We start from the raw sequence: 57,671 nt of genomic DNA, 5'->3' as shown, positions 1-57,671 counted from the left end.
CTCTCCGATGACGGTCCACGTGTAGGGCGAGGCGATGGGTGTGCCGTCCACGACAATGGCCCCCGCCTGCCCCGTGAAGGCGGAGCGCGTGGTGAGCCGCACGCCGTTGAGGTCGATGGCCTCGGCCCCCGCGTTGCGCAGCTCGCCCAGCGTCATGACGAACTGCGTGGGGCTCAGGTTGGCCCCCGGGTCGAGAACCGAGACGCTCACCCCCGGCCCCTGGACGGCCACGGTTCCCGCGGCGATCTGCGCCTGGAGCGCGGCCTTTGCGGAGGCCTGTTCACGCGCTTGGGCCTCGTCGGCAGCGCTTTGCAGGTCCTCAAGCTCGCTGGTCAGCTCTGCGCGCCGCTCGCGCAGGTTCTGCTCCCGGGTACCCAGCTCATCGAGGACGGTCACCAGGTCCTGCTCCGAGAGCCCTTCGAGAGGATCGGAGCGCTGGGCACGGACCTGCGTAGCCAGGGCGAAGCCGAGGATCATGAAGATGATGAGCATGACCACGTGCAGGCCTCGCGGGAGCGCGAAGAACGCTCCCTTGGCGCGCGCCCAGAGGCGCGGCGCAGCGTGTTCCTCGCGGTGGGCGCTCCTCCTGCGGGCGCGATTGCCCCCCTCGGCGTGGCTCGCCTCGTCGGCGGTCGCGGTCTCGTCGATGATGTCGTCGCTCATATCAGGCCTTCAGCAGGAGTCGGCGGATGGATGCGGTGTTGGAGAAGATGCGGATGCCCAGGACCACAACGACGGCGGTCGTCATGGCCGAGCCGACGCCGAGCTGCGTGCCCAAGAAGACGAGCAGGCAGGCCACCACGACGTTCCAGAAGAAGGAGGTGACGAAGACGCGGTCCGCGAAGCGCCCCTCAAGCCACGCGCGCCCCGCACCGAAGAGCGCGTCCAGGCCCGCGACGACGGCGACGGGCAGGAAGGGCGTGAGCCAGGCGGGTACGGTCGGGTCGAGCAGGACGCCCAGGACGATTCCGATGATGAGTCCGATGACGGCAATCATGAGGTGCCTCCGTGAGTGGGGTCGGAAACGGGCGAAGCATACTGGGGGACGGAGGGCGCGAGCGCGTCCATGGTCAGGGAGGAGACGACCTTGGTGGACACGGTCATGCCAGTGACGGACTGCGCGGCGGAGAGGTAGTCCCCCGTATTACCGCGCACGAGGGCGACGGACAGGGCGTTCGAGTCGCCAATGGCGCTGACCTCGTAGGGCGAGGAGATGGGGGTGACGTTCACCAGGATGGCCGAGCCAGCGGTGCGCACGAAGGTGGCGGGCCCAATCCGTTGTCCGTTGATGGAAATCGCTTCGGCCCCCGCTCCCCACAGGGCGTTGACGACCATCGCCAGATCCTGGTCACGCACGGCACCGCTCCCCTTCCCAGGGGCCGCCCGATCCGTGAGCGTCACGATGATGCCGGGGCCCGAGGCAGGAGTCGTCGCGACCTGGAGGGCCAGCGTCCCATCGGTCCCGGCGGCGTTAGCGGGGTCGGAGTATTGCTCGATGGCGTGCCCCAGCGACTGTACCTCCGAGTCCAGGGCTGCCACGTTCTCGCTACGAGTCGAGGCCTGTTGCTTCAAATCCGCCTTCACGTCGCCCGCGGGGGCGCGCAGCGACGCGGTCGCCACGACCGCACCGAAGCCGAGCGCGACGGCCACCGCGAAGACGCCAACCCGCCCTATCAGGGAGGCGGGACGCGGCCCGTGCTCCGCACGGTAGTGCTCGTATCCGGCGTCGAGGGGGTTGGCCAGAAGCGAGGTGAGCAGCGACATCGAGGCCGCGGGGTCCACCGACGAGGCCTCGCTGGCCTCGAGCGCCTCCCCCGCGGTCCCGCCGCGCTCCTCCGGCCTCGTCACTGATCGCCCTGCCAGCGACGCTGGACGCGCTCGCGGCGCTCGAAGTCGTCGAGGTGTTCGACGACGATGCGGCGCAGCTGCGCGGGAGCATCCTCGTTGGCGCCGAGCCAGGAGCGCAGGAGCGAGACGCTGGCCTCAACGCTTCCCTCGCGGTCGATGTCGACGCTGAGGTCAAGGACGCCGCTGACGTAGCGCAGGGACATGCCGATCGTGTGGGACTCCCAATAGCCGCGCATGCGTGCCACGGCCTCGCCGGTGCCGCGCTCGCCCTCCCAGGTGGAGGACTGCAGGCCCGCGAGAGTCGCGCTCAGGTAGTCGTTGGACAGCGTGTCCGACCAGGCGGATTCCCACGCCCGAGCGCGGGCTGCCTCGTCGGGGATGGAGGCCAGGGCCTCGACGCTCATGCGGGCGGCCTCACCAGAACCGTCGGCGTCACGCCACGCAAGAATCGTCTCCTCGTCGACGAGGCCTCGGGCTGCCAGCGCGCGGCGCGCGCGCCAGGCGATGTCGGGATTGTCGCTGGCCGCAAAGGCGCGTACCGTCGCCTCGTATTCGTCGCCGCCGCGGGCAGCGAACTCGGCGATAAAGGCGCGCGTGTAGGCCCGCCACGCGTCGGCGTCGTCGGCCTCCTTCGCCAAGCGAATGGTGGTGGCCAGGACCTGGTCGTGGGCATCTGCGCGCGCCGCGCCGGGCAGGAAGGAGGAGAGCGCCTCCGACACGAACAGAAGCAGGCGGTCGCGAATAGCGGGCTCGGTCTCGGCGGGGACCGCGTTCAGGACGGCAACGACGAAACGCCTGGGATCGAGCAGGCCGTCGCGCACCGCGTTCCACAGCGACGCCCAGACGACCGCGCGGGTGATGGGCGCGCCGATCGTTCCCACGTAGGCCAGGGCGACGTCGGTGGAACGCTCGTCGAGGCGCGAAATCGCATACGTGAGGTCGTCGTCGTTGATGACGACCAGGTCGACGAAGGCTGCTCCGCCGGGGAGGGCAAGCACGCCGTCGGGATCGATGGGGGCGCTCTCACCGTCGATGCGAACATCGAAGACGTGCGTGCGCTCGAGCGCGCCGGAGGCGGCACGCCACGTGGAGACGGTGACGCGATGGGGACGCAGCACACCGCCGCACGCCTCGGCGCCCTGGTGAAGGGTGAAGTCCGAGATCGCTCCGACAGAATCGGTGCGCCAGGAGGCGGACAGCGTCGAGGGGCCGGACGTCTCGAGCCAGGCGCTCTTCCAGGAGCCGAGCTCCTGATGGGAAGCGGCCTCGAGGGCCTCAAGCAGGTCGGCGAGCGAGGTCGCAGCGAAGCGATGCTTGTCAAAGTAGCGGCGCGCTCCCTCATAGAAGGCGTCCTCGCCGACCCAAGCGACGAGCTGCTTGAGGACGGCTGCTCCCTTGGCGTAGGTGATGCCGTCGAAGTTTGTCTTGGCGGCGGCCACGTCGGGGATGTCGGCGGCGATGGGGTGCGTCGTGGGCATCTGGTCCTGCGTGTAGGCCCAGATCTTGCGGTTCATCGCGAAGTTGGCCCACTCCCCCGTATACTGCGTCGACGTCGCGATCGCGCTGGCGCCCTGGTTCTCGGCGAAGGATTCCTTGAGCCACAGGTCGTCCCACCACGCGGGGGTCGCCAGGTCGCCGAACCACATGTGGCACATCTCGTGCAGGGTCGTGTTTGCGCGACGCTGACGTTCCGTGAACGTCGGGGTGGAACGGGAGATGTAGCTCTCGTTAAAGGTGATGCAGCCGGGATTCTCCATGGCGCCGAGGTTGTACTCGGGCACGTAGATCTGGTCGTAGGAGCCCCACGGGAAGGTCACGCCGTAACGCTCGTGGAAGAAGTCGAGGCCCGCGCGAGTGACCTCACAGACGTCGTCCGCGTCAAGGTAGCGCGCGAGTGTACGCCGACACGCCAGGCGCAGGGGAAGCTCGACGTGTCCGCCGTCGCTCGCCCCGCCGCTCCATGTTCCCCCGTCGATGACGGCCCACGGTCCCGCCACGACCGCGGTGATGTAGCTGGACAGCGGGGGCGTGGCGGAAAAATCGTGACGCACGGCGTCGTCACCGGCTGGCGCTGCGCCGACCTCGACGCCGTTGGAGAAGACGACCCAGGACGGGGGCGCGATCACGTGGAAGGTCCACACGGGCTTGACGTCGGGCTGGTCGATGCACGGCCAGGCACGGTGCGCGTCGTTGGGTTCGAACTGGGTGTACAGGTACACCTCCCCGTCCTCGGGGTCGGTGTAGCGGTGGAGGCCCTCGCCGGAGCGCGAGTAGTGGGCGAGCGCGCGCACCTCAAGCGTGAGGCTCTCCCCCACCGGCAGGCCGGATACCCAGACGCGATCCTCATCGTCCTCGAAGGGGTGCTCCGCGCCGTTGAGCAAGACGGCGCGGACTTGCCCGGCGATATCGATGAAGGTGCGCTCCTCGCGAGCGGTCAGGGTCAGGACCGACGTGACGGGGTAGGTTTCCTGGGAGGAGTCTGCGGCACCCGAAACGTCAACGGTGACGTCAATGGAGGACACCTCGAGCGTGGCAGCGCGATGGGTTGCTTCGTTGCGTGTCAAAATCTGCATGTCTCCATCCTACTGTGTCACTGTCCATGCGTGTGCGACACGGGCAGCCGATGACGAACTACAGTAGTGCCATGACATCAGTGATTGATATTCGCCCGTCCATCGACCCGACCCCGCTCGCGCGCGTCCTCGCGGGCATCGACATCGAGGGGTTTTATGGCGTTGACGGTGCTCCCGCCTCGATCGACGCCTCCGACGTGAGCGTCACGGGCGTCACCGTTTCCTCCGACGATTGCGAGCCCGGTTGGATCTTCGTGGCGATCCCCGGCCTGACACAGCACGGCATCCGCTTCGCCCACGCCGCCATCGAGGCGGGCGCCAGCGTTATTCTCACCGACGAGGAGGGACGAGTGCAGGCACATGAACGAGGCTTGGGCGCGCCGGTCGTGCAGGTGGCCGATCCGCGTGGCGTCGTCCCCGCCCTGTGCGCGAACGCGTACTCCTCTCCCGCCACGCGCCTGACGACGATGGCCGTGACCGGCACGAACGGCAAGACGACGACCTCGTACCTGATGCGTGCCGCCATCGCTTCGCGTTTCCCCCAGGCGTCCCTGTGCGGCACCGTCGAGATGCACGTCGGACCGATCTCGTTTGAGGCGGTGCGCACGACCGCGGAGGCGCCGGTCATCGCCCGTTTCCTGTCCGCCACCGAGCAGTACGGCTGCGGCGCCGGGATCATCGAGTTGTCCGCGCACGCCCTGTCCCTGCACCGGGTGGACGGCATCGTCTTCGACGTCGCTGCCTTCACGAATCTCCAGCACGATCACCTGGACTACTACGGCGACATGGAGCACTACTTCGCCGCCAAGGCGTTGCTCTTTACCCCCGAGCACTCCCGCGCCGGCGTCGTGTGCGTGGACGACGAGTGGGGCCGCCGCCTGGCCGCGCAGGCGGCCGTGCCGGTGACCACCGTGTCCGCCCTGACGAGCGAGAGCGCCGACTGGCAGGTCCGCGATATTGCCCCCGACAAGGTGATCGGCCGCACGGTGTTCACGCTCGTCGACCCTGACGGCGTCGGCCACCGCGTCGCGATGCCGATCCTGGGTGAGGTCAACGTGCAGAATACGGCCGTGGCGATCGTGTCCGCCGTGACGCTGGGCATCGACCTGCCTGACGTTATCGCCTCCATCGAGGACGCTCCCCAGATTCCGGGCCGCATGGAGAAGGTCAACCCCACCCCCGGCGCCCAGCCCCTCGTGATCGTCGACTACGCGCACACCCCCGAAGCGCTCGAGTGGACGCTGCGTTCGACGCGCGAGCTGACCCCCGGCAAGGTCGTCATCGTCTTCGGCACCGACGGCGACCGCGACGCGACCAAGCGTGAGCACCTGGCGGCAATCGCGGCGCGCGAGGCCGACGTCCTGTGGGTGACCGACGAGAACCCGCGCACCGAGGATCCCCAGTCGATCCGCGACTATCTGCTGCGCGGCATCGCCTCCGTGCGCCCCGGCATGGAGGACGTCACCGAAGTCACGACGTGCCGACGCGACGCCGTGCGCCGCGCCATCTTGGCGGCCGACCCCGGCGACACCGTCATCATCACGGGCAAGGGCGCGGAGTGGTACCAGGAGATCCAGGGTATCCACCACCGCTACAACGACGTGCCCGTCGCCGCCGAAGTCCTCGCTGGCGACGTGCGCTCCCACGAGTAAACGCAACGAACCTGTGAACTGGCGCGCCACGGGGGTCCCCATCCGACCCGCGCGGCGCGCCACACCGTAGACTGGGCGGGTGAATGACTTCGATACCCAGCACGGCGCGACCCCCACTCCCGTGGGCGACGCGGCCGACGCCTACACCGCGGACTTGGCCCCGGCCTCGTCCGAGATGATCGACCTGACCGACGATGACGCCGCGGCCCGCGCCCGCGTCATGCGCGCCAACCTCGACCAGTTCGACCTGGACGAGGAGGATTTGGCGTTGCTCTCCGGCGACGTCGAGCTCGACGATTCCGGCGACGTCGCGGCGGGCCTGCCGGTTCTCGCCGTCGTCGGCCGACCCAACGTCGGCAAGTCCACGCTGGTCAACCGAATCCTGGGACGCCGCGAGGCCGTCGTCCAGGACACGCCGGGCGTCACGCGCGACCGCGTCTCCTACCCCGCGGAGTGGGCCGGACGCGACTTCACGCTCGTGGACACCGGCGGCTGGGAGATCGACGTCAAGGGACTGGATCGTTCCGTCGCCGAGCAAGCGGAGATCGCCGTCGACCTGGCCGACGCCGTCGTCCTCGTCCTGGACGCAACGGTCGGCGTGACGGCATCCGACGAGCGCATCGTGGAGATGCTGCGCTCGAAGAAGAAGCCGATCATCCTGGCGGCCAACAAGGTGGATTCGCCCCTGCAAGAGGCCGACGCCGCCTACCTGTGGAGCCTCGGCCTGGGCGAGCCTCACCCGATTTCCGCCCTCCACGGGCGAGGCACGGGTGATCTCCTCGACGTCGTCCTGGATGTTCTGCCGACCGAGTCCGCGGTAGCCTCCGCGCTCCCGTCGGGCGGCCCGCGCCGTGTGGCCCTCGTCGGGCGTCCCAACGTCGGTAAGTCCTCCCTCCTGAACGCCCTGGCCGGCGGCGAGCGCGTCGTCGTCAACGAGCTGGCGGGCACGACCCGCGACCCCGTCGACGAGCTCATCGAGTTGGACGGACGTTCCTGGTGGTTCGTCGACACTGCCGGCATCCGCCGCAAGATGCACCGCACGAGCGGCGCCGACTACTACGCTTCGATCCGCACGCAGGCAGCCATCGAGAAGGCCGAAGTCGCCCTGGTCCTCATCGACGGTTCCGCCCCCCTGACCGAGCAGGACGTGCGCGTCGTCCAGCAGGTCATCGACGCGGGCCGGGCCCTCGTCGTCGTAACGAACAAGTGGGACCTGGTCGATGAGGAGCGCCAAAAGGAGATCAAGAACGAGCTCGAACGCGAGCTCGTCCAGGTTCAGTGGGCACCGCGCATCAACCTGGCGGCCAAGACCGGTTGGCACACAAACCGCATTGTGCGCGCGCTCGACACCGCCTTGGAGGGGTGGGAGACCCGCATCCCGACGGGCCAGCTCAACGCCTTCCTCGGCCAGCTCGTGGCCGCTCACCCACACCCGCTGCGCGGCGGCAAGCAGCCCCGCATCCTCTTCGGCACGCAGGTCTCCAGCAAGCCCCCACGCTTCGTGCTCTTCACGACGGGCTTCCTCGATCCGGGCTACCGTCGTTTCATCGAACGCCGCCTGCGCGAGACCTTCGGTTTTGCGGGCACACCCATCCAGGTGTCCGTGCGCGTGCGCGAAAAGCGCCGCCGCTAGGCGTCGGTGCACGCAGGCGTAGAACGTGCGCGTCACCCTATCCACAGGGGTGGCGCGCACGTCATCGTTATCCACAGGGTTCGTCGTCACGATTGCCGCTGCTGGTGTCGGCGCGCAGGATGGGGCTATGGACTCCTCAACCGATTCTCCCCATCCCCTCCCCTGCGGGCTCACGCTGTGCGACGACGGCCTCGTTCGCCCGTCCTGGGCCTCCCACGACGCGCTCCTGCGCTCCTACTACGACACGGAGTGGGGCATGCCCGTCCACGACGAGGCGGGCGTCTTCGAGCGCCTCGTCCTCGAGGGATTCCAGGCGGGCCTGTCCTGGCGCACCGTGCTGGCCAAACGCGAGGCCTTCCGCGCGGCGTTCGAGGGCTTCTCGCCGGACGCGGTCGCCGCATTCAGCACGGTCGACGTCGAGCGCCTCACTCGTGATCCAGGAATCATCCGAAACCGCCGCAAGATCGAGGCCGTGATCAGCAACGCTCACGCGACGCTAGCTATGAGGAACACTTCGGAAGCGACGGACGGCCCCTCCCACCTCGGTGAGTTCGTCTGGTCGTATCGGCCGACGCATGATCCCCGTCCGCGCTCTCACAACGAGGTGCCCACACAGCTGCCGGAGTCGGTGGCTCTCGCGGCCGACCTCAAGAGTCGCGGTTTTAAATTCGTGGGTCCCACGACGATGCTCGCGCTGATGGCGGCGATAGGCATCGTGAACACAGACATTGTGGGAACGCACCGCAGGCCCCGCTGAGGCGCACTGCCACCGTCGTAGGCGTCCTCACGCACTCGCGAAATCTGGCATGATGGTGCCATGGCATTGTCACAGAAGCTCCTCAGCCAGGACGAGGTCGTCGTCCGGCACATGCACACGCACATCAAGACCCTGCTCCCCGCGATCATCGTGGAGTCGATCCTCGTGATCGCAGCGGCGGTCGGCTCGTTCTACGTCCCGGAGAACGCGCGTTACTGGGCGCTTCCGACCATCTGGATCGCCGTGCTCCTCCTGTCGATTCCACTCATCCTTGTTCCCTGGATCAAGTGGATAACGACGACCTACACGGTGACGACGAAGCGAGTCATCACCCGCACGGGCATCATGAAGCGCACCGGTCACGATCTGCCACTCACCCGCATCTCTGACATCCAGATCGAAAAGGACTTCGATGACCGGATCTTCGGTTGCGGCTCGCTCGCCCTCCAGACCTCCGCTGACGATCCGTTGCTGCTGCGCGACGTGCCGAAGGTTGAGACCGTGCAGGTCGAGATCTCGAATCTCCTCTTCCACGACATTCAGGGAGCGATCGACGCGGATCCGACGAACTGATCACACCACGCAAAACCGCGTCCCCACATGCGAATAGACTGGTTTCATGTTCGATGTTCATGGTTTCGAAATGACGGTCTTTAAGCTCCTGATCGGTGTCACCCTGATCGTCCTCCACCTGCGCCTCACGGGCAAGCAGCAGACGGTTCAGCTGACACCGATCGACTTTATCGGGAACTTTATCCTCGGTGGCATTATCGGCGGCGTCATCTACAACCACGCAATCTCGTTCGCGGAGTACATCAGCTTCCTGCTCGTCACCTTTGGAATCATCTCCGGCCTGAACTACCTGACGTCGAAGTTCATGTCGACCCGCTCGCTCGTGATGGGAAAGGCGTACACGATCATCGAGGGCGGGCGATTTACTCAGGACGCGCTCGACAACACGGATCACAAGCTCGACCCAGTCGAGTTTCTCGCAGAGCTACGCGGCATGGGCATCTTTTCACTGAGCGACATCAGCCTCGTACAACGCGAAGCCAACGGCTCCCTGACGGTACGGCGCAAGGGCGAGGGCGGCGTCAACTACGTCCTGGTGTCCAGTGGCCAGGTCGTGACCGACAACCTCAAGTTGGCACATCGCGACGAGGAATGGTTGCGCACAGAGCTTTCGTCGGCGGGCATCGGCGAAGTGGAGGATCTCTTCGTTGTCGAACTTGACGCCGACAACCGGCTGAACATCGTCTCTCAGACGGGAAACACAACTGCGATGACAGTGTCTGATCCGGCCATCAAGGAGGTGACGATGGTGACCGAGTTCCAGGCCCCGCACGAGCAGTCGGCGACGCTGGAGGATGTCATCCCCGAGGATGCGCGCGAGGGCGCGGCGAAGTCTGACGGCTGACCGTTCTCGCTCCTCATTCGCGTCTCCGGCTCCCCCGGCCTCGTCTCCGTTGACGAGGCCGGGGCCGTTTTGTGTCGGTCCGTGCACTTCGTGCCCCATCTTGGATGGCGGCTACCGGTACCGGCTAGGTAGGTCGAAATCATCCCCGTTGACGACTTCGACCTGTGCCACAGTTTACTCCACTGAGGGGGCACCCATTGTCACTCCTCACAACGCATCACATGCGCTGCGACCTGCACGAACCCGCGGAAGATTGGTCGAAAACTAGCGTTTACCGGGGGAAATAGACCACCACAGACGAGCATTACGTTTCGGTTACAAAGATTGACCGACAATTGATGCGGGGACGGAGGTCCCTCCAACGACTCCAGGCGACGAAGGCCCGTGGAATACAAAAAGCGCGAGGACACAAACCTGTCCTCGCGACTCTTTTGTCGGGCTGGCGGGATTTGAACCCACGACCCCTTGACCCCCAGTCAAGTGCGCTACCAAGCTGCGCCACAGCCCGTATTCAGTTCGTCGCCGTGGCGACCTGTAGAACTATAGCGCACCCAAGGAGAGGGAAGCAAGCCGACTAACGTGCACCACGACACACTACCTCTGTGAGCAGAGCGCACACGACTCGCCCTCCCCCACCGGCTGACACGTATCGCTCCGCGGAACAAACCATCCCCATCTGTCCACGCGGTTACACTAAAGGCTATCTATCCATCGCCAGCACACACCGCGGGAGTATCCCCTATGACCATCCGTCGGCTCCTGACAGCCTCCGCGTCCCTCGCCCTCGCATTCACGGGTATCGTTGCAGCGAACGTCGGCTCCTGGGAGGCGTCGGCCGCCCAGGCGACCGCTGTTGTCGTGAGCACACAAGACGTTCCTACACGCGCTGCCACCGCCGACCAGACGACGAACGCCCGCGTGTCAACGCCAGCACCGATGCGCCGACGCTTCCGCTCGCGCACAACCTCCCATGACCCGGTCGCTGTCATGATTTCTCTGATTCTTGTCGCCGTGATCATGGGAGGGTACTGGCTCTTCCGTTATCTATCGTCCCAGGGCAAGGCACGCCAATCGCCGACAATGTCCTACAACGGCCCCAGCGGTCCGCAGTATGGCGTGACGGCCGGCAGCTACGGCGGTCCCCAGTATCCGCAAAGCGGAGCCTCCATGCACCCTCCGATGCAGACAGGAGGCGGCTACCCGGCGGGTCACGGTGGAAACTACTACGGTCAGCAACAGGGCGGCTACCCGGCGCCCGGCATGTACGGCACAAACGGCACATATGGTTCGCACGGCGCCGGCTACTAACGACGCGCGCACGCACGCACGACCGCTCGCGCATCTGAGAAGTCGGTAGCGCACGCGAATCGCGCGCGTGACGCCACCAGATGTGTGTGCCCCGCAGCGAGGCGCTGCGGGGCACACATCTACCTGCCAGGCGCTATCCCTCGCGGGCGGCCAGGTCCTCGTCCACGTATGCCAGGATGGCCTCGCACACGCCGGCGATATCCAGGCCGGTCGAATCAACCGTCTGAACGCCGGGGGCCGCGGTCATAAACTCCGAGACGGTCGAGTCGGCCTTGTCGCGGCCCTCCACCTGGGCGCGCACAATCTCCATGTGCTCCTCGGTCGCGTCACCGTAGAGTTCCAGGGTGCGGCGGCGCAGGCGCGCCTCCTGGTCCGCGAGCAACAGGATGCGCACGTCCGCATCCGGGCACACGACCGTCGTGATGTCGCGGCCCTCGGCGATCATGCCGGAGCCCTGAGCGCGTGCCTCCATCATGCGGCGGCGCTGCTCGGCCGCCATCCACGCGCGCACCGTCAGGTTCGTCGAAATATGCTTGATCTCCAGGGCGATGCGAGGCTCGCGAATCGCCTGGGTGACCTCGGTATCCCCCACCCACACGTGCGGATCGGACGGATCGGACTGCAGGCGAAGGACCATCTCGTCGGCCGCGGCTGCGACCGCGTCGGTGTCCTCCAGGTCAATGCCGCGGTCGAGGGCGTACCACGTCAGCGCGCGGTACATCGCGCCCGTGTCGAGGTATCCGATGCCCAGACGCGAGGCCAGCTCCTTGGACACCGTGGACTTACCAGAACCCGCAGGACCATCGATCGCAATGGTAATGCCCACGCGCGAGATCGCGTCCTGGCGCATCGAGTCGTTCATCCGGTGATTCTCCTCATCGAGGTTGTTCTAGTGGGTAATGAGCCGCCAGCCCCGCTCCTGCAGGTCCGCGGCGCAGCGGTCAGCGACCGCCGGGTCAATCATGACGCGAGCGACGCCAGCCTGCGCGCCCGCCGAGTGCTCGAGAACCAGGTCCTCGATGTTGATGGAGGCCTCACCGAGCTCACTGAAGAGGCGCCCGAGCGCACCGGGCTCATCGGGGATCAGCACCTCGACCTCGCGGTAGCGCGACGGAGCACCGCCGTGCTTGCCGGGGATGCGCGCGACGCCCTGATTGCCAGCCGTCATCACGCGGTTGATCGCACCGACGCTGCCGCCCCGAAGCGGGCCCAGCTCGGCGGCCGCATCCAAGTGGGTCAGCAGGTCATCCAGGTCGCCCCTCAACTCGCGCAGGATGTCGGCGACAGGCCCAGCGTTGCCGGCCAGGATCGCCGTCCACAAGCGAGGATCGGAGGCCGCGATACGCGCCGTGTCACGCAGCCCCTGCCCCGCCAAACCGAGTGCCTGTGCGGGAGCATCAACGAGGCGCGCCGCCAGCATCGACGACACGAGCTGCGGCACGTGGGACACCAGGGCCACCGCATGATCGTGCGTGCCCGCATTCATCTCCAGGGGCACCGCGCCCACGTCCGTGGCAAGCGCACGAGCGGCCAACACCGCACGAGGCCACGTCAGCTCATGGGCCACGATCACCCACGGCCGACCGTAGAACAGGTCGGCGTCGGCCGCGCCGGCGCCGGAGCGCTCGCGTCCAGCCATCGGGTGTGAGCCCACGTAGCGGCACGCCTCGTCCTGGAGGCCGCGCTGCACGAGCGTGGCAAGCACGTCGGCGACGACCGCGTCCTTGACCGAGGCGACATCCGTGACGATAGCGTTGGGGAATCGCACAAGAGAATCGACGATAACCCGGTCGGCGACGTCGGGAGGGGTCGCGACCACGACGATGCGCGGCGCCTCGTAACCGGCGCCGTCCTGCCCGGCGTCCGCAGAGGCCACCCCGGCCTCGGCGATAACGTCACTGAAAGGGACGCCGGCGCCCACGTCGGAGGCAAGGCGCAGGGAGGTGGGCGAGGCATCCTCGAGGTAGACTTCCACTCCCCCGGCGCGCAGGGCGAGCCCGAGGGACGCGCCCAGCAGGCCCGACCCGATGATGAGGACGGGACCCACCGTGGACACGACGCGCGTGGGGGCGCCACCGCCCTGGGCGCTCACAGGCCGACGGCCCCGTACAGCGCCGTCAGAGCGTTGCCCTTGACGCGGCGGGTCGTGCCCTGCTTGAGGTGATCCAGGGAGATCGGCCCAAAGCCGGTACGCACGAGCTCGCGGACCGGGTAGCCGACGGCGTCCATCATGCGTCGCACGAGTCGGTTGCGGCCCTCGTGGACGACGATCTCGACGGTGGTGATGTCACCGTAGGTGTCGACAACGCGGAAGGCATCCACCTTGATCGGGCCGTCCTCCAGCTCGATTCCGTTCATGAGAGTGCGCTTGACTCCCGGCTTGACCTCGCCGTGCAGGCGCGCGACGTATGTCTTGCGAATCTCGTAGGACGGGTGGGTCAGGCGGTTGGCCAGCTCTCCGTCGTTGGTCAGCAACAGCAGGCCCGAGGTGTCGATGTCGAGGCGACCCACGTGGTAGAGGCGCTCGGGGTAGTCAGCGATCAGGTCGGCGATGGTCGGGCGTCCCTCCGGGTCGCTCATCGTGGACACGGTGCCGATCGGCTTGTTGACGGCAAGCACGATGTGCTTGGTCTCGTCCAGGATCAGGCGCTCGCCGTCGACGTGAATGACCTGGGTTGCGGGATCCACCCGCACGCCCTGGTTGCGCACGACAGTGCCGTCCACGCTCACGCGGCCATCCGCGATCATCTGCTCGGACGCGCGCCGAGAAGCGACGCCGGCCTGGGCGAGCACCTTCTGCAGGCGCACGCCACCCTCGGTGTAAGGGTTAGCCCTCATAGTTCTTCCTCCAATTCGTCCAGCGCATCGGCGTCTGGCAAGTAGGGTGCCAAGGGTACCAGCTCCGATAGGCTCGTCATCCCCATTTTCTCAAGAAACTCCCCGGTCGTGCCGTATAGGCGCGCCCCGGAGGGTGTCAGCCCCGTCTCTTCCACGAGGCCTCGAGCGAGCAGGGTGCGCACCACGCCGTCGACGTTCACCCCGCGGATGCGGGCGATGCGGGCACGTGAAATAGGCTGGCGGTAGGCGATGACCGCCAGGGTTTCGAGGGCGGCCTGGGACAGGCGCGCGTGGGAGGAGCCCACGACGAAGCGACCGACGACGTCGGCGTAGGCGCGCGCAGAGTAGATGCGCCAGCCTCCCGCGACCTCGCGCAGCTCGAAGCCGCGCGCCGGCCCTTCCCCCTGGCCGAGGTACTCGCTCGCCAGGGAGCGCAGTGTCTCCTCCACGTCGAGCGGATCCGCCTCAAGGGCGCCCGCGAGCTCGTCGACGGACACCGGTTCGGAGGCGACCATCAGGATCGCCTCGATCGGCCCTCGCAGCTGCTCGTCAGTCATCGCCGCCGTCTCCTTCCATCGTCCGTGCATTCTTCCCCGTCGACGAGGCCGTGGCGCCCACGGCGGCGGGCGTGTCCTCGGGGCGCGTGCCGCGTGGTGCCTCGTCAATGTCGATGTCGCTCGCGTCCACCTCGGCTCTCCACTGGATCGAAAGTGTCCCCAGCGCCCCCTCCTGGATGAACTCGACGGCTCCTCGCCGGAAGAGTTCGAGGAGCGCCAAGAAACGCGACACGATGACGGCGCGCGTGGCGGCATCGGCGATGAGCTCCCGGAAGGTCATCTCCCCCGCCGACGCGAGCTTGTCGGCGACGACGATGGCCTGCTCGCGCACAGGCACGACCGGGTCGTGCAGGTGGGTGACCTGGACGGTGGGCGCCGACTGGGAGAGGGCGTCGGCGGCGAGGCGGGCCAGGTCCTCAGGGCTGGTGAGCCAGGTGAGCTCGGGCAGGAGCGTGGCGAAGTGGGGCTCGAGGGCGACGTCGCGGGCCACGTAGGAGGCACACGCAACCATGCGCGCGTCGATCTCCTTCGCCGCTTCTTTGAAGGCGCGGTATTGCAGGAGTCGGGAGAACAGGAGGTCCCGGGCCTCCAGATCCGCCTCGCTCACGTCTTCCTCCTCGTCGAGGCGGGGCAAGAGGTGGGCGGCTTTCATGTCGAGAAGCGTTGCGGCGACAACCAGGAATTCGGTCGTGCGTGACAGGTCGGGCGAGGCCTTCATGAAGGCGATGAACTCGTCCGTCACCTGGGCGAGTGCCACCTCGGTAATGTCGAGCTTTTTGCGCGCGATCAGGGACAGGAGCAGGTCGAAGGGCCCCTCGAAGACGGGCAGCCTCACGGCGAAGAGCTCGAACTCCCCCTGAATCTCGATCGGTTCAGGCGGCGTCGCCACGGGCGATGACTTCCCGCGCCAGTCGGCGATACGCGTGCGCCCCCGCGTGGTTGGGAGCGTAGGACGTGATCGGCTCGGTGGCCACCGAGGCGTCCGGGAACTTAATCGTGCGCCCGATACGAGTGTCGAAGACCAGATCCCCGAAGGCCTCCTTCAGGCGCTGGAGGACTTCGCGCGAGTGCAGGGTGCGTGAGTCGACCATCGTCGCCACGATGCCGTCGATCTTCAGGCGCGGGTTGATGCGATCGCGCACCGTCTCGATGGTCTCGACCAGCAGGGCGACGCCACGCAGGGCGAAGAACTCGGCCTCCACGGGCACGATAACGCCGTGCGCGGCCGTCAGCGCGTTCACCGCAAGCAGGCCGAGCGAGGGCTGACAGTCGATCAGGATGACGTCGTAGTCGGCCTCGACGTGGCGCAGCACGCGCGCCAGGGCGCTCTCGCGCGCGACCTCGTTGACCAGCTGAACCTCCGCGGCAGACAGGTCGATGTTTGCCGGGATGATATCCAGGTTCTCCGTGTCCGTATGGCACACGGTCGCACGCACGTCGGCCTTGGGGTTCATCAGCAGCGTGTAGATCGTCTGTTCCATGTCGAGGGCGTTGATCCCCAACCCGACAGACGCCGCCCCCTGCGGATCGAAGTCAACGATCAGGACGCGGCGACCGTACTCGGCCAGGGCGGCGCCCAGGTTGATCGTGGTCGTCGTCTTGCCGACGCCTCCCTTTTGATTACACATCGCGATCACGCGTGCGGGTCCGTGGCCCGTCAGGGGCGCGGGCACGGGGAAGTCGACCTGCTCAGCGGGCAGGTCGGGCGTCAGCGTCGGATGCGAATTCATGGTCACTCCTTCATCCTAGGTCATTGCCGGGCAATCTCGTCGGTGCCACGCGCCCGGGGGTGCGAGAGCGTAAAGACCTCGCGCAGGGCCGCGGCTGTCACCGCCGTGTAGATCTGGGTCGTGGCCACCGAGGCGTGTCCGAGCAGCTCCTGCACCTCGCGCACGCTCGCCCCACCCTCGAGCAGGTGAGTCGCGAAGGAGTGGCGCAGCGTGTGGGGCGACACCCTCGACTCCAGCTGCGCGGCTTCGGCGGCCCTGCGGATCGCGGTCCACGCGCTCTGGCGAGAGAGGGGGGTGCCCCGAGAGTTCAGAAAGAACGCGGTCGCGCCGCGGCCTCGTGCCGCAAGGGCCGGACGCGCACGAACCCGGTACGCCCCCAGCGCCTCGACCGCGAAGGAACCGACGGGGACGATGCGTTCCTTGCGCCCCTTCCCGAACAGGCGGACCACCGGGACGTCGCCGTCAAGGTCAAGGTCATCGGCGCTCAGGCTCACCGCCTCGGACACGCGCGCGCCCGTCGCGTACAACAGCTCCAGGAGCGCACAGTCACGCAAACCGATGGGCGAATCGTCCGCGTGGGCGACGTCGAGCAGGCGCCCCACCTCCTCGACCGTCAGGGCCTTGGGCAGATGGCGTCCCGCACGGGGGGCGCACAACTGGGCGGAGGGGTCGACCCCGACAAGCCCTTCCGTGAGCGCGTACTTGTGCAGGCCACGAATGGCAGCGGATGCGCGGGCGACCGACGAGGCCGCGGCAGGGTGGCCCGTCACCTCGCCTGAGGCGAGGCGCATCGTGTAGTCCTCGATGTCGCGCACACTCACCTCGGCGAGGCTCGCAACGCCGCGGTCGGCGAGGTCACGGACGTATCGCAGGGCATCGCGCCGATAGTTGGAGACGGTGTGCGCCGACGCGCCCTTCTCGACGCGCAGATAGTCCATCCACTCATGCACGAGGGCTTCCAAGGACGTCATGGTGTCAGAGTAAGCGAGGTTTCAACAAATGTGCGCGATACCTATGCGCGTGCGCACATTTTCGCTAATATGTGACCCGGTAACCATTTCCCTACCCCGATGCTGGGGTCCAACAACGGCTGGAGGCCGACGTGACACTTCAATGGGACCATATCGATGACGACGCGGTCAAGACCGCCAAGCTCCTCGCGGCGGACGCCGTCGAGCAGGCGGGATCCGGACACCCCGGAGCCGCCATTTCCCTCGCCCCCGCAGCATACCTGCTCTACAACAAGGTCATGAACGTCGATCCGGCCGATCCTCGTTGGATCGGCCGTGACCGTTTCATCCTGTCGGCGGGGCACTCCTCGCTGACCCAGTACGTCCAGCTCTACCTCACCGGCTTCGGCCTCGAGCTCGACGACGTCAAGAAGCTGCGCACCGCCGGCTCCCTGACCCCCGGCCACCCCGAATACGGGCACACCAAGGGCGTTGAGATCACCACCGGGCCCCTGGGCACCGGCATCGCCTCGGCCGTCGGCTTCGCCATGAACGCCCGCCGCGTCCACGGCCTGCTCGATCCGCAGACCCCGCTGGGCGAGTCCGTCTTCGACCACAACGTCTACGTCATCGCCGGCGACGGCTGCTTCCAAGAGGGCGTTTCCGCCGAGGCTTCCTCACTGGCCGGCACCCAGGAGCTCGGCAACATCACCGTCATCTGGGACGACAACCACATCTCCATCGAGGACAACACCTCGATCGCCTTCAACGAGGACGTCCTGGCCCGCTACGAGGCCTACGGCTGGCACGTCCAGCGCGTCGACTGGCTCGGCGAGGACGGCTCCTACGAGGAGAACACCGCCGCCCTCAACGACGCCCTCGAGGCTGCGAAGGCCGAAACCACCAAGCCCTCGCTGATCGCGCTGCGCACCATCATCGGCTGGCCGACCCCCGGCAAGCAGAACACCGGCGGCATCCACGGCGCCAAGCTCGGCTCCGACGCCCTCAAGGGACTCAAGGTCGCCCTGGGCGCCGACCCCGAGGAGATGTTCGACGTCGACGCCGCCCTCGTGGACGAGGTCCGCGCCCGCGCCGCCGCCCGCGCAGCGAAGTACCGCAAGGACTGGGACGCACGCTTCGAGGCGTGGAAGGCCGCCAACCCCGAGGGCGCCGCTCTGCTCGAACGACTGTCCGCCGGCCGCCTGCCCGACGGCTGGGAGGCCGCGCTGCCCACCTTCGAAGAGGGCAAGGCGCTCGCGACCCGCGCCGCCTCCGGCCAGGTCCTCAACGCGATTGCCCCCGTCCTGCCCGAACTGTGGGGCGGCTCGGCCGACCTGGCAGGCTCGAACAACACATTCGTGAAGGGAGAGCCTTCCTTCCTACCCGCGCACCGTTCCTCTGCGTCGTTCAGCGGCGACGAGTTCGGCCGCAACCTGCACTTCGGCGTGCGCGAATTCGCGATGGGTGCCGCGCTCAACGGCATCGCAGCCGACAGCTTCACCCGCGCCTACGGCGGCACGTTCTTCGTGTTCTCCGACTTCATGCGCGGCGCCGTGCGCCTGGCGGCCCTCATGGACCTGCCGGTCACCTACGTGTGGACCCACGACTCCATTGGCGTCGGCGAAGACGGCCCGACCCACCAGCCGATCGAGCACCTGGCCTCCTACCGAGCGATCCCGAACCTCGCGGTCGTGCGCCCCGCCGACGCCGCCGAAACGGCCGCCTCCTGGAAGGCCATCCTCGAGCAGTCGCACCCGGCCGCGATCGTCCTGTCGCGCCAGAACCTGCCCAACCCCGCTCGCGGCGAAGGCACCGGGCTGGCCACGGCCGACAACCTCAGCCGCGGCGCCTACGTCCTGGCCGACACCGAAGGCACCCCCGACGTGATCCTCATGGCCTCCGGTTCCGAGGTCTCCGTCGCCCTTGAGGCGCGCGAGGCCCTCGCCGCCGACGGCATCGCCGCCCGCGTCGTGTCCGTCCCCTGCCTCGACTGGTTCGAGGCCCAGGACCGCGCCTACCGCGACGAGGTTCTGCCCCCGTCCGTGCGCGCCCGCGTCTCCGTCGAGGCCGGCCTGGCCCTGCCCTGGTACCGCTGGATCGGCGACGCCGGCCGTGCGGTCTCCATCGAGCACTTCGGCGCCTCCGCGCCGGGCGAGGCGCTCTTCAAGGAGTACGGCATCGACGCCGAGCACGTCGCCGCCGCAGCGAAGGAGTCCATCGAAGACGCCCGGTCGTGACTTTCTAGTCACCTCGCCTGAGAAGGGGCTGCTGGCGCGCGAGGGCGCGCCAGCAGCCCTATTCTCGTACACATGTGTGGGTCCTCGGTCCCGTCCCTCTCCCCCGCGGGCGAAGTGTTCGGGCCACGGCCTCGTCCTACCCCCTTGAGCGAATGGAGCGACCACTCGTGACCACTGCGATCCCCACCCTGCGCGATCCGCAAGACCGCAGGCTGCCGCGCATCTCCCCGCCGTGCGGCCTGGTCATCTTCGGCATCACCGGTGACCTCGCGCGTAAGAAGCTCCTGCCCGCCATCTACGACCTAGCCAACCGCGGCCTCCTCCACCCCGCGTTCTCCCTGACCGGCTTCGCCCGACGCGACTGGAGCCCCCAGGACTTCGAGGAATACGTTCGCGCCTCCATCGAGGCACACACCCGCACCGGCTTCAACGAGGGGACGTGGAATCAGCTCCGATCGGGCCTACGCTTCGTCTCCGGAACCTTCGATGACCCGGAAGCATACCGTCGCCTCGCCGACACCGTCGCCGAGCTCGACCGGGTGCGCGGCACCGGCGGCAACCACGCCTTCTACCTGTCGATTCCGCCGTCGTACTTCCCCGTCGTGGCCAAGCACCTGTCGGATACCGGCCTGAACAAGCGACAGGGCCGCGAATGGCGTCGCGTCATCATCGAGAAGCCTTTCGGACACGACCTTGAGTCCGCGCAAGAGCTCTCCAACGTCATCTCGCAGATTTTTGACGAGCAGGATGTCTTCCGCATCGACCACTACCTGGGCAAGGAAACCGTCCAGAACATCATGGCGATGCGCTTCGCGAACGCCATGTTCGAACCCCTGTGGAAGGCGAACTACGTCGATTCGGTGCAGATCACGATGGCCGAGGATATCGGCATCGGCACGCGCGCAGGCTACTACGACGGCATCGGCGCCGCACGCGACATCATCCAGAACCACCTCCTCCAACTCATGGCGCTGACCGCCATGGAGGAACCCGTTCACTTCACGCCCGAGGAAATCCGCGCTGAGAAGGAAAAGGTACTGTCCGCCGTGCGCCTACCCGAGGACCTCGCCGAAGGCACTGCTCGCGGACAGTACGCGAGCGGCTGGCAGGGCGGCGACAAGGTGCGCGGCTACCTCGAGGAGGACGGCATTCCCACCGACTCCACGACCGAGACCTTCGCCGCGATCAAGCTCTTCGTGGACACACGCCGCTGGGCTGGCGTGCCCTTCTACCTGCGCGCCGGCAAGCGCCTGGGCAAGCGCGTCACCGAGATCGCGGTGATCTTCAAGCGCTCCGCGCACGTGCCTTTCGGCAATTCTGCGCTCAGCGAGTCCGCCCAGAACGCGCTTGTCATCCGCGTCCAGCCGGACGAGGGTCTGACCCTCAAGCTCGGCGCGAAGGTTCCGGGCACGTCGATGCAGGTGCGAGACGTCACCATGGACTTCGCCTACGGTCACGCCTTCACCGAGGATTCGCCAGAGGCCTACGAGCGCCTCATCCTGGACGCGCTCGTCGGCTCCGCGCCCCTCTTCCCGCACCAGCGCGAGGTCGAGGCCTCGTGGAAGATTCTCGACCCGATCTTGTCCTTCTGGGAGACCCAGGGCCAGCCCGAGCCCTACACGCCGGGCACGTGGGGTCCCCAATCCGCACACGACATGCTGACCCGCGACGGCCGTTTCTGGAGGCTCCCGTGATCATCACCCTGAAGAACACCACGTCCGCCGAGGTCGCTTCCCGCATCGTGGAGCTGCGCGACGAGCGCGGTTCCGCGGCTCTCAGCCGCGTCCTGACTCTCTTGATCTGTGTTCCCGACATGATTGACGTGGACAAGGCCATCGAGGTCTCCGATGCGGTCTCACGCGAGCACCCCTGCCGCGTCATCGTCATCGTCGAGCCCGAGTCCTCCGAGGGCGCAGCCCTCCTCAACGCCCAGATTCGTGTGGGCGACGCGGCCGGGCTGTCCGACATCATCATCCTCGAGCCTCGCGGCGAAGCGGCGTCGAATATCGATTCGCTCGTCATGCCGCTGCTCCAGTCGGACACGCCGGTCGTCACCTACTGGCCGGTCACCCCGCCCGAGAATCCGGGCGCGCACCCACTGGGCCGCCTCGCGGTCAAACGCATTACCGATTCGCGCGCCACACAGTGCCCGATGGAGACCCTGTCGGCCCTGTCGAGGGTCTACACGCCGGGCGACATCGATCTGGCGTGGGCGGGAGTCACCCTGTGGCGCGCGCTGCTCGCAGCCGTCGCCGAGGACTTCGACCGCCTGCCCACTTCTATCCGCGTCGCGGGTAACGCCACGCATCCCTCGCCGTTCCTCGTGGCCGCGTGGCTGCACCACCAGCTGGGTGTGCCCGTCGATCGGATCGTCGATCGCGAGGCACACACGATCACCGACATCACGTTCTTCTTCGACGATGACACGACCGTGTCGCTGTCGCGCAGCGCCACCTCCTCGGTCGCACGGCTCTCGCGCCCGGGCCTGGAGGATCGCAGCGTGAACCTGGCCCGTCGCTCCGTCCAGGATTCCCTGATGGAGGACCTGCGTCGCCTTGATCCGGACGTGTACTACGGCCAGCTGCTCACGACCGAGCTGCCGCGCCTGGCCGCTTGTTCATCGGAGGGCTGAGATGGTCTGTGTCCACACGCTTGAGGTACTGCCGGGCGTTAAGGCCCTCAACGAGGCCGTCGGCCGAGCGTTCCTGGCGCGCCTGCGCGCTCTCATTGACGAGGCCGAGGTCGGCTCGCGCGTCGACCTGGCCATCTCCGGTGGCGCTGTGGCGACGTCGCTTCTGCCCTCGCTTCTCCCCCGCGTCGGAGATGTCGACTGGTCGCGCGTGCGCGTGTGGCTGGTCGACGAGCGTTTCGTCCCGGCGGGGCACGCCGACCGTAACGACGATCAGGCGTGGGAGGGGTTCTTCCACGCGGCCAGCGGCGTGGAGCTCGTGCGCATGCCGACCTCGGATGAATCCGCACCCGGCGCGGGTTCTCTCGACGCGGCGACGTCCGCTTTCGGGGCCACGTGGACCGAGCTGATGGGCTCCGGCTCCTTCGACATCGCTCTGATCGGCATGGGGCCGGACGGGCACATCTGTTCCCTGTTCCCCGGGCGTGTTGACCTGGAGGAGCCCTCCCCCATCCTGGCGATCCGCAACTCCCCTAAGCCGCCGCCCGAGCGTATCACCGTGTCCATGCCGGTCATGCGGGCCTGCCCCGAGGTATGGCTGACGACGGCGGGTGAGGGGAAAGCTGAGGCCGTCGGGCGTGCCTTCGCGGGTGCCTCGCCCCTCGACCTGCCCGTTGCGGGGATCCTTGGCCCTTCGACGCGCGTTTACCTCGATCAGGCGGCGGCCTCACAGATCCACCTCCCGTAGGAGATTGTCGCAGCGATAAGGGGGCTCGGCCACAGGCCCAGCCCCCTTCTCGTATTGCTGATCGAGCGCACTAACGCCGCACGAGCGTTCCTCGGCGCGTCACGCTCCCACGCCCAGCGCGGTGATGACGATCGTGGCGAGGACCCACAGCCCCATGATCACCGCATACGGCCACCAGTAGCGCCTCGAGATAGCGATAAACTCACGGATAAAGGCGGTTGGGAAATAGTAGCCGGCCGTCTTCGAGCCCAGGCCGTCCGCGCGAAAGCCGACAGCGCGGGCGTACAACGCCGTCCGGAAGACGTGGTAGTCGCTTGTCACCAACGCGGCTCGCCTCGGAGCACCGTCACTCAGACGCGCAATCAGATCCCGGGAGTACGTGAGGTTCTCCCACGTGGTCGTCGAGTGGTCCTCCACAACGATGGACGAATCAGATACCCCGCGGGAACGCAGATAGCGCGCCATGGCTTCGGCCTCGGAGATCTCCTCGTCGGAGCCTTGACCGCCGGACGGAATGAAAATCCCACGCTTCTCTTGCTTGATCCACAGGTCATACGCGCGATCAACGCGCCCCCGCAGCAACGGCGTCAGCTCCGTGCCATTCAGGCCCGCACCGTGGATAACAATGAACTCGTACTGGCGCTTGCGGGGAAGTGAGCGGTACAGCCAGGAATACAACAGCAGCGCCACAAAGGACAGAAAAAACCACGCCCCGCACAGAGTCATCGCAAACAGAAAGCCGAGGACAAATCCAGGAACTCCAACGACAAACGCGGCCGGAACAGCAAGGAACCAAGCCACAATCGCGCAGGCAAACAGCAGCGGAAGCGCATGCGACAGCGAAAATCCTTCGCGGCGCACCAACTGCACCTCGTTGACGAGCATAAAGATGATCGTGATGAGTGGGCTCACAGCGATGAAGATCATGATGGGAGCCGTGATCCACCACTGATTCAGCTGCTCTGAGGCGGCCAACAGAGCCGAAGCACAGAAGAAGATAAAGAAAAACGCGTTGCGAAACTGACGGGGTTCGCGGCGGTACGACCACACAAAAATGGCTCCCCACACGAGGGCGGGGAGCCATAGGACGACGTCGATCACGACGGATCAGGAGCCGAACTTAACCAGAAGCGCGTAGCAGATGATGCAGATGACCCAGACCAGCAGGGTACCCAGCGTGATGCGGTTCAGGTTACGCTCCGCGACGCCCGAAGAGCCCGCGGAAGAAGAGATGCCGCCACCGAACATATCCGACAGGCCGCCGCCTTGTCCCTTGTGCATCAGAATGGTCAGGGTCAGCAGGATGCTGGTCAGGTAGATCAGCACGGTCAGCACATTGTTCAGAATCGTCACAGTCGGTCCAGTCTCTATCGCGTTCACGCCCAATGACGGGCACATACATGCTCAGTGTAACGGAGAATGACGGTGGGGCCAACCGGCACACCGGTTGGCCCCACCTCGCGTCCGATCCACCCCTGCTTAAACGGCTGGGCGGGGCTGGCGCGTGATGTCTACTCAGGCGTAGAACGTCGCCATGGCGGCGAAGGAATCGGCCTTGAGGGAGGCGCCGCCGACGAGACCGCCGTCGACGTCGGGCTGGGCCATGAGCTCCTTGATGTTGCCGGGCTTGGCGGATCCACCGTAGAGGATGCGGGTGGCCTCGGCGGTCTCGGCGCCGAAGTCTTCGGCCAGGGCGGCGCGGATGGCGCCACACACTTCCTGAGCGTCCTCGGCCGAAGCCGTCTCGCCGGTGCCAATGGCCCAGATGGGCTCGTAGGCGATGACGATCTGCGCGACCTCTTCGGCCTTCCAGCCGGCCAGGGCGGCGCGGATCTGGCCGAGGACGAACTCGACGTAGGTTCCGGCCTTGCGGACCTCGAGGGCCTCGCCGCAGCACAGGATCGGGGTCATGCCGGCGTCGAAGACCTTGCGGGCCTTGGCGCCGACGAGCTCGTCGGACTCGCCGTGGTATTCGCGACGCTCGGAGTGACCCATGACCACGTAGGAGACGCCGAGCTTGGTAAGCATCTCGGTGGAGATTTCGCCGGTGTAGGCGCCGTTGTCGTGGATCGACACGTCCTGCGCACCGTACTTGATGCCCAGATCGTCGGCATCAACGATGGTCTGGACGGTGCGGATGTCGGTGAACGGTGGGATAACCAGGACCTCGCACTTGGAGTAGTCGTGTCCCGCGTCGGACAGCGCCATCGCCAGGCCCTGGACGAGGTGGTTGGCCTCGAGGTGATCGAGGTTCATCTTCCAGTTGCCGGCCATGAGGGGGGTACGTGCCATGAGTCAGTCCTCCAGAACTGCGATACCGGGCAGAACCTTGCCCTCGAGGAGCTCGAGGGAGGCGCCGCCGCCAGTGGAAATGTGGGAGAAGGTGTTCTCGTCGAAGCCGAGCAGGCGCACGGCCGCGGCGGAGTCGCCACCGCCGATGACGGAGAACATGGAGCCCGTGGACAGGGCTTCGGCGACGGCGCGAGTGCCGCCGGCGAACGCGTCGAATTCGAAGACGCCCATGGGGCCGTTCCAGGCCACGGTCTTAGCGGTGGCCAGCTTGTCGGCGAAGAGCTTCTGCGACTCAGGGCCGATGTCGAGGCCCATCTGGTCCTCGGGGATGGCGTCGACCGTGACGACGGTCGCGGGCGCGTCGGCCGCGAACTCGGGGGCGACGATGACGTCAACGGGCAGGACCAGGTCGACGCCGCGCTCGGCAGCCTCGGCGATGTAGCCCTTGACGGTGTCGATCTGATCGACCTCGAGCAGGGACTTGCCCACGGAGTAGCCCTGAGCGGCCAGGAAAGTGAAGACCATGCCGCCGCCGATGAACAGCATGTCGGCCTTCTTCAGCAGGTTGGCGATGACGCCGAGCTTGTCGGAGACCTTGGAGCCGCCGAGGACGACGCCGTAGGGGCGCTCGGGGTCGCCGGTGACCTTGGACAGGGACTCGATCTCCTTGAGCACGAGCAGGCCGGCGGCCGAGGGCAGCAGCTTGGCGATGTCGTAGACGGAGGCCTGCTTGCGGTGGACCACGCCGAAGCCGTCGGAGACGAAGGCGTCGCCGAGCTTGGCGTACTCGCGGGCGAGCTCTTCGCGCTCCTCGTCGACCTTAGAGGTCTCGCGGGGGTCGAAGCGGACGTTCTCGAGCAGGGCGATCTCACCCTCGCCCAGGTCGGCAACGGTCTGGGCGGCGGAGGGGCCAACGACGTCGGAGGCCAGGGTGACCTTCACGCCGGAGAGCTCTGCGAGGCGCGCGGCGACGGGGGCCAGCGAGAAGGCGGGATCGACCTTGCCCTTGGGGCGGCCGAGGTGGGCCATAATAACGACCTTGGCACCGGCGTCGGTGAGGGTCTTGAGGGTCGGCAGCGCCGCGCGGATACGGCCGTCGTCGGTGATGACGCCGTCCTTGAGCGGAACGTTGAAGTCGGAGCGGACGAGGACGCGCTTGCCGCGCAGGTCGCCCAGGGTGGAGATAGTCCTCACGAGGAGTCCTTTCGGTCTGAAGGCGGTGGTGATGTACGAGATGCCCGTGCACGAGCGTGCACGGGCATCTCGCTGATCAGCTCATGGCTGGTGTTTCAGCGGTGTGCTCAGGCGAGCTTGGAGCCGACGAGGGCGGTGAGGCGAACGAGAGCGTTCGAGTAGCCCCACTCGTTGTCGTACCAGGACAGGACCTTGACGAGGTTGCCGATGACCTTGGTCTCGGTGGCGTCGAAGATCGAGGTGTGCGGGTCGCCCACGATGTCGGAGGAGACGATCGGATCCTCGGTGTACTCAAGAACACCCTTGAGCTCACCCTCAGCGGCGGCCTTCACGGCAGCCTTGACGGCCTCGACGGAGACCTCCTTCTTCGCGATGAAGGTGAGGTCGGTCAGGGAGCCGGTCGGGGTGGGGACGCGGACGGCGAGGCCGTCGAACTTGCCCTCGAGCTCGGGCAGGACCAGGGCGACAGCCTGGGCAGCACCGGTCTTGGTGGGGATCATGTTCAGGGCCGCGGCGCGGGCGCGACGCAGATCCTTGTGGGGGGCGTCGAGGACGCGCTGATCGCCCGTGTAGGAGTGGATGGTGGTCATGATGCCGCGCTCAATGCCGAAGTTCTCCTCGAGAACCTTGGCCAGGGGGGCGAGGCAGTTGGTCGTGCAGGAAGCGTTCGACACGATGTTCATCGTGGCGCCGTCGTACTTGTCCTCGTTCACGCCCATGACGAAGGTGCCGTCGACGTTCTTCGCGGGAGCGGAGATGACGACCTTCTTGGCACCGCCGTCCAGGTGAGCCTTGGCCTTCTCGCCATCGGTGAAGAAGCCCGTGGACTCAACGACAACCTCAACGCCGAGCTCGCCCCAGGGCAGATCGGCGGGGTTACGCTGTGCGAGCACCTTGATGTGCTTGCCATTGACGATGATGCCCTCGTCATCGTAGGACACCTCACCCTGGAAGCGACCCGTGATCGAGTCGTACTTCAGCAGGTGAGCAAGGGTCTTGTTGTCGGTCAGGTCGTTAACGGCGACGACCTCAATGTCCGCGCCCTGCTCGAGAGCGGCGCGGAAGAAGTTACGGCCGATGCGGCCGAAGCCGTTGATGCCAACGCGGGTGGTCACTATGGTTCCTCCTGCTCGTGCCCTCACAGGGCACGGTTTTCGATGCAACCGGGCGTGCGGGTTGCCAGCCCGGCCCGCAGATTTCTGCGGTTCCAGCAGTTCCTAATCTACACCCGAAAGCGGACTCTGTCACAATCCAATTTCGAAATTTGCGCGTGGGGTAATTCTCGTTTGGACCGGGACGAACGTAACAGGGGAGGAAGTCAGTCCTCTTCGAGCATGTCGAGAGTGAGGGCGGATTCGGTGTCCGGTATGCCGCGTTCGTGCGCGACCTTGTCCGCCAGGGCCAGGAGTCGGCGGATGCGTCCGGCGACGGCGTCCTTCGTGAGCGGCGGATTCGTGTGTTTGCCGAGCTCTTCCAGAGATGCCTGCTTGTATTGCAGACGGAGGGTGCCGGCCTCAAGCAGGTGTGCGGGCACGTCGTCACCGAGGATCTCGAAGGCGCGTTCGACGCGGGCACCCGCGGCGACGGCGGCGCGCGCGGAGCGCCGCAGGTTCGCATCGTCAAAGTTGGCCAGCCGGTTTGCGCTGCCGCGGGCCTCGCGGCGTTCGCGACGCTCCTGCCACGCCTCGAAGGTCTGGGGCGCGCCCATGGCGGCGATGAGGGTGCCGATGGCGTCGGAGTCACGCACGGACACGCGGTCGGTGCCTCGCACTTCCTTGGAGCGGGCCGCCGCTCCAAGCTTGCGTGCGCAGCCGACCATGGCCAGGGCGACCTCGGGGCCGGGGCAGGTGATCTCGAGAGAGGAGGAGCGACCGGGTTCCATGAGGGAGCCGCGTGCCAAGAAGGCTCCGCGCCAGATAGCGGCGGCTTCGGCGCTTCCCGACGCGACGAGCACGGGGGGAAGCCCGCGCACGGGGCGGCGCATCGAGTCGACGAGACCGGTCAGTCGCGCGAGCTCGTCAGCCTTGTGGACGACGCGCACGACGTAGCGCTTGCCCCGGCGCAGGGAGGAGCCGGAGACGACGACCACGGAAGATTCGGCGTTGTACAGAGCCTGAAGGTAGGTGCGCAGCCTGCGCGCGGCGACGGGCGAGTCGAGCTCGGCCTCAACGAGGATGCGCCCACCGACGAGGTGGAGTCCGCCCGCGAAGCGCAGCGTCGCGCTTACCTCGGCGGCCACCTCGGAGGGGGTGGTGATGACGGCGCGCGCGAGCTCGTCCTTCATGTCTGATGTCAGCGACACGGATTCTCCCTATGGTGTCTGTTGTTTGTCAGCGGGCAACAGGTTCTAAGGTAACCACGTTTCGGCCTGGCCGACCTCCCCGAGGAAGCCGTCGAATGCGTCACGTAGGGCTGCGGCGAGGCGCAGCGGGTCGTGATGGGGCGCCCCGTCGCCGGTGCGCACCTGGCGCAGCAGGACGCGAGCGCCCAGCTCCTCGGCGGCGACGATCAGGTCGTCGATGTCGTCGCAGGCGGTGGGGTCGGCGACGACGACGTCGAGTTTGAGCGCGGGCGCGTACTCGCGCAGCACCCGCACGTGATCGGCCGTCGACATCGTGTCGGTTTCACCGCGCTGGCGGGCGAGGTTGAGCACGAGAGCACGGTGGGCGTCGGTCGTGGCCAGCGCTCGGTTGATCTCGGGAACCAGCAGGTGTGGGATAACAGAGGTGTACCAGGAGCCGGGGCCCAGGACGACCCAGTCGGCCTCAGAGATGGCCTCGATGACGGCGCCGGGCACCGCGGGAGCCTCGGGGGTGATACGCACGTGCTCGACAGTGCCGGGCGCGACCGCGACTTTGGACTGGCCGGCGACGACGTAGCGGCGCCCGCCGTCGTTCATGTCGGCTTCGATGTCGATCGGGGTGGTCGCCATGGGCAGGACGCGTCCCTGAGCCCCGAGGAGTCGGCCGACCCAGTCGAGGCCCTCGACGGGATCGTCGAGGAGCTGCCAGAGGCCGGAGATCAACAGGTTACCGAGGGCGTGCCCGTTGAGCGGGCCGGTCGTGTCCAGGCGCAGCTGCATGACGTCGCGCCATGTCAGGCCCCATTCGGATTCCTCACACAGGGACGCCAGCGCCATGCGCAGGTCGCCGGGCGGCAGGATCGGCATTTCCTGGCGGAGGCGGCCGGAGCTGCCGCCGTCGTCGGCGACTGTGACGACGGCGGTCAGGGCGCGGGTGATGTGGCGAAGGGCCCGCAAGGTCGCGGACAGGCCGTGCCCGCCTCCGAGGGCGACGATGGACTGGCCGGATTCTCCTCGTTGGACCCAGCCAGCTGCATCAAGGTAGGGCATTACTCTCTCCCAATGTCGCGGTGCATGACGCGCACCGAATGTCCGTGCTCGCGCAAGCGAGCGGCGATGGCCTCGGAGCATGCGACGGAGCGGTGCTTTCCGCCCGTGCAGCCGACGGCGATCGTGACGAATGGCTTCAATTCTGCCAGATAGCCGGCGAGCATGGGGGCCAACAAGTCGGCATAGCCGAGAGCAAAATCGCGGGCCCCGGGCTGGGAGAGGACGTAGTCGGCGACGGCCTGGTCTTTTCCGGTGAGGTGGCGCAGTTCGTCGACCCAGTAGGGGTTCTTCAGGAAGCGGACGTCGACGACGTGATCGGCGTCGAGGGGCAGCCCGTGCTTGAAACCAAAGGATTCGACGGTGACCTGCAGGGGGCGCTTCTCCCCCGCCACGATGTCTCGGATGCGTCGGGTGAGGTCGTGCACGCTCATGGCGGAGGTGTCGATGACCTCGTCGGCGGCGCGGCGCAGCGGGGCAAGCAGACGAATCTCTGCCTTGATGCCGTCCATGAGGGTGCCCGCCCCCTGGAGGGGGTGGGGGCGCCGGTTGGACTCGTAGCGTCGTACAAGGGCTTGGGGGCTTGCCTCCAGGAAGATGATGCGGTAGGCGATGCCGGCGCCCTTGAGCTGTTCGAGGGTCGCGTCCAGCGTGCGGAAGAAGGTGCGAGAACGCACGTCGACGCCGACGGCCAGGCGGTGGACGCCGGCAGCTGGGTCGTTGGACATCATGCCGACCAGGGCGGGCAGCATCGACGGGGGCAGGTTGTCCACGACGTACCAGTCGAGGTCTTCGAGGGCTCGCGCGGCGCCCGTGCGGCCCGCTCCCGAGTAGCCGGTGATGATGAGGACTTCGTTAGCGGCGCGGGGCTCGTACTTGACGCGCATCATGTCGCGCACGGGGATGCCCTCGGGGAAGGTGCGCGGGTTTTCCTCCCTCGCGGACGAGGCCGGGGCGTCCGCGGCGCGTGGCGCTTCCTGGGGTGCGTGATCGGTCATGGTGTCCTCCTTGGGGGCGGGGTGGCGTGCTATGCGCTGGGGCGCGCAGCGTCGTCGATCGTGATGGCGGCTGCTGCGCGTCGGGCGATGACGCGCGATTCCTTGGGGGTGGTGGCGGTGGCGGCGACCACGCCGACGCGGCGCCCAGCGCGGCTGATCGGCTTGCCGAAGAGGCGCACGATGTCGGCGGTGGCCAACGCGGTGGCGACGCCACGGTAGGCAGGGGATGCGATGGCGCGCGCGGACTTGATGACGGCGGAGGCGCCGGGGCTGGCCAGGGCCGTGGAGGTGGGCAGGCCGAGGATGGCGCGCGCGTGGAGCTCGAACTCGGACTGGGGCTGGGTCACCATGGTGACCATGCCGGTGTCGTGGGGGCGAGGCGAGAGCTCGGAGAACCACACCTGGTCGCCACGCACGAAGAACTCGACGCCGAAGATGCCCAGGCACGGGCCGTTTCCGTGCTCGGCGAGGGCGTCGGTGACCTCCTTGGCCATGTGCCGGGCGGAGGCGAGCGCTTCCTCGCTCATCGCCATCGGCTGCCAGGACTCGACGTAGTCGCCGTCTTCCTGGCGGTGGCCGATGGGCACGCAGAAGGAGGTGCGGACACTGGAGCTTGCTGCGTCCCACGAGCGCACGGTGAGCAGGGTGATCTCGTAGTCGAAGTCGATGCCCTCCTCGACGATGACCACGCCGGTTGTCGCGCGCGCATCCTCCTCAGCGTGGTTCCACGCCGCCCGGACCTGCTCGGGGCTGCTCACGCGAGACTGCCCGTGGCCGGAGGAGGACATCGTGGGTTTGACGAAGGCCGGGTAGCCGACCTCGTCGAGGGCCTCCGCCAGCTCGGCCTCACTGCGCGCGAAGCGGAAGGCGGAGGTGCGCACGCCGGGCAGGGCGGCCGCCAGAGTGCGGATGCGCTGGCGGTCCATCGTGGCCTGGACGGCGAAGGCGTTAGGGACCACGCGCACGCCGCGCTCCTCCGCAGCGGACAGCTCGTCCGTGGCGATGGCCTCGACCTCGGGAACGATCAGGTCGACGTCGACGCCGTCAAGAACCTCACGCAAGGCGTTTGGGTCGCTCATGTCGAACACCAGGGAGGAATCGGCGACCTGCATCGCGGGAGCGCCCTCGTAGGAGTCGGCGGCAATCACCGTGCAGCCGTAACGCTTCAGGGCGATCGTCACCTCCTTGCCGAGCTCGCCGGAGCCCAGGAGCAGCACCCGCGCAGGAAGCGGCATCGGAAGCATTGTGGTCATGGTGTGTCCTCCCTTGACGATGCTGCAAGCCTATCGCGGATCGAAGCAGCGAGGGCGGGTCCCACGCCCTTAACCTCAGCAATCTGCTCGAGACTCGCCTCCCGAATCCGCTTCACGGAGCCGAAATGCTTGAGCAGCGCCGCCTGGCGCGCGGGTCCAAGCCCCGGGATGGAGTCCAGCACCGAACGCCGCTGAGCCTTCGAGCGCCTCTTGCGATGCTTCGTGATCGCGAAGCGGTGGGACTCGTCGCGCAGATACTGGAGCAGATACAAAGCCTCCGAGGTGCGCGGCAGGATGAGGGGGAACTCGTCGCCGGGAATCCACACCTCCTCCAGGCGCTTGGCCAGACCAACGACGGGCACGTCCGCACCCACGGCGTCCAGGGCAGCGCGAGCGGCGTTGACCTGCGGGAGGCCACCGTCGACGAGCACCAGGTCGGGCCTGTACGAGAAACGCTTGGGACGCCCGGTCGTCTCGTCGATCGGGCCGGAGGCGAAGGCGACGCCATCCTCGTCCTCGCCCTTGACGCCCGCCTCCTCGGCGAGCAGGCGCGAGAAGCGACGGGTGAGGACCTCGTTCATCGCGCTCGTGTCGTCGGGCGTGCCGTTTCCGTCCTCTCCGCGAATGTTGTAGGTGCGATAGGCGTCCTTACGAGGCATACCATCCTCGAAGACCACCATGGAGGCCACCTGATTCTCGCCTCCCGTGTGTGAGACGTCGTAGCACTCGATGCGCAGGGGTGCACCCGGCAGGTCCAGGTTCGAGGCCAGCTCCTCCAGCGCCTTCGAGCGCGCAGTGATGTCGCCGGCGCGCTTCGTGCGGTGCAGGGCGAGCCCCTGGCGGGCGTTCTCCGTCACCGTTGCCATGAGCTGGGCCTTCGGGCCACGCCTGGGCACGTGGATCGACACGGACGCGCCGCGCATCTGTCCCAGCCAACGCACAATCGTCTCGGTCTCCTCGGGCGCGACCGAGACCAGCACCTCGCGCGGGATCGCCGAGGTCGGGGTGTGCGCGACGTCGTCCACGCTCACCGCCGCCACCTTCGTCGCACTCCCCGCCCCGGCCTCGTCCATCGACGCCGAGGAATACACCTGCTCGAGGAGGCGGGACATGAGCGCCTCGTCCCCCGCCCCATCCACGCGCTCAATCACCCAGCCGCGCGTACCGCGGATGCGCCCGCCGCGCACGTGGAAGACGTAAACGGCGGCATCCAGGTCGTCGCTGACGAGAGAGAACACGTCCGCGTCCGACCCGTCGTCGAGCACCACCGCGTTGCGCTCGAGCACCGTGCGCAGCGCCTTGACGTCGTCGCGCAGCTTCGCGGCGCGCTCGAAGTTCAGCTCCGCCGACGCCTGGCGCATCTGCTCCTCGAGGTCCCGGATCACCGGGCCGGTGCGCCCCTCCATAAACTGGCACAGCCCCTCTCCGAGCTCGCGATGCTCCTCCATCGAGATGCGCCCCACGCACGGGGCCGCGCACTTGTCGATGTAACCGAGCAGGCACGGACGCCCCTGAGCCTTCGCACGCTGGAACACGCCCGCCGAGCACGAGCGCATCGGGAAGACACGAAGGAGCTGATCGATCGTGTCGCGAATCGCCCACACCTGCGTGTACGGACCGAAGTAGCGTGACCCGGCCCTCTTGCGCTCGCGCGTGACCTGCACACGGGGGAAGCGCTCCCCCATCGACACCGCCAGGTAGGGGTAGGACTTGTCGTCCTTAAACATGACGTTGAAGCGCGGATTGAACTCTTTAATCCACGTGAACTCCAGCGTGAGGGCCTCCACCTCGGAGCGCACGACGGTCCACTGGACGGCGCTCGCGGTCGTCACCATCTGCTGGGTGCGCGGGTGCAGGTTAGCCAGGTCTTGGAAGTAGTTGGTGAGGCGATTGCGCAGGTTCTTGGCCTTGCCGACGTAGATGACGCGCCCGTGAGGGTCGGAGAATCGGTAGACGCCCGGCGAGGTCGGAATGTCTCCCGTGCGGGGCCTGTACGTCGAAGGATCTGCCACGGTCCCAGCGTACGAGGCCGTGGCTGGGAGCGCCCGTCACCCTCTGTGGGCGTGCTCTATGTCATGAAACCTTTGAATAATGAAACCAATACGCGCGCTCGCCACCTGTAGGCATATACTGGACTTGGTTACGAATTGACCGATTCTTGACCATTGAGTACAGCTCTCCCACAAAGAAGGACGTTCATGTTCACCTCCACCCAAGAGGTCGCAGACTTTATCTCCGAGCAGAACATTGAACTCGTCGACGTCCGCTTCTGCGACGTCCCCGGGGTTCAGCAGCACTTTACGATCCCCGTGAGCGAATTCCTGGACGCCGCTTTGTCGGACGGTCTCATGTTCGACGGCTCCTCGGTGCGCGGATTCACCGCCATCCACGAGTCCGACATGAAGCTCATCCCGGACATCTCCTCCGCCTTCGTCGATCCGTTCCGCGATCGCAAGACCCTGGTCGTTAACTTCTCAATCGTCGACCCCTTCACCGACGAACCCTTCTCGCGCGACCCGCGCCAGGTGGCCGCCAAGGCCGAGGCCTACCTGCGCTCCACCGGCATCGCGGACGAGTGCTTCATCGGCGCCGAAGCCGAGTTCTATCTCTTCGACGACGTGCGCTACCAGGTCAGCCCCCACAACACCTTCTTCTCCGTCGACTCCCCCGAGGCGTACTGGAACACCGGCCGCGTCGAAGAGGGCGGCAACATGGGCTACAAGGTGGCCGTCAAGGGCGGCTACTTCCCCGTCTCCCCCGCCGACAAGTACGCGGACGTGCGCGACGAGATGAGCCGCCTCCTCGAGGAGGTCGGCCTGACGATCGAGCGCGCACACCACGAGGTCGGCTCGGGCGGCCAGCAGGAGATCAACTACCGCTTCGCGACGCTGCAGACCGCGGCCGACGACATGATGAAGTTCAAGTACGTCATCAAGAACTCCGCCCTCGAGTTCGGTCATTCCGCGACCTTCATGCCCAAGCCCCTGTTCGGGGACAACGGCTCGGGCATGCACACGCACATGTCGCTGTGGAAGAACGGCGAGCCCCTGTTCTACGACGAGCGCGGCTACGGCTCCCTGTCCGACACGGCGCGCTGGTTCATCGGCGGCCTGCTCGAGCACGCGCCCGCGCTGCTGGCCTTCACGAACCCGTCAGTGAACTCCTTCCGACGCCTGGTCCCCGGCTTCGAGGCTCCGATCAACCTCGTGTACTCGGCGCGCAACCGCTCCGCCTGTATTCGCATCCCCGTGACGGGCACGTCGCCCAAGGCCAAGCGCGTGGAATACCGCGTGCCGGATCCGAGCGCGAACCCCTACCTGGCGTTCTCCGCGTGCCTCATGGCGGGCATCGACGGCATCAAGCGCCGCATCGAGCCGGCAGCCCCCATCGACAAGGATCTCTACGAACTGCCCCCGACCGAGTACCAGGACATCGCGAAGCTGCCGAGCTCCCTCGAGGCCGCCCTGGACGCGCTGCGTGAGGATCACGAGTTCCTCACCGAGGGTGACGTCTTCACGCAGGACCTCATCGACACGTGGCTGGAGTACAAGGAGACCAACGAGGTCGCCCCGATGCGCGCCTACGTACACCCCTACGAATACCAGATGTACTACGACCTGTGATCTAACCGTCACTTGAGCGGCCCCCACCCCGATTGAGGGGCGGGGGCCGCGCCACAACCAGTAGACTCACATCGAACCTGTTGTTCAGTCTTTGAACCGACATCCCGGAGGACACGATGAAGCGCATGCGTGACGGCTCCTACACGATCAAGCCGGCCTACAAGGTCGGGGAGCACGACATCATCCCCGACATGCTCGCCAAGCGGGCCACCACATTCCCCAAACAGGTCGCCCTCGAGCAGCGCTCCTCCGTGGGCTCCACGCGCTCCCTGACCGCGGGCGAGCTCCAGCGCCAGGTCGACTACACCGCCTGTGGCCTCATCGGCCTCGGAGTCGAGCAGGGTCACGCGGTCGCGATCCTCGCCCCCACCTCGTACGAGTGGCTCCTCCTGGACCTCGCGCTCCTGTCCGTCGGCGCGATCACCGTCCCGATCTACGAGTCCGATTCCGCCTCCCAGATCCAGCACATCCTCACCGACGCGCACGTCACCCGCGTCTTCACGGCCACCACCCAGCAGGCCGAGCTCGTGCGCTCGGTCGCGCCGTCCTTCACGCTCTCGGTCGACTCCTTCGACCAGGGCGCCCTGCGCAAGGTCGCGCGCGCCGCCACGAACGTCACCATCGAGGACGTCGAACGCCGACGCGCCGCCGTATCCTCGTCCGACATCGCGACCATCATCTACACCTCCGGCACGACCGGCAACCCCAAGGGCGTGGCCCTCACGCACGCGAACTTCGTCGCAACCGCGCAGGGTGCGCGCCAAGTGCTCGGCGAGGTCATCGACTCCCCCGAGACCCGCCTCCTGCTCTTCCTTCCCGTCGCCCACGTGCTCGCCCGACTCGTCATGCACGTCATCCTCTCCGGCCAGGGCGTGCTCGGCTTCTCCCCCTCCATTAAGAACCTGCTGCCCGACATCCAGGCCTTCAAGCCTTCCGTGCTCCTCGTCGTGCCCCGCGTCCTCGAGAAGGTCTACAACGCCGCCTCCTCCAAGGCGGGCGGCGGCATCAAGGGTCGCATGTTCGCGTGGAGTGCCAAGCAGGCCCGCACCTACTCCCTCGCGTCCGAGAAGACTTTCGGTCCCGGCCCCTTCAAGAAGATCCGCCACGGCATCGCCGACGCCCTCGTTTTGAAGAAGATCCGCACGGTGCTCGGCCCCAACCTGCGCTACATCGTCTCCGGCGGCGCTCCCCTGGCCACCGACCTCGCCCACTTCTACGCGGGCATGGGCATCACCCTCATCCAGGGCTACGGCCTGTCCGAGACCACCGGCCCGATCGCCGTCCAGCACATTGGCAAGAACCCGATCGGCGGCGTCGGCCTGCCCCTGCCCGGCAACTTCATCAAGATCGCCAAGGACGGCGAGATCCTCGTGCGCGGCCAGTCCGTCATGCCCGGCTACTACCACCTGCCCGAGCAGACCGCCGAGGTCATGCCCGACGGCACCTGGTTCCACACGGGCGATCTCGGCTCCATCGACCGCAAGGGCCAGCTGACCATCACGGGCCGCAAGAAGGAACTGATCGTCACCGCGGGCGGCAAGAACGTCTCCCCCGAGGTCCTCGAGGACTCCCTGGCCACCCACCCGCTCATCGCCAACGTCATCGTGGTGGGCGACCAGCGCCCCTACGTCGGCGCCCTCTTCACGCTCGACGCCGACATGCTGCCCGATTGGCTGGCCAAGCACGGCCTGGCGCAGTGCTCGCCCACCGAGGCCGCCGAATTGCCCGCCGTGCGCGAGTCCCTCGAAAAGGCCGTCGAACGCGCCAACAAGGCCGTTTCCCGCGCCGAGTCGATCCGCAAGTTCCGCATCATCGACGCCAGCTTCACCGTCGAAAACGGCTACGTGACGCCGTCGATGAAGCTGCGCCGCCGCAAGGTCCTGACCGACTACGCCTACGAGGTCGACGCCCTGTACGGCGGCCCCGTCTCCGCGGAGCCGGCAAAGAAGCACGGATTCTTCCGCCGCGCCAAGAAGAACTGATCTCACCACGCACGGCGCACAGCGCCCACCCCACGAAAGGACCGCAATGACGGTACGCAGGCTCGCCGACGGCTCATGGGAGTCGATCGCCACGCGCGAGGCCACCGAGGACATGAACCTACCCAAGATGCTCCATCTGCGCGTCGAGCGCCACCCCGGGCAGGTCGCGATCGAGCGCCGATCCAACGTCGGCGCATGGCGCCGCGTGACCATGGAGACGTTCCTCGGCGAAGCCGACTCCATCGCGCGTGGCCTCATCGGCATCGGCCTCGAGGCGGGCGACCACCTGGCGATCCTGGCCCCGACCTCGTATGAGTGGGCCCTCATCGACGTGGCCGCCCTGTCCTGCGGCGCGATCACCGTGCCCATCTACGAGACGGATTCCGCGCAGCAGATCGCCCATATCCTCGCAGACGCCGACGTGCGCATCGTCATCACCGCGACGACGCAGCAGGCCGAGCTGGTCGAGTCCGTGCGCACCGACGGCGTGCGCCATATCCTTTCCCTCGACCGCGGCGCCGAGCGCGTCCTGACCGGCGCCGCCCAGGGGGTCACGGTCGAGCAGGTGCGCGAGCGCACCGACGCCGTGACGCTTAGCGACGAGGCGACGGTCATCTACACCTCCGGCACGACCGGTATGCCCAAGGGCGTCGTACTCACGCACGGCAACTTCATCTCGCCGATGCTGCAGGCCTACGACTTCCTGCCCGTCCTCATCAACGACCCGAAGTCGCGCTCGTTGCTCTTCCTGCCGGTCGCCCACGTCCTGGCGCGCTTCGTCATGTACTGTCTGCTCGCCGGTCAGGGCGTCACCGCTTTCTCCCCGGACACCCGTAACCTCGTCAACGACATCGCGACCTTTAAGCCGACGATGCTCCTCGTGGTTCCGCGCGTCATGGAGAAGGTCTACAACGCTGCCGCCGCGAAAGCAGGTGGAGGCGTGAAGGGGCGCATGTTCTCCTGGGCCGCCAAGCAGGCGCGCGCCTTGTCCAAGGCCACCGCCTACGTGGACTCTCCCCTGCCCGAGTCCGCGGTCGCTGGTCCCGGCCCCGACACGACGCCCATTCCCGATGCCTCGGCGATGCCCTCCCCCGGCCCGTCGTCCGCGCTGAAACTGCGCGCCCGCGTCGCCGACGCGCTCGTCCTGTCGAAGGTCCGCGCGATCCTGGGCCCGAACCTGCACACGATCATCTCGGGTGGAGCTCCCCTGGCCCTCGACCTGGCAAACTTCTATCGGGGCTTGGGCATCACGCTCCTCCAGGGCTACGGCCTGTCCGAGACGACCGGCCCTATCTCCGTGGAGACGCCGCAGGACTTCCCCCCGGACTCGGTGGGCTTCCCCTGGCCCGGCAACCGGATGACGATCGCCCCCGACGGCGAGCTGCTCGTGCGCGGTATCTCCGTGTCGAAGGGCTACCACAACCTGCCCGAGGCCACGGCCGAGGCCTACGTCGACGGCTGGTTCAAGACGGGTGACCTCGCCTCGATTGACGATCGCGGGCACCTGCGTATCACGGGCCGTAAGAAGGAACTTATCGTCACCGCGGGCGGCAAGAACGTCTCCCCCGAGATCCTCGAAGAGGCCCTGTCGACGCACCCGCTCATCGCGAACATCATCGTGGTCGGCGACAACCGTCCCTACATTGGCGCGCTCATCGCGCTCGACACGGAAATGCTGCCCGAGTGGCTCTCGACCCACGGCCTGCCCGTCGTGGATGCGGCGCAGGCCGCGAACCTGCCCGAGGTGCGCGAGTCTCTCGAGAAGGCGATCGCCCGCGCCAACAAGGCCGTCTCGCGCGCCGAGTCGATCCGCCGCTACCGCATCGTGAACGCGGCCTTCACCGTGGAGAACGGCTACATGACGCCCTCCCTCAAGCTGAAGCGCCGCCGCGTCCTGGCCGACTACGCCGACGAGGTCGACGCCCTGTACGCGTCGGGCGAGGCCGCGAAGAAGCAGGAGTAGCCCGCCAAGACACGCGGACCCTCCGTCAACACGAAGCGGCCCCGGCCTCGTTCATAGACGAGGTCGGGGCCGAGTCGTATGCGCAGGCGCGGTTAGTCGGCGGTGTTGCGCCCGACGACGAAAGCGGCGAAGAGCGCGAGGAGGACTGCCACGCCGATGACCGGAAGCGGAATCCACATCAGCGTGCGCCGGGTAATCTCCAGCGCAGCCGAGGCGACGACGCCGACAAGAAGGAATGTATGGAAGGCGCGGGACCACAAGAAGCCGTCACTGTCGCTGCTCCACAACATAAAGAGCGACATGATCACAAGCACAGCCACGACCGCGTAGATCGCGATAACCGTGCCCAGGTGCCAGACGTGGCGAGCCTCCGCTTGGGCCGTCACGCTCAGGCACAGGTTGCCCAGCCCGGCGACGAAACCGCAGCCCAGTCCATAGACGCGGCTGCGCCCGGCCGAGCGGGCCGCGAGGGCCTTGAGCGTGAGTGCACCGGACACCACCATGAGCGCCACCACGATGAGGTGGACCCATGCGGGCCAGAAATAGGAGAAACCGTAGAGGCCGTATGCGGGGTTCATGAGCTCCATACTAACCATTACTTCCGCGAAGCAGCGGCGTCTCGCTCGGCTTCCTTCGCGAGAACCTCGGCGAGGTACTGGCCGGTGAACGATTCCTTCACCGTCGCGACCTCCTCGGGTGTCCCCTGCGCGACGAGAGTGCCGCCGCCGGCGCCGCCCTCGGGACCCATGTCGATGATCCAGTCGGCGCTCTTGATGACGTCCAGGTTGTGCTCGATGACGATGACCGTATTGCCCTTGTCCGCCAGGGACTGCAGGACCAGCAACAGCTTGCGGATGTCCTCGGAGTGCAGGCCGGTCGTGGGCTCGTCGAGCACGTACACCGTGCGGCCGGTCGACCGCCGCTGCAGCTCAGAGGCCAGCTTCACACGCTGCGCCTCGCCGCCCGACAGGGTCGTCGCGCTCTGGCCGAGGCGCACATAGCCCAGGCCCACCTCCACGAGCGTGTTGAGGTGGCGGGCGATGCGCGAGATCGGGGCAAAGAACTCCGCGGCCTCCGAAATGGGCATGTCGAGCACGTCCGCGACCGTCTTGCCCTTGTACTCGACCTCGAGAGTCTCGCGGTTGTAGCGCGCGCCATGGCAGACCTCGCAGGGCACGTACACGTCGGGCAGGAAGTTCATCTCGATCTTCAGGGTGCCGTCTCCCTTGCAGGACTCGCAGCGACCACCCTTGACATTGAAGGAGAAGCGTCCCGGGCCGTAGCCGCGCACCTTCGCCTCCTGCGTTTCGGCGAAGAGCTTGCGGATCTGGTCCCACACGCCCGTGTAGGTCGCCGGGTTCGAGCGCGGCGTGCGACCGATCGGGCTCTGATCCACGTGCACGACCTTGTCGAGCTGCTCGATGCCCGTGATCGTGCGGTGGCGGCCGGGAACCATGCGCGCGCCGTTGAGGCGCGAGGCCAGGGTGCGGTACAGGATGGCGTTGACGAGCGTCGACTTACCGGAGCCGGACACGCCAGTGACGGCTGTAAAAACACCGAGCGGGAAGGACACGTCGATGTTCTTCAGGTTGTTTTCCCGCGCGCCCTTGACGGTCACGACGCGCTTCTTGTCGATCGGGCGACGTGTCGGCGGCACGATGATGCGGCGCTTGCCCGACAGGTACTGTCCGGTCAGCGACTTGCGGTTCTCAAGCAGCTCGGCCAGCGGACCCGAGTGGACGACCCACCCGCCGGTTTCACCAGCACCGGGGCCGATATCGACGATCCAGTCGGCCGCTTCCATCGTCTCCTCGTCGTGCTCGACAACGATGAGCGTGTTGCCCAGATCCCGCAGGCGCTCCAGGGTCGCGATGAGCTTGCGGTTGTCGCGCTGGTGCAGGCCGATCGAGGGTTCGTCGAGGACGTACAGGACGCCGACGAGGCCGGAGCCGATCTGTGTGGCCAGCCGGATACGTTGTGCCTCGCCGCCCGACAGCGTTCCAGCGCCGCGCGAGAGCGTCAGGTAGGTCAGGCCGACGTCCACGAGGAAGGCCAGGCGGGCCTCGATCTCGGTGAGGATCGGCGCGGCGATCGAGCGTGCGCGCTGCTCGAGCTCCACTGTCGCGAGGAATTCGCGTGCCTCCGAGATCGACATGTCGGAGAGCTCGGCGATCGACTTGTCCCCGATGCGCACGGCCAGGACCTCGGGGCGCAGGCGCGCACCGTGGCACGTCGGGCATGGAATCTCGCGCATGTAGGAGTCGAGCTTCTCGGACACGGCGGCCGACTCGGTCTCTTCGCGCTTGCGCTCAATGTAGTTGACCGCCCCCTCAAATCCCGTCGTGTAGGAGCGCTCGCGCCCCCAGCGGTTGCGGAACTTGACGGTGACCTCGTAGTCCTTGCCGTACAGGACGGCGTCCTTGACCTTCTTCGGCAGGTTCTTCCAGGGCGTCCCCATCGCGAAGCCCAGCTCCTTGGAGAGGGATTCGAGGAGCTTCTTGTGGTACTTGAAGTTCGAGTTCCAGGGGATCACCGCTCCGTCGGCGAGGGAGAGTTCCTCGTCGGGGACGACCAGCTCGGGATCGACCTCGAGGCGGAAGCCGAGGCCCGAGCAGTCCGGGCAGGCACCGTAGGGTGCGTTGAAGGAGAAAGTGCGCGGCTCGATCTCGTCGAGCAGCAGCGGGTGATCGTTGGGGCACGCGCGCTTCTCCGAGAAGCGGCGGCGACGCTCGGGATCGTCCTCGTCCAGATCCACGCAGTCGATGACGACCAGGCCCTCGGAGAGGCGCAGCGCGGTCTCGACGGAGTCGGTGAGGCGCTGACGCATCCCGTCGCGCACGACGAGGCGGTCGATGACAACCTCGATGGTGTGCTTGAGCTTCTTCTCCAGCTTCGGGGCGTTCTCGAGGCGCACGGCCTCCCCGTCGATGATCGCGCGGGTGTAGCCCTCCGAACGAAGCTCGTCGATGAGGTCCTGGTACTCGCCCTTGCGCCCGCGCACGACCGGGGAGAGGACCTGGAAGCGCGTGCCCTCGTCCATCGTGCGCACGCGATCGACGATCTGCTGGGGCGTCTGCGCCTGGATGCGGGCCCCGCACTCGGGGCAGTGCGCGACGCCGGCGCGGGCGTAGAGCAGACGCAGGTAGTCGTGGATCTCCGTGATCGTGCCGACGGTCGAGCGCGGGTTGCGCGAGGTGGACTTCTGGTCGATGGAGACGGCGGGCGACAGGCCTTCGATAAAGTCCACGTCGGGCTTGTCCATCTGGCCGAGGAACTGGCGCGCGTAGGAGGAGAGCGATTCCACGTAACGGCGCTGTCCCTCGGCGAAAATCGTGTCGAAAGCGAGGGATGATTTACCGGATCCGGACAGGCCGGTGAAGACGATCATGGAGTCGCGGGGCAGCTCGAGGTTCACGTCCTTGAGGTTGTGTTCGCGGGCACCCTGGATGATTAGCTTGTCATGCACCCTTCGATCCTATCCGCCCCCTAGGCAAAAGCGCGGATCAGGGCTAGTGTTATGCGTATGGCTTACTATGCAGTTGAATACGTGTACAACCCCTCGATGACGCAGACCATGGACGAGGTCCGCCCGACGCACCGCGCGTTCCTGTCCGGCCTGCTCGAGCAGGGGATCAACGTCGCTTCCGGTCCCCTCGTCGGCGAGATCCCCGGCGCGCTGCTCCTCATCAACGCCGAGAGCCAGGCCGACGTCGAGCGCATCCTCAACGAGGATCCCTTCTACGTCGCCGAAGTCATCCAGGCGCGCCTCATCCGCGAGTGGAACCCCGTCATCCGGGCGTTCTGAACGCACGTCGCGAACGAGGCCGGGGCCGGGTTGATACCCGACACCGGCCTCGCCTCGTCCCCGCTCCCCTACTCCTGGATCGAGCGGGCGAACTGGCGCGCGTAGAAGATGCGCTGAGCGATCTCGATGAGGGCGGCGGAGCACGCGCCAACACACGCGATCACGAGCCACTCGTATCCGGTGGGCGCGACCATCGAGAAGAAACCGCGCACCGGCGGCAACAGAACGCCGCCGACCGTCGCGGAGATGACGCTCGCCAGTAGGACCCACTTCCACAGCGACAGGGGTCGCGAGGTGATCACGAGCAGCCAGATGGCGCCCAGCATGAGGGACAGGATCGCGGCGGTGGACTCGCGCGCGATCGGTGGGCCATCGACAATGCCAAACGCGGTCAGCGCAGCCGCCGCCAGGATGAAGCCCGTGGGCATCGCGAGCGACAGGGTACGCCTCAGGAATCCGGGCACGTAGCGGCGCGGGTTGGGCCACAGCGCCAGGAAAAACGCGGGGATACCGATCGTCAGCGAGTCGATGTAGCTGAACTGGCGCGGCAGGAACGGATAGCGCCAACCGACCAGGGCGGTGACGATCACCAGCACCGCCGCGTAGGTGGTCTTCGCGAGGAACAGCGAAGACACGCGCTCCATGTTCGCGATGATGCGTCGCCCCTCCGACAAGACCCCGGGCAGGACAGAAAACTTCGAGTCAACGAGCACGATCTGCGCGACCGCCTTCGTGGCCTGCGTACCGTTGCCCATCGCGATACCGAGGTCGGCGTCCTTGAGCGCCAGGGCGTCGTTCACGCCGTCGCCCGTCATGGCCACGCAGTGATCGCGCGCCTGCAGGGCACCCACCATGGCCCGCTTCTGTTCGGGCGTCACGCGCCCGAACACGTCGTGACTCTCGATCGCGTCGTTGAACGCCTCCGAGGTCAGGTCCTCGGGAAGGTCGCGCGCGTCCATGAGGCGAGCGGGCGAACCGTCGGGCGCCGTCAAGCCCGCCTGGGCTGCCAGCGCGCCGACCGTCGTCGGGTTGTCGCCCGAAATGACGCGCACGTGCACGCCCTGCGAGCGGAAGTAGTCAAGAGTCTCGGCCGCGTCCTCGCGCAGGTCCTCCTCCAACGTCACGAGGGCGGCCACCGTCCGACGCGCGGGCAGCTTGTCGTCGATCACGGCCTCGTCCGCACGAACCAGCGCCACGACGCGGGACCCCTGAGCGGCAATAGCGCGCACCCGCTCCAGGAGAACCGCGTTCGTCGCCACGGCCTCGTCGATAACGAACTCGGGCGCACCCAGGATCCAAGACTCGCGTCCGGTCCCCCACGCGCTCCACTTGCGGGCCGAGGAGAAGGGAACGGACCACTCGATACGCTCGAAGGCCCCGGCCTGCTCGGCTCCTTCCAGGTGCTGCCAGATCGCCTCGGCAGTGGCATTGGTACGGTCGCACGAGGCGCTCGCGAGGGCACGCATCACCACCTCCGCGTCCCCCGAAACCACGTCGACCTCGCGCACTCGGATACCACCCGTCGTCAGCGTGCCCGTCTTATCCAAGCACAGGCAATCGACGCGGGCCAGCACCTCGACGGCCGGAAGCTCCTGAACGAGGACGCCCCGGCGTGCCAGCGTAGCCGATCCGATCGCGAAATTCATCGACGTGAGCAACACCAGGCCCTGGGGAATCATGCCGATGACGGAGGCGACCGACAAGACGAGAGCCTCGCGCCAATCCCCGCCCGAGCCGCCGGCGATACGGTTCTGCGAGTAAAAGGTCAGTGCAACGACCGGGAGCAGCATGACGGAGACGACCTGCAGCACGCGGTTGATCGACACCTGAATCTCGGACACGGTACGGGTGAAGGCGCGCGCCTGCTCAGACAGGCCTTGCGCGTACACGCGTTCACCGACAGCCGTCGCCACCATGCGCCCCGAGCCGGCCACGACGCTCGTGCCCGCAAGCAGCTGATCGCCCTCTTTCTTCTTGACGGGACGCGATTCGCCGGTGAGCAGCGACTCATCGATCTCGAGGCCCGCGGAGGCCAGGACCGTCCCGTCCACGCTCACCTGATCGCCGAGCGTCAGCTCGATAACGTCGTCGAGCACGACGTCGCGAGCCGGAATGACCGACAGGGTCCCATCGCGCAGGACACTCGCCTGCGGGGCGTCCACGATCGCCAGCGAATCCAAGGTGCGCTTTGCGCGCAGCTCGGAGACGATACCAATCACGGCATTGATAATCATCACGCCGCCGAAGATGCCGTCGCGCAGGTCACCGAACAGCAGCACGATGATCGACGCACCCACGATGATCGCGTTAAAGAGCGTCAACACGTTCTCTCGAACGATCGATGCCACGGAACGCGACGTGCGGTCCTTCACACGGTTGACCGCGCCGCGGGCGACGCGCTCCGCGACCTCTGCCGCACTCAGGCCGCGCTCGCCGAGGCTCGTCACGTCAGCGCTCACGGGCATCCCCCTCATCCATCGCGGTACGTATCAACGACGCGACAACAGTTACCGCCAGCGTCACGACGATGACGCCCAGCGATACCGACACGGAAATGTTGGGCGCCCACTCCACACCCCGACCGCCATTGATAAACGGGAGGGTGTTGGCGTGCAGCGCCTCAAGAATCAGCTTAATACCGATAAAGCTCAGGATGACGCCGAGGCCGTAGCCCAGGTAGACGAGCTTGCCCAGCAGCGCGTCCACGAGGAAAAACAGCTGGCGCAGACCCATCAGGGCAAACACGTTGCAGGCGAACACCAGGAAGGCCTGCGATGTGATCCCGAAGATCGCGGGGATCGAATCGAAGGCGAACATCAGGTCCGCGGAGCCCAGGGCCAGCACGACGACAAACAGGGGCGTCAGGTAGGTGTGCCCGCCGTGACGGTAGAGCATCCGGTTGCCGATGAAACCGTCGGTGATCGGCAGGACGCGCCGCACGAGGCGAATGAAGCCGTTCTCGTGGTACTCCTCGTCCTCCTCTTCGCCCCTGGCAGTCTCCCGAACTTGAGACACGGCGGTCCACAGCAGCCACGCGCCAAAAATGAAGAACACCCACGAGAAGCGAGAGACCAGCGCGGCGCCGAGCAGGATGAAGACGAGCCGGAGCAACAAGGCAATAACGATGCCGAGCAGCAGCGCCTTCTGCTGGTTCTCTCGGGGCACCCGGAACGCCTTGAGGATGAGAATGAAGACGAAGAGGTTGTCGACCGACAACGACCACTCCATCGCCCAGCCGGCGTAGAACTCCTGGGCGTACAGCCATCCGTTCGTCAGCCAGATGCCGACGCCGAAGAGGGCGGCGAGCCCCACGTAAAAGAGAGTCCATCGGGCCGCCTCAGCGGCCGTGGGCGGATGCGGGTTGCGTGCGTGCCCGAGGAAGTCGATCACGACGAGTCCGACGGCGACGAGCGCCAGGATCCCCCACGCCCACGGGTGAATAACCATGAATACCTCTTAACTATTCGACCGGCGAATTTTACCGCTCTCAGGCGGCACTGTCGTCGCTTCCGCGCCGAACGCGAGACGCCACGAGCGAAGCTGCGACCGTGATCACGATCGTGACCACGATGAATCCGAGCGAGAAAGCGATGGACGGCTCGGGGACCGTTGCGACCTCGTGGCCGCCGTTGATGAAGGGCAGCTCGTTGGTGTGCAACGCGTGGTTGATGAGCTTGAAGCCAATAAACCCGAGGATCGCGGCGAGGCCATAGTGCAGGAACACGATGCGGTCGAGCAGGCCGTCGATGAGGAAGTAGAGCTGACGCAGCCCCAGCAGCGAGAATGCGTTGGCGGCGAACACGAGGTAGGCCTCGGAGGTCAGCGAGTAGATCGCGGGGATCGAATCGACGGCAAACATGACGTCGGCCGTACCGATCGCGATGACGCACAGCAGCATCGGCGTGATGTAGGTGCGTCCGCCGTGGCGGTAGAGCATGCGCGAGCCGATGAAACCATCGGTGACGGGCACGACCTTCGACACCCAACGCACGAGCAACGGCGGGCGGTAGTCCTCGTCCTCCTCGTCGCCACCGATGCCCTCACGAACCTGACTGATCGCGGTCCACATGAGCCACGCGCCGAAGAGGTAGAACACCCACGAGAAGTTCTCGATGAGCGCGGCGCCCGCGAGAATGAAGATAAGGCGCAGCACCAGCGCGATGACGATACCCGCTAGCAGGACCTCCTGCTGGTTCTTGCGGGGCACGCGGAAGGTCGACAGGATGATGACGAAGACGAAGAGATTGTCGATGCTGAGGGCTTTTTCGGTGATGTAGCCGCCCAGGTATTCCTGTCCGTATTGTGGCCCCCAGAGGGCCCACACGATTCCGCCAAAAATCAGGGCGATCGCGATGTAAGCAACCGACCACCAGGCGGCTTCCTTAAGGGTGGGTTCGTGGGGTGTGCGGACGTGGCCGACGATGTCGACAACGATCATGGTCGCAATGATGCCAGCCAGGATGATCCAGGCGAGCGCGTGCACGTGCATACGTGGGGCCTCCGGTACGAGTCGGGTACCGGAGGTCTCCTCCCGCCAGGAAATCCTGGCCGGTGACGCCGGAGGCCGCGCCGCGTGGGCGGGCCGTCGTGATGACGACGCCACTGTTGGTGGGAGTACTCCCCTCCGCTTACACCTTTATCCTAGTCGGAAGTACCCGATCCCAGGCGAGTCATGACAAGTGGCGTCTGTCGCCTTCACGGTGTCGACCGCTCCCGATGGACGAGGCCGCAGCCGCATCCGGCGTCCGGCCGCCCCGAGCAACATGCACGATCAATGGGCGCGCTTCATAGCGCGCAGTTCCTTCTTGAGGTCTTCGATCTCGTCGCGTAGGCGCGCCGCGACCTCGAACTGGAGGTGCTGGGCGGCGGTCATCATCTGGGCAGACAGCTCCTCGATGAGTTCGGCGAGCTCGGCCTCCGCCCGCTGACCAGGATTCGAGGCGGGAGGCGTCGCGGCCGCACCTCGGTCGCGTGCGCTCTTCTCCTTGCGATACCCGCCCTCGAGGAGGGTCTGCGTGTCGACCTGCTCGCGGGCGAGCATGTCGGTCACGTCGGAGATCTTCTTGCGCAGGGGCTGCGGGTCGATGCCGTGTTCCTTGTTGTAGGCGATCTGAATCTCGCGACGACGCATCGTCTCGGAGATGGCCTCGTTCATCGAATCGGTCATGTTGTCCGCGTACATGTGGACCTCGCCGGACACGTTTCGTGCGGCGCGACCGATCGTCTGGATGAGCGAGCGGGTCGAGCGCAGGAAGCCTTCCTTGTCGGCGTCGAGGATGGACACGAGGGAGACCTCGGGCAGGTCCAGGCCCTCACGCAAGAGGTTGATGCCCACGAGCACGTCGAAGGTACCCAGGCGCAGTTCGCGCAGCAGCTCGACGCGGCGCAACGTGTCGACGTCGGAGTGCAGGTATTCGACCTTGACGCCGCGCTCGGCCAGGTAGGTGGTCAGTTCCTCGGCCATCTTCTTCGTGAGGGTGGTAACAAGGACGCGCTCGTCGCGTTCGACGCGCAGGCGTACCTGTTCGAGGAGGTCGTCGATCTGTCCCTCGGTGGGCTTGACGACGACGAGCGGATCGACCAGGCCCGTCGGGCGAATAATCTGCTCGACCACCCCGTCGGAGCGTTCGAGCTCGTAGGGGCCGGGCGTCGCGGACAGGTAGACGGTTTGGCCGATGCGCGCCGTGAACTCGTCCCATTTGAGCGGGCGGTTGTCCATCGCGGAGGGCAGGCGGAAGCCGTAGTCGACGAGGGTGCGCTTGCGCGACATGTCGCCCTCGAACATCGCGCCGATCTGGGGGACGGTCACGTGCGACTCGTCGATGATCAGCAGGAAGTCGTCCGGGAAGTAGTCCAGGAGGGTGTGCGGCGGCGTGCCGGGTCCGCGCCCATCGATGTGACGCGAGTAGTTTTCCACGCCCGAGCACGACCCGATTTCCTTGAGCATCTCCAGGTCGAAGGTGGTGCGCATGCGCAGGCGCTGCTCCTCGAGGACCTTGTTCTGGCCGCGGAACCACGCGAGGCGATCGTCGAGCTCGTCCTCAATCGAAGCGATCGCCTTCTTCATGCGCTCCTCGCCGGCGACGTAGTGCGAGGCGGGGAACAGGTAGGTGTGGTCGACTTCGGAGATGACGTCGCCCGTGAGCGGGTGCAGAACCGCGAGGGAATCAATCTCGTCGCCAAACATCTCGATGCGGATCGCGAGCTCCTCATACACGGGGATGATCTCGATCGTGTCACCGCGCACGCGGAAGGTACCGCGCGTAAACGCCATGTCGTTGCGCACGTACTGCATGGCGACGAAGCGTCGCAGCAGCGCATCGCGATCGATGATCATGCCGCGGCTCAGCTCGATCATGCGCGCCACGTACTCCTCGGGGGTGCCGAGGCCGTAGATGCAGGACACCGAGGAGACGACGACCGTGTCACGGCGGGTGAGCAGGGAGTTCGTAGCGCTGTGACGCAGGCGCTCGACCTCGTCGTTGATGGAGGAATCCTTCTCGATGAACGTGTCCGTCTGGGGGACGTAGGCCTCGGGCTGGTAGTAGTCGTAGTAGGACACGAAGTACTCGACTGCGTTGCCCGGCAGGAGCTCGCGGAACTCGGCGGCGAGCTGCGCGGCGAGGGTCTTGTTCGGCTCGAGGACCAGCGCGGGTCGTTGCAGCTCCTCGATGAGCCAGGCGGTGGTCGCGCTCTTACCCGTGCCCGTCGCACCCATGAGGACGACGTCCTGCTCGCCGTCGCGAATGCGCGCGGCCAGCTCTCGGATCGCCTTAGGCTGGTCGCCCGACGGCGTGTACGGGGAGATAACCTCGAAGGGCTTGTTCTGGCGGATGACGGGGGTTTCGCTCACTCCCCTACGCTACCGCCCACGCCCTGACATCGCGCGGAGGACCCGCCCGTGTGCGCGGCGAGCGACAGTGTGCCCCGGCCTCGTCGTTTGCCCCCTAGAGATCGGCGATCAGCCAGCGCTGCCACACCCGGGACGCGACCTGCCGCAGGTCCTCGGCGCTGCCGCAGTTGTCGATCCACACGTGCGCGATTGCGCGGCGCTGGCGTGACGAGGCCTGGGCACGGATGCGAGCGCGCGCATCCTCGGGCGACACTCCCCTGCCCTCCAAGCGCGCGATCCGCGCCTCGATGGGGGCGTCGACGATGACGACGGCATCAAAACGCTCCGCCCCTGCCCCCTCGACGAGAAGCGGGACGTCATAGACCGCGAGCGAACCGGCGGGGGCGGCACTCAGGATCTGCCAGGCGCGACGCTCGATGGCGGGGTGCGTGATGGCGTTGAGGGCTGCGACGCGCTCCTCGGCATTCTCACCGGCAAAGACACGACGCGCGAGGCCCGCGCGATCGAGGGTCCCGTCAGGCCGGATCAGGTCCGCCCCGAAGCGCGCGGCGACCTCAGTGAGGGTGCTGTGCCCAGGCTCCATGATCTCGCGCGCGATGGCGTCGGCGTCCGCGACGATGGCACCCAACGAGGCGAAGGCGGCGGTCACCGTGGATTTGCCTGAGCCGATCCCACCGCTGACCGCGACCACGCGGGAGGGGCCCTCTGTGCGCGCCGGGCCCAGTGGACGCAGGAGTGTGGCGGAGCATTCTCCGTAAGAAAGCGACGTCGTCATGGCGCCAGCGTATCCCCCCTGCGGTTGCGCATACGTACCCTCATGCAAGAATTGGTCCTGTTAAAGCCCCCACAACACAGCGAGTAGCAGTGACGCACACAATCAACGACGATACCACCCAGCGCTCAGGTACCGCGGTCCTCATCGCGACCTCACTGACCCTCTTCTCCATGTTCTTTGGGGCCGGTAACCTTATTTTCCCGCCGATTATGGGCGCGTCCGCCGGCTCGAACTTTACCCCCGCGATCATCGGCTTCCTCATCGCCGGCGTCGCCCTGCCCGTCATCTCCATCATCACGATCGCCCTGTCGGGCACCGACATGCGCGACCTCGTCAGCCGCGCGGGCACGTACTTCGGCCTCGTTTTCTCGGTGCTGGTCTACCTCTCCATCGGAGCCTTCTACGCGCTCCCACGCACGGGGGCCGTCTCCTTTTCCACGGCCGTCGCACCCGTTATCGGCACACAGTCCACCGTTGCATCGATCATCTTCAACCTGATCTTCTTCGCCATCGCCTTTTACCTGTGTTGGAACCCGACCAACATCATCGACAGCCTCGGCAAGGTGCTCACCCCGATCCTGCTGGGCCTGCTCGTCCTCCTCGTCTTCCTCTGCCTGGCGTCCCTGCCGGCTTCACACGACGCTCCCACGGGCGAATACGTCCACAACCCGCTGGCCGCCGGCCTGCTGGAAGGCTACATGACGATGGATTCCATCGCGGCCCTGGCCTTCGGCATCATCGTCGTGACGTCGCTGGGGCACACGGGAGGCGGTATCGGAGCCAAGGTCGTTCGGCGTACCTCCACCGCGGCAGTTATCGCTGGGGCGCTCCTGGGCGTGGTCTACGTCGGCCTGGGCCTGATCGGGCACGTCATCCCCAACGCACAGAGCTACACGGACGGTGCAAGCCTCCTGGCCGATGCGGCGCGCTCGACGATGGGCTGGCCCGGTCAGATAGTCTTCGGTCTCATCGTGCTCACCGCATGCATGACGACCGCCGTAGGCCTCATCGCCGCCACGTCGGAGTTCTTTAACCGCTTGCTGCCCTCGATCTCCTACCGGGCGTGGATGATCCTCTTCACGCTTATCTCCTTCGTACTGGCATCCACGGGCCTGTCCTCAGTGCTGGCGATCGCGGTGCCGATCATCACCTTCCTCTATCCGATCGCCATCACGGTCGTCTTCATGACGATCGTGAGCCACCCCTTCCGCCTCGCCACGCCCGCGATGTGGACCTTCCGCCTGGGCACGTGGACGGCCGCCGCCTGGTCGGGGGCGACGACGCTGGCGCAGGTCGGCGTCGCCACCGACCGAATCAACTCCCTGCTCATGTGGAGTCCCCTCCAGGCCAACCAGCTCGGCTGGATCCTCCCCACCGTCATCGCGGCATTGATCGGTGCGTGCGTTGACGTGGCGCTGTTGAAGCGCTCGGCGGCCTGACCTGCGTCGACCACAGACCCCGCACGACATCGGCGAGCGGGGTCTCGTTATCTGTACGACGAGGAGCGATGTAACCCCGAGCAAAAGTCGCACGTAATTTACATCGGTCAGTTTTCAAGATGTGCTCAAAACGTTGCAATTCGAACGACGCGATTTCAGTGTTTGAAGTACTCGCACGGGAATTACGTGCGAGATTGCTGAGCAACTAGGCCGGCCGATTGGAAGCCGCCGCGAGGCCTCGGGGCCTGGCAGGGCTTCGGGACGAGGCACCGAGCGAAGCTCGCGGCGCGGACGGCGAGCGGGCCTCACGGCGGTCGGACATCTAACGGCACGTCAAGCAAAAAGTGGTGGCCCCCAGGAAAACCTGGGGACCACCACTCATGCGTTCACTGGCGTGAACCGACGAGTTGAAGCTCAGTCTAAGCGACCGATTCAGTTGTTCGTCAGCTTCTCACGCAGCGCGGCCAGCGCCTCGTCGGACGCAAGGGTGCCCTCGTTGTCGACCGGGGTCGAGTAGGAGGCCTGCTCCTCGATGGAGGGAGCCGCTTCGGCGTCCTCTTCGAGGGCCTTGCGGACCTGAGCCTTGTGGGCCTCCCAGCGGGCCTGAGCCTCGGCGTACTGAGCTTCCCACGCCTCGCGCTGAGCGTCGAAGCCTTCCATCCACTCCTGGGTCTCCGGATCGAAGCCCTCGGGGTACTTGTAGTTGCCGTTCTCGTCGTACTCGGCAGCCATACCGTAGAGCGAAGGATCGAACTCTTCGGAGTTCGGGTCCACGCCCTCGTTGGCCTGCTTGAGGGACAGGGAGATGCGGCGACGCTCGAGGTCGATGTCGATGACCTTGACGAAGACCTCTTCGCCGACCTTGACGACCTGGTCCGGCAGCTCGACGTGACGCTGAGCCAGCTCGGAGATGTGGACGAGACCCTCGATGCCGTCCTCGACGCGCACGAACGCGCCGAAGGGAACCAGCTTGGTGACCTTGCCGGGCACAACCTGGCCGATGGCGTGGGTGCGGGCGAAGGCCTGCCACGGATCTTCCTGGGTGGCCTTGAGGGACAGGGAGACGCGCTCGCGATCCATGTCGACGTCGAGAACCTCGACGGTGACTTCCTGGCCAACCTCGACGACCTCGGACGGGTGGTCGATGTGCTTCCAGGACAGTTCGGAGACGTGCACCAGGCCGTCGACACCGCCGAGATCGACGAACGCGCCGAAGTTGACGATGGAGGACACGACGCCGGAGCGCACCTGGCCCTTCTGCAGGGTGTGCAGGAAGTTCGTGCGGACCTCGGACTGGGTCTGCTCGAGCCATGCGCGGCGGGACAGGACCACGTTGTTGCGGTTCTTGTCGAGCTCGATGATCTTCGCTTCGATCTCGCGACCGATGTAGGGGGCGAGGTCGCGGACGCGACGCATCTCGACGAGGGAGGCGGGCAGGAAGCCACGCAGACCGATGTCGAGGATCAGGCCGCCCTTGACGACCTCGATGACGGTGCCGGTGACGACGCCGTCCTCTTCCTTGACCTTTTCGATCTTGCCCCACGCACGCTCGTACTGAGCGCGCTTCTTCGACAGGAGGAGACGGCCTTCCTTGTCTTCCTTCTGGAGGACGAGCGCCTCGATCTGGTCGCCCACGGCGACGACGTCGTCGGGGTTGACGTCGTGCTTGATGGACAGCTCGCGAGAGAGGATGACACCCTCGGTCTTGTAGCCGATGTCAAGGAGGACCTCGTCGTGGTCGACCTTGACGACAGTGCCCTCGACGATGTCGCCATCGTTGAAGTACTTGATGGTCTCGTCGATGGCTGCGATCAGGTCTGCTTCCGAACCAATGTCGTTGATAGCGACCTGCGGCGTATTCGTGGTCATGTAGTAGTTTCTCCGAAACGGACTGGATAGTAGATGGACAGTTCCAGCGCCTGTGGACGAATGCGGATGCACCTGTCCCTAGGCACCGTGGTTCAGTTTAGCAGCCTTTGACGCGTAAATGTGACGAATTTGGCGACAGTTTGCGTGGCGTGCGTCGCGTCGTCACGCCGATCAGTGCGCCGCGAGCTGCCACGACGCGCCGACGCCGACGGCGACGTCCAGCGGGACGGACAGCGTGACGGGCGACGCCATCTGTGCCCGGACGAGCTCTTCGACGGCGGCCTCCTCGCCGGGGGCGACCTCGAGGAGAAGCTCGTCGTGGATTTGCACGAGGAGGCGCGAGGCCAGGCCGGCCTCGCTCAGGGCGGCGGCGACGTCCATCATGGCGATCTTGACGATGTCGGCGGCGCTGCCCTGAATGGGGGCGTTGAGCGCGGCACGCTCGGCCATTTCTCGGCGCTGACGGTTCGTCGAGCGCAGGTCGGGCAGGTAGCGGCGACGTCCGAACATGGTCTGCGTGTAGCCGTCGGCGCGGGCCTGGGCAACGAGGCCTTCGAGGTAGTCGCGGACCTTGCCGAAGCGCTCAAAGTAGCGTTCTCGCAGGGCTGCGGCCTCGGGGACGGGGATGCCGAGCTGGGCGGCCAGGCCGTAGGAGGACAGGCCGTAGGCGAGGCCATAGGAGGTGGCCTTGATGCGCGAACGCTCCTCGCCGGTGACCTCGCCGACGGGAGTGCCAAAGACCATGGATGCCATGGTGCGGTGCAGGTCCTCGCCGGAGTTGAAGGCCTCGATGAGCGCCTCGTCGCCGGACAGGTGCGCCATGAGACGCATTTCGATCTGCGAGTAGTCGGCGCTCATGAGGGACTCGTAGCCCTGGCCCGCGACGAAGGCGCCGCGGATGCGCATGCCGTCGGCGCTGCGCGCGGGGATGTTCTGCAGGTTGGGGTCGGAGGAGGCCAGGCGTCCCGTGGCCGCGGCGACCTGGGAGAAGGTCGTGTGGATGCGGGAGTCGGATGCGACGGTGGCGGACAGGGAGTCGACCATCTGCTTGAGCTTGATGCGGTCGCGGTGGGTGAGAAGGAAACCGAGGAAGTCGTGCCCCGCTCCCCCACTCTCCTCGGTCTTGACCCACAGGTCCGCCAGCGCGTCGGCGTTCGTCGTGTAGCCGGTCTTGGTCTTCTTGGTCTTGGGCAGCCCGAAGTGGTCGAAGAGGATTTCTTGGAGCTGCTTGGGGCTGGAGAGGTTCACCTCGCGTCCGGCGGCGGCCCACGCGCCGTCGCGGGCGGCCTCGACGTCGGCGCCGAGCTCGGCCGAGAGGTCGTCAAGGACGCGGGCGTCCGCGGCGATGCCGACGGTCTCCATCTGGGTCAGGAGGCGCGAGAGCGGCATCTCCATGTCTGTCAGGAGCGCCGTTTCGCCGCTCTCGTCGAGCGCCCGGCGCAGCTTGTCGGCCAGCGGGTGGAGCGCGGCTGCGAGGCGGCCCGCGCGCACCTGGGCGGCGGTGGGCCCCTCGCCGATCTCGCCGAGGTCGAAGAGGGCGTCTGAGTCGGTGTTGCCCTCCTCGATGGTCATGCCGAGCAGGCGCGAAACCACGTCCTCAAGCTTGTGGGATCGCTGGTCGGGGTGGGCCAGGTACGCGGCGAGCATCGTGTCGAAGGAAGGCGCTCCGAGGGCCCATCCCCTCGATGCGAGGGCATGACGCGTTCCCTTCGCGTCGTGCACGATGAGGGACGAGGCCTGGGCGAGGACGGCGGTGAGCGCGTCCTCTTGCGCGGGGCTGAGCTCGGCTGGATCAATGACCAGGGCTTCGTCGGCGGTCGCGAGGACGATCTGGGAGACATCTCCTCGGGTTGGGCGCATGTCGCCTTCGACGAGGAGGGCGACAGTGGGGTGCGCGAATGTCCACGCGGCGATGTCGCAGTCGGCGTCGGCTAGGCGCACCTCAACTTGCGTCTCGGGCACGGCCTCCTCGGCGGGCTCGGCCGCGGGGGCCTGTCCCATGCCGATGCCGGCGACCTCGCGGACCTTGACACGCAGGCGCCCGAACTCCAGGGAGTCGAAGAGCCTGTCGATGGCCGCCACGTCGGTCGCGCGGCGGGCCAGGTCGGCGGGGGCGACCCCGAGATCCATGTCGGTCAGGAGGCGATTGAGGCGGCGGTTGCGCACGACGTCGTCCATGTGCTCGCGCAGGGCGGCGCCGCGCTTTCCACCGATCTCGTCGGCGCGCGCCAGCAGGTTGTCCAAGCCGTCGTACTTGTTGATCCACTGTGCAGCCGTCTTGGGTCCAACACCGGGCACTCCCGGCAGATTATCCGACGTCTCGCCGACGATCGCAGCAATCTCCGGGTAGCGATGCGGCGGCACCCCGTACTTGGCCTCGACGGCCTCGGGCGTCATACGGCGCAGGTCGCCCGGGCCCGTGCCCGGGTACAGGACGGTGACGCTGTCGGTCACCGTCTGGAAGGAGTCGCGGTCACCCGACACGACGAGGACAGTCGCTCCTTGCTGGCTGGCACGGTGAGCGAGCGTCGCCAAAATATCGTCAGCCTCGAAACCTTCGCGCGACAGCGAGACAATACCCATCGCGTCCAGGACCTCACGGATGAGCTCCACCTGGCCCTTGAACTCCTCGGGGGTCGCCTCGCGCGTGCCCTTGTACTCCGGGTACTCCTCGGAACGAAATGAGTGCCTCGACACATCGAAGGCGACGGCCACGTGCGTCGGACGCTCCGTCTCGAGCAAGCGCGTGAGCATTGACACGAAGCCGTAAACAGCGTTCGTGTGCTGCCCCGTCGCCGTCACGAAATTGTCCGGCGGGAGCGCATAGAACGCACGAAATGCCATCGAATGGCCGTCAATAATCAGCACAGTGTCACTCACACATGCCACCCTAGATGCCATGACACACGATCACCAGACGAAACACACCAGCGCCTCCAGGCCCGACCCCCTCGCGACAGGCGGCTGGGTGGGCGCCCACTGGCCGGGAACACTCATGGAGACCACCGGCATGGAGGTGCTCGAACACTCGGCGGCACGCACCGTGATCTCGATGCCCATTGATGGCAACCGTCAAAGCGCAGGGATCCTGCACGGCGGCGCCTCCGCCGCTCTCGCCGAGACAGCGGCCTCTTTCGCCGCTCAGATCCACGCGCGCGAAACGCACCCCGGCAAGCAGGCCTACGCGGTCGGCACCGAGCTCAACGCCTCCCACATCAGCGCGGGGCGGGAGGGAACGATCACGGCAACGGCGACCGCCGTGCACCTGGGTCGTTCCTCGACCGTGCACACCGTCGACATTCGAGACGACGCGGGACGACTCATCTCCGTCGCCCGTGTGACCAACCGCATCCTCGTGCGTTCCGCGCACGAGTGAGCGCGTCGTCAGACGAGGCAGGC

At 66.7% G+C, this 57,671-nt stretch carries 46 protein-coding genes and 1 tRNA gene (1 of these 47 running past the window's edge); 16 read left to right on the top strand and 31 right to left on the bottom strand.

Annotated features, from left to right (window positions below):
- The 4 genes in view from HMPREF1138_RS02155 to pepN are tightly spaced (at most 1 nt apart) and all read right to left on the bottom strand, a layout consistent with a single transcriptional unit that may run on beyond the window.
- Positions 1-663: the 5' portion of a DUF881 domain-containing protein gene (locus HMPREF1138_RS02155; RefSeq protein ID WP_009056088.1), read on the bottom strand. Its footprint begins 153 nt before the window's first position; 663 of the gene's 816 nt are visible here — the first part of the coding sequence; it begins with the start codon at positions 661-663; its stop codon lies off the left edge, out of view.
- 1 nt (position 664) lies between these two features.
- Positions 665-997, bottom strand: coding sequence for a small basic family protein (locus HMPREF1138_RS02150; protein WP_007589292.1), 333 nt, complete (start codon positions 995-997; stop codon positions 665-667).
- Positions 994-1,848: a DUF881 domain-containing protein gene (locus tag HMPREF1138_RS02145; RefSeq protein WP_009056039.1), complete on the bottom strand. Its 855-nt coding sequence runs from the start codon at positions 1,846-1,848 to the stop codon at positions 994-996. Before HMPREF1138_RS02145 ends, HMPREF1138_RS02150 begins: the two co-directional genes overlap by 4 nt.
- Positions 1,845-4,421, bottom strand: a complete 2,577-nt coding sequence (gene pepN / locus HMPREF1138_RS02140) for an aminopeptidase N (RefSeq protein WP_009056060.1) — start codon at positions 4,419-4,421, stop codon at positions 1,845-1,847. The genes HMPREF1138_RS02145 and pepN overlap by 4 nt, the downstream gene beginning before the upstream one ends.
- A 71-nt stretch (positions 4,422-4,492) precedes the next feature.
- Here pepN and HMPREF1138_RS02135 point away from each other — a divergent pair, with 71 nt between their 5' ends.
- From HMPREF1138_RS02135 to HMPREF1138_RS02115, 5 genes are all read left to right on the top strand, one after another.
- Positions 4,493-6,073, top strand: coding sequence for a UDP-N-acetylmuramoyl-L-alanyl-D-glutamate--2,6-diaminopimelate ligase (locus tag HMPREF1138_RS02135; protein WP_009056012.1), 1,581 nt, complete (start codon positions 4,493-4,495; stop codon positions 6,071-6,073).
- Positions 6,074-6,152: 79 nt separating this feature from the next.
- The gene (gene der / locus HMPREF1138_RS02130; protein WP_009056026.1) at positions 6,153-7,706 is read left to right on the top strand and encodes a ribosome biogenesis GTPase Der; all 1,554 of its coding nucleotides are present in this window, start codon (positions 6,153-6,155) and stop codon (positions 7,704-7,706) included.
- A 127-nt stretch (positions 7,707-7,833) separates the two neighbouring features.
- Complete coding sequence (locus HMPREF1138_RS02125; RefSeq protein WP_009055974.1) at positions 7,834-8,463, top strand: DNA-3-methyladenine glycosylase I; 630 nt, start codon at positions 7,834-7,836, stop codon at positions 8,461-8,463.
- Positions 8,464-8,523: 60 nt separating this feature from the next.
- Complete coding sequence (locus HMPREF1138_RS02120; RefSeq protein ID WP_009056009.1) at positions 8,524-9,036, top strand: PH domain-containing protein; 513 nt, start codon at positions 8,524-8,526, stop codon at positions 9,034-9,036.
- Between the two features lie 46 nt (positions 9,037-9,082).
- A complete protein-coding gene (locus tag HMPREF1138_RS02115; protein WP_009055948.1) occupies positions 9,083-9,880 on the top strand; it encodes a DUF421 domain-containing protein in 798 nt (265 codons plus the stop codon).
- Between the two features lie 434 nt (positions 9,881-10,314).
- Here the strand turns inward: HMPREF1138_RS02115 and HMPREF1138_RS02110 are convergent.
- Positions 10,315-10,388, bottom strand: a tRNA-Pro gene (locus HMPREF1138_RS02110).
- Between the two features lie 233 nt (positions 10,389-10,621).
- Between HMPREF1138_RS02110 and HMPREF1138_RS02105 the strand changes: the two genes are divergently transcribed.
- Positions 10,622-11,188, top strand: coding sequence for a hypothetical protein (locus HMPREF1138_RS02105; RefSeq protein WP_009055988.1), 567 nt, complete (start codon positions 10,622-10,624; stop codon positions 11,186-11,188).
- 133 nt (positions 11,189-11,321) lie between these two features.
- Here HMPREF1138_RS02105 and cmk read toward each other — a convergent pair whose 3' ends face one another.
- The 7 genes from cmk to HMPREF1138_RS02070 are packed head-to-tail and all read right to left on the bottom strand — an operon-like array spanning position 11,322 to position 17,284.
- A complete protein-coding gene (cmk, locus tag HMPREF1138_RS02100) occupies positions 11,322-12,050 on the bottom strand; it encodes a (d)CMP kinase (protein ID WP_009056014.1) in 729 nt (242 codons plus the stop codon).
- 27 nt (positions 12,051-12,077) lie between these two features.
- The gene (locus HMPREF1138_RS02095) at positions 12,078-13,280 is read right to left on the bottom strand and encodes a prephenate dehydrogenase (protein ID WP_009055993.1); all 1,203 of its coding nucleotides are present in this window, start codon (positions 13,278-13,280) and stop codon (positions 12,078-12,080) included.
- A complete protein-coding gene (locus HMPREF1138_RS02090; RefSeq protein ID WP_009056081.1) occupies positions 13,277-14,026 on the bottom strand; it encodes a pseudouridine synthase in 750 nt (249 codons plus the stop codon). Before HMPREF1138_RS02090 ends, HMPREF1138_RS02095 begins: the two co-directional genes overlap by 4 nt.
- Positions 14,023-14,583, bottom strand: a complete 561-nt coding sequence (gene scpB / locus HMPREF1138_RS02085; protein WP_009055972.1) for an SMC-Scp complex subunit ScpB — start codon at positions 14,581-14,583, stop codon at positions 14,023-14,025. Before scpB ends, HMPREF1138_RS02090 begins: the two co-directional genes overlap by 4 nt.
- Positions 14,576-15,472, bottom strand: coding sequence for a segregation and condensation protein A (locus HMPREF1138_RS02080; protein WP_009055966.1), 897 nt, complete (start codon positions 15,470-15,472; stop codon positions 14,576-14,578). The genes scpB and HMPREF1138_RS02080 overlap by 8 nt, the downstream gene beginning before the upstream one ends.
- Positions 15,456-16,313 carry a ParA family protein gene (locus tag HMPREF1138_RS02075; protein ID WP_009055987.1) on the bottom strand — a complete coding sequence of 286 codons (858 nt, stop codon included), beginning with the start codon at positions 16,311-16,313 and terminating at the stop codon, positions 15,456-15,458. The genes HMPREF1138_RS02080 and HMPREF1138_RS02075 overlap by 17 nt, the downstream gene beginning before the upstream one ends.
- Positions 16,314-16,333: 20 nt before the next feature.
- On the bottom strand, positions 16,334-17,284 hold the full coding sequence (locus HMPREF1138_RS02070; protein WP_039936541.1) for a site-specific tyrosine recombinase XerD: 951 nt from the start codon (positions 17,282-17,284) through the stop codon (positions 16,334-16,336).
- A 131-nt stretch (positions 17,285-17,415) separates the two neighbouring features.
- Between HMPREF1138_RS02070 and tkt the strand changes: the two genes are divergently transcribed.
- The 4 genes from tkt to pgl all read left to right on the top strand — a co-directional run bounded on the left by tkt (position 17,416) and on the right by pgl (position 22,877).
- Positions 17,416-19,500, top strand: coding sequence for a transketolase (tkt, locus tag HMPREF1138_RS02065; protein ID WP_009055980.1), 2,085 nt, complete (start codon positions 17,416-17,418; stop codon positions 19,498-19,500).
- A gap of 167 nt (positions 19,501-19,667) precedes the next feature.
- Complete coding sequence (gene zwf, locus HMPREF1138_RS02060; protein WP_009056062.1) at positions 19,668-21,194, top strand: glucose-6-phosphate dehydrogenase; 1,527 nt, start codon at positions 19,668-19,670, stop codon at positions 21,192-21,194.
- A complete protein-coding gene (locus tag HMPREF1138_RS02055; RefSeq protein WP_009055969.1) occupies positions 21,191-22,132 on the top strand; it encodes a glucose-6-phosphate dehydrogenase assembly protein OpcA in 942 nt (313 codons plus the stop codon). The genes zwf and HMPREF1138_RS02055 overlap by 4 nt, the downstream gene beginning before the upstream one ends.
- 1 nt (position 22,133) lies before the next feature.
- Positions 22,134-22,877, top strand: coding sequence for a 6-phosphogluconolactonase (pgl, locus tag HMPREF1138_RS02050; protein ID WP_009056067.1), 744 nt, complete (start codon positions 22,134-22,136; stop codon positions 22,875-22,877).
- Between the two features lie 99 nt (positions 22,878-22,976).
- Here the strand turns inward: pgl and HMPREF1138_RS02045 are convergent, their stop codons facing one another.
- The 10 genes from HMPREF1138_RS02045 to uvrC all read right to left on the bottom strand — a co-directional run bounded on the left by HMPREF1138_RS02045 (position 22,977) and on the right by uvrC (position 33,975).
- Positions 22,977-23,978, bottom strand: a complete 1,002-nt coding sequence (locus HMPREF1138_RS02045) for a YdcF family protein (protein WP_009056020.1) — start codon at positions 23,976-23,978, stop codon at positions 22,977-22,979.
- Positions 23,979-23,984: 6 nt separating this feature from the next.
- Positions 23,985-24,230 carry a preprotein translocase subunit SecG gene (gene secG / locus HMPREF1138_RS02040; RefSeq protein WP_009056010.1) on the bottom strand — a complete coding sequence of 82 codons (246 nt, stop codon included), beginning with the start codon at positions 24,228-24,230 and terminating at the stop codon, positions 23,985-23,987.
- Between the two features lie 162 nt (positions 24,231-24,392).
- The gene (tpiA, locus tag HMPREF1138_RS02035; protein WP_009056063.1) at positions 24,393-25,169 is read right to left on the bottom strand and encodes a triose-phosphate isomerase; all 777 of its coding nucleotides are present in this window, start codon (positions 25,167-25,169) and stop codon (positions 24,393-24,395) included.
- 3 nt (positions 25,170-25,172) lie between these two features.
- The gene (locus HMPREF1138_RS02030) at positions 25,173-26,363 is read right to left on the bottom strand and encodes a phosphoglycerate kinase (protein WP_009056032.1); all 1,191 of its coding nucleotides are present in this window, start codon (positions 26,361-26,363) and stop codon (positions 25,173-25,175) included.
- Positions 26,364-26,470: 107 nt separating this feature from the next.
- Positions 26,471-27,478, bottom strand: a complete 1,008-nt coding sequence (gene gap / locus HMPREF1138_RS02025; protein WP_009056013.1) for a type I glyceraldehyde-3-phosphate dehydrogenase — start codon at positions 27,476-27,478, stop codon at positions 26,471-26,473.
- A gap of 203 nt (positions 27,479-27,681) precedes the next feature.
- Positions 27,682-28,665 (bottom strand): DNA-binding protein WhiA, encoded by a 984-nt coding sequence (whiA, locus tag HMPREF1138_RS02020; RefSeq protein ID WP_009056065.1) that lies wholly within the window; start codon positions 28,663-28,665, stop codon positions 27,682-27,684.
- A 45-nt stretch (positions 28,666-28,710) separates the two neighbouring features.
- A complete protein-coding gene (locus HMPREF1138_RS02015) occupies positions 28,711-29,715 on the bottom strand; it encodes a gluconeogenesis factor YvcK family protein (protein ID WP_009055964.1) in 1,005 nt (334 codons plus the stop codon).
- The gene (gene rapZ, locus HMPREF1138_RS02010; RefSeq protein WP_009055986.1) at positions 29,715-30,710 is read right to left on the bottom strand and encodes an RNase adapter RapZ; all 996 of its coding nucleotides are present in this window, start codon (positions 30,708-30,710) and stop codon (positions 29,715-29,717) included. Before rapZ ends, HMPREF1138_RS02015 begins: the two co-directional genes overlap by 1 nt.
- Before the next feature lie 29 nt (positions 30,711-30,739).
- Complete coding sequence (purT, locus tag HMPREF1138_RS02005; protein WP_009055998.1) at positions 30,740-31,963, bottom strand: formate-dependent phosphoribosylglycinamide formyltransferase; 1,224 nt, start codon at positions 31,961-31,963, stop codon at positions 30,740-30,742.
- Positions 31,960-33,975: an excinuclease ABC subunit UvrC gene (uvrC, locus tag HMPREF1138_RS02000; RefSeq protein WP_009056023.1), complete on the bottom strand. Its 2,016-nt coding sequence runs from the start codon at positions 33,973-33,975 to the stop codon at positions 31,960-31,962. Before uvrC ends, purT begins: the two co-directional genes overlap by 4 nt.
- Positions 33,976-34,161: 186 nt before the next feature.
- Here uvrC and glnA point away from each other — a divergent pair, with 186 nt between their 5' ends.
- The 3 genes from glnA (at position 34,162) to HMPREF1138_RS01985 (ending at position 39,531) form a co-directional block, all read left to right on the top strand.
- The gene (glnA, locus tag HMPREF1138_RS01995) at positions 34,162-35,586 is read left to right on the top strand and encodes a type I glutamate--ammonia ligase (protein ID WP_009056018.1); all 1,425 of its coding nucleotides are present in this window, start codon (positions 34,162-34,164) and stop codon (positions 35,584-35,586) included.
- A 116-nt stretch (positions 35,587-35,702) separates the two neighbouring features.
- A complete protein-coding gene (locus HMPREF1138_RS01990) occupies positions 35,703-37,568 on the top strand; it encodes an AMP-dependent synthetase/ligase (RefSeq protein WP_009056028.1) in 1,866 nt (621 codons plus the stop codon).
- A 46-nt stretch (positions 37,569-37,614) separates the two neighbouring features.
- Complete coding sequence (locus HMPREF1138_RS01985; RefSeq protein ID WP_009056048.1) at positions 37,615-39,531, top strand: AMP-dependent synthetase/ligase; 1,917 nt, start codon at positions 37,615-37,617, stop codon at positions 39,529-39,531.
- Between the two features lie 92 nt (positions 39,532-39,623).
- Here the strand turns inward: HMPREF1138_RS01985 and HMPREF1138_RS01980 are convergent, their stop codons facing one another.
- Together HMPREF1138_RS01980 and uvrA are read right to left on the bottom strand one after the other, a co-directional pair.
- Positions 39,624-40,109 (bottom strand): polysaccharide transporter, encoded by a 486-nt coding sequence (locus tag HMPREF1138_RS01980; RefSeq protein ID WP_232210910.1) that lies wholly within the window; start codon positions 40,107-40,109, stop codon positions 39,624-39,626.
- Positions 40,110-40,126: 17 nt separating this feature from the next.
- Positions 40,127-42,997, bottom strand: coding sequence for an excinuclease ABC subunit UvrA (gene uvrA / locus HMPREF1138_RS01975; RefSeq protein WP_009056041.1), 2,871 nt, complete (start codon positions 42,995-42,997; stop codon positions 40,127-40,129).
- A 57-nt stretch (positions 42,998-43,054) separates the two neighbouring features.
- On the opposite strand from uvrA, the gene HMPREF1138_RS01970 reads away from it, so the two are divergent.
- Positions 43,055-43,336, top strand: a complete 282-nt coding sequence (locus tag HMPREF1138_RS01970) for a YciI family protein (protein WP_039936562.1) — start codon at positions 43,055-43,057, stop codon at positions 43,334-43,336.
- Between the two features lie 68 nt (positions 43,337-43,404).
- On the opposite strand, the gene HMPREF1138_RS01965 is transcribed toward HMPREF1138_RS01970, so the two are convergent.
- The 5 genes from HMPREF1138_RS01965 to coaE all read right to left on the bottom strand — a co-directional run bounded on the left by HMPREF1138_RS01965 (position 43,405) and on the right by coaE (position 50,964).
- Positions 43,405-45,801: a cation-translocating P-type ATPase gene (locus HMPREF1138_RS01965; protein WP_009056021.1), complete on the bottom strand. Its 2,397-nt coding sequence runs from the start codon at positions 45,799-45,801 to the stop codon at positions 43,405-43,407.
- Positions 45,785-46,783, bottom strand: a complete 999-nt coding sequence (locus HMPREF1138_RS01960; RefSeq protein WP_009055984.1) for a TerC/Alx family metal homeostasis membrane protein — start codon at positions 46,781-46,783, stop codon at positions 45,785-45,787. The genes HMPREF1138_RS01965 and HMPREF1138_RS01960 overlap by 17 nt, the downstream gene beginning before the upstream one ends.
- 40 nt (positions 46,784-46,823) lie before the next feature.
- A complete protein-coding gene (locus tag HMPREF1138_RS01955; protein ID WP_009055982.1) occupies positions 46,824-47,825 on the bottom strand; it encodes a TerC family protein in 1,002 nt (333 codons plus the stop codon).
- A 282-nt stretch (positions 47,826-48,107) separates the two neighbouring features.
- Positions 48,108-50,189: an excinuclease ABC subunit UvrB gene (gene uvrB, locus HMPREF1138_RS01950; protein ID WP_009056011.1), complete on the bottom strand. Its 2,082-nt coding sequence runs from the start codon at positions 50,187-50,189 to the stop codon at positions 48,108-48,110.
- Positions 50,190-50,283: 94 nt separating this feature from the next.
- Positions 50,284-50,964: a dephospho-CoA kinase gene (gene coaE, locus HMPREF1138_RS01945; RefSeq protein ID WP_039936532.1), complete on the bottom strand. Its 681-nt coding sequence runs from the start codon at positions 50,962-50,964 to the stop codon at positions 50,284-50,286.
- Positions 50,965-51,053: 89 nt separating this feature from the next.
- Here coaE and brnQ point away from each other — a divergent pair, with 89 nt between their 5' ends.
- Positions 51,054-52,403, top strand: a complete 1,350-nt coding sequence (gene brnQ / locus HMPREF1138_RS01940) for a branched-chain amino acid transport system II carrier protein (protein ID WP_009056087.1) — start codon at positions 51,054-51,056, stop codon at positions 52,401-52,403.
- 432 nt (positions 52,404-52,835) lie between these two features.
- Here the strand turns inward: brnQ and rpsA are convergent, their stop codons facing one another.
- Positions 52,836-54,272 (bottom strand): 30S ribosomal protein S1, encoded by a 1,437-nt coding sequence (gene rpsA, locus HMPREF1138_RS01935; RefSeq protein WP_009056086.1) that lies wholly within the window; start codon positions 54,270-54,272, stop codon positions 52,836-52,838.
- Positions 54,273-54,443: 171 nt separating this feature from the next.
- Positions 54,444-57,173: a DNA polymerase I gene (gene polA / locus HMPREF1138_RS01930; RefSeq protein WP_202898329.1), complete on the bottom strand. Its 2,730-nt coding sequence runs from the start codon at positions 57,171-57,173 to the stop codon at positions 54,444-54,446.
- On the opposite strand from polA, the gene HMPREF1138_RS01925 reads away from it, so the two are divergent.
- Positions 57,172-57,648 carry a PaaI family thioesterase gene (locus HMPREF1138_RS01925; protein WP_039936529.1) on the top strand — a complete coding sequence of 159 codons (477 nt, stop codon included), beginning with the start codon at positions 57,172-57,174 and terminating at the stop codon, positions 57,646-57,648. The genes polA and HMPREF1138_RS01925 overlap by 2 nt on opposite strands.
- The last annotated feature ends 23 nt before the right edge of the window (positions 57,649-57,671 follow it).

Origin of the sequence: Actinomyces sp. ICM58, assembly GCF_000283035.1 — a bacterium.
Classification (GTDB): Bacteria; Actinomycetota; Actinomycetes; order Actinomycetales; family Actinomycetaceae; genus Pauljensenia.
Note: the sequence above shows the minus strand (reverse complement) of the source record. Positions and strands in the feature narration are given on the sequence as shown.

What these genes read in the sequence shown, in the direction of transcription:
- scpB (WP_009055972.1), bottom strand. Translation starts at nt 14,583, where the DNA reads ATGACTGACGAGCAGCTGCGAGGGCCGATCGAGGCGATCCTGATGGTC.
- HMPREF1138_RS01955 (WP_009055982.1), bottom strand. Translation starts at nt 47,825, where the DNA reads ATGCACGTGCACGCGCTCGCCTGGATCATCCTGGCTGGCATCATTGCG.
- pgl (WP_009056067.1), top strand. Translation starts at nt 22,134, where the DNA reads ATGGTCTGTGTCCACACGCTTGAGGTACTGCCGGGCGTTAAGGCCCTC.
- HMPREF1138_RS02090 (WP_009056081.1), bottom strand. Translation starts at nt 14,026, where the DNA reads ATGAGGGCTAACCCTTACACCGAGGGTGGCGTGCGCCTGCAGAAGGTG.
- glnA (WP_009056018.1), top strand. Translation starts at nt 34,162, where the DNA reads ATGTTCACCTCCACCCAAGAGGTCGCAGACTTTATCTCCGAGCAGAAC.
- HMPREF1138_RS02105 (WP_009055988.1), top strand. Translation starts at nt 10,622, where the DNA reads ATGACCATCCGTCGGCTCCTGACAGCCTCCGCGTCCCTCGCCCTCGCA.
- HMPREF1138_RS01985 (WP_009056048.1), top strand. Translation starts at nt 37,615, where the DNA reads ATGACGGTACGCAGGCTCGCCGACGGCTCATGGGAGTCGATCGCCACG.
- tpiA (WP_009056063.1), bottom strand. Translation starts at nt 25,169, where the DNA reads ATGGCACGTACCCCCCTCATGGCCGGCAACTGGAAGATGAACCTCGAT.
- HMPREF1138_RS01980 (WP_232210910.1), bottom strand. Translation starts at nt 40,109, where the DNA reads ATGAACCCCGCATACGGCCTCTACGGTTTCTCCTATTTCTGGCCCGCA.
- HMPREF1138_RS01970 (WP_039936562.1), top strand. Translation starts at nt 43,055, where the DNA reads ATGGCTTACTATGCAGTTGAATACGTGTACAACCCCTCGATGACGCAG.
- HMPREF1138_RS02075 (WP_009055987.1), bottom strand. Translation starts at nt 16,313, where the DNA reads ATGAATTCGCATCCGACGCTGACGCCCGACCTGCCCGCTGAGCAGGTC.
- HMPREF1138_RS02115 (WP_009055948.1), top strand. Translation starts at nt 9,083, where the DNA reads ATGTTCGATGTTCATGGTTTCGAAATGACGGTCTTTAAGCTCCTGATC.
- polA (WP_202898329.1), bottom strand. Translation starts at nt 57,173, where the DNA reads ATGGCATCTAGGGTGGCATGTGTGAGTGACACTGTGCTGATTATTGAC.
- HMPREF1138_RS01990 (WP_009056028.1), top strand. Translation starts at nt 35,703, where the DNA reads ATGAAGCGCATGCGTGACGGCTCCTACACGATCAAGCCGGCCTACAAG.
- rpsA (WP_009056086.1), bottom strand. Translation starts at nt 54,272, where the DNA reads ATGACCACGAATACGCCGCAGGTCGCTATCAACGACATTGGTTCGGAA.
- purT (WP_009055998.1), bottom strand. Translation starts at nt 31,963, where the DNA reads ATGACCACAATGCTTCCGATGCCGCTTCCTGCGCGGGTGCTGCTCCTG.
- HMPREF1138_RS02070 (WP_039936541.1), bottom strand. Translation starts at nt 17,284, where the DNA reads ATGACGTCCTTGGAAGCCCTCGTGCATGAGTGGATGGACTATCTGCGC.
- HMPREF1138_RS02135 (WP_009056012.1), top strand. Translation starts at nt 4,493, where the DNA reads ATGACATCAGTGATTGATATTCGCCCGTCCATCGACCCGACCCCGCTC.
- HMPREF1138_RS02125 (WP_009055974.1), top strand. Translation starts at nt 7,834, where the DNA reads ATGGACTCCTCAACCGATTCTCCCCATCCCCTCCCCTGCGGGCTCACG.
- pepN (WP_009056060.1), bottom strand. Translation starts at nt 4,421, where the DNA reads ATGCAGATTTTGACACGCAACGAAGCAACCCATCGCGCTGCCACGCTC.
- HMPREF1138_RS01965 (WP_009056021.1), bottom strand. Translation starts at nt 45,801, where the DNA reads ATGCCCGTGAGCGCTGACGTGACGAGCCTCGGCGAGCGCGGCCTGAGT.
- HMPREF1138_RS02150 (WP_007589292.1), bottom strand. Translation starts at nt 997, where the DNA reads ATGATTGCCGTCATCGGACTCATCATCGGAATCGTCCTGGGCGTCCTG.
- HMPREF1138_RS01925 (WP_039936529.1), top strand. Translation starts at nt 57,172, where the DNA reads ATGACACACGATCACCAGACGAAACACACCAGCGCCTCCAGGCCCGAC.
- HMPREF1138_RS02015 (WP_009055964.1), bottom strand. Translation starts at nt 29,715, where the DNA reads ATGCCCTACCTTGATGCAGCTGGCTGGGTCCAACGAGGAGAATCCGGC.
- coaE (WP_039936532.1), bottom strand. Translation starts at nt 50,964, where the DNA reads ATGACGACGTCGCTTTCTTACGGAGAATGCTCCGCCACACTCCTGCGT.
- HMPREF1138_RS02120 (WP_009056009.1), top strand. Translation starts at nt 8,524, where the DNA reads ATGGCATTGTCACAGAAGCTCCTCAGCCAGGACGAGGTCGTCGTCCGG.
- HMPREF1138_RS01960 (WP_009055984.1), bottom strand. Translation starts at nt 46,783, where the DNA reads ATGGTTATTCACCCGTGGGCGTGGGGGATCCTGGCGCTCGTCGCCGTC.
- cmk (WP_009056014.1), bottom strand. Translation starts at nt 12,050, where the DNA reads ATGAACGACTCGATGCGCCAGGACGCGATCTCGCGCGTGGGCATTACC.
- rapZ (WP_009055986.1), bottom strand. Translation starts at nt 30,710, where the DNA reads ATGACCGATCACGCACCCCAGGAAGCGCCACGCGCCGCGGACGCCCCG.